The organism is Sulfitobacter delicatus, from assembly GCF_900102535.1.
In the GTDB taxonomy this organism is placed as follows: domain Bacteria; phylum Pseudomonadota; class Alphaproteobacteria; order Rhodobacterales; family Rhodobacteraceae; genus Sulfitobacter; species Sulfitobacter delicatus.
Genome location: NZ_FNBP01000005.1, coordinates 57672 through 112577, shown reverse-complemented (window position 1 = coordinate 112577; position 54906 = coordinate 57672). Strand labels below are relative to the sequence as shown.

General features: G+C 61.4%; 52 protein-coding genes (2 of these 52 running past the window's edge). 26 read left to right on the top strand and 26 right to left on the bottom strand.

What is annotated here, in order from left to right:
* The 6 genes in view from BLS57_RS10820 to BLS57_RS10795 are tightly spaced (at most 52 nt apart) and all read right to left on the bottom strand, a layout consistent with a single transcriptional unit that may run on beyond the window.
* Nucleotides 1-130: the 5' portion of a DUF3164 family protein gene (locus BLS57_RS10820; protein WP_093742113.1), read on the bottom strand. Its footprint begins 485 nt before the window's first position; the window shows 130 of its 615 coding nt (coding positions 1-130); its start codon is at nucleotides 128-130; its stop codon lies beyond the left edge, outside the window.
* A gap of 52 nt (nucleotides 131-182) precedes the next feature.
* Nucleotides 183-659 (bottom strand): hypothetical protein, encoded by a 477-nt coding sequence (locus BLS57_RS10815; RefSeq protein WP_093742110.1) that lies wholly within the window; start codon nucleotides 657-659, stop codon nucleotides 183-185.
* Nucleotides 656-1381 (bottom strand): AAA family ATPase, encoded by a 726-nt coding sequence (locus BLS57_RS10810; protein WP_093742107.1) that lies wholly within the window; start codon nucleotides 1379-1381, stop codon nucleotides 656-658. The genes BLS57_RS10815 and BLS57_RS10810 overlap by 4 nt, the downstream gene beginning before the upstream one ends.
* Nucleotides 1378-3639 carry a helix-turn-helix domain-containing protein gene (locus BLS57_RS10805; protein WP_167356408.1) on the bottom strand — a complete coding sequence of 754 codons (2262 nt, stop codon included), beginning with the start codon at nucleotides 3637-3639 and terminating at the stop codon, nucleotides 1378-1380. Before BLS57_RS10805 ends, BLS57_RS10810 begins: the two co-directional genes overlap by 4 nt.
* Before the next feature lie 17 nt (nucleotides 3640-3656).
* The gene (locus tag BLS57_RS10800; protein ID WP_093742103.1) at nucleotides 3657-3947 is read right to left on the bottom strand and encodes a hypothetical protein; all 291 of its coding nucleotides are present in this window, start codon (nucleotides 3945-3947) and stop codon (nucleotides 3657-3659) included.
* Nucleotides 3944-4222 carry a hypothetical protein gene (locus BLS57_RS10795; RefSeq protein ID WP_093742101.1) on the bottom strand — a complete coding sequence of 93 codons (279 nt, stop codon included), beginning with the start codon at nucleotides 4220-4222 and terminating at the stop codon, nucleotides 3944-3946. Before BLS57_RS10795 ends, BLS57_RS10800 begins: the two co-directional genes overlap by 4 nt.
* Nucleotides 4223-4328: 106 nt before the next feature.
* On the opposite strand from BLS57_RS10795, the gene BLS57_RS10790 reads away from it, so the two are divergent.
* Nucleotides 4329-4982: an XRE family transcriptional regulator gene (locus tag BLS57_RS10790; protein ID WP_093742099.1), complete on the top strand. Its 654-nt coding sequence runs from the start codon at nucleotides 4329-4331 to the stop codon at nucleotides 4980-4982.
* A gap of 243 nt (nucleotides 4983-5225) precedes the next feature.
* Here BLS57_RS10790 and BLS57_RS10785 read toward each other — a convergent pair whose 3' ends face one another.
* The 3 genes from BLS57_RS10785 to BLS57_RS10775 are packed head-to-tail and all read right to left on the bottom strand — an operon-like array spanning nucleotide 5226 to nucleotide 7324.
* Nucleotides 5226-5705 (bottom strand): CinA family protein, encoded by a 480-nt coding sequence (locus tag BLS57_RS10785; RefSeq protein ID WP_093742097.1) that lies wholly within the window; start codon nucleotides 5703-5705, stop codon nucleotides 5226-5228.
* The gene (locus BLS57_RS10780) at nucleotides 5706-6197 is read right to left on the bottom strand and encodes a phosphatidylglycerophosphatase A family protein (protein WP_093742095.1); all 492 of its coding nucleotides are present in this window, start codon (nucleotides 6195-6197) and stop codon (nucleotides 5706-5708) included.
* Complete coding sequence (locus tag BLS57_RS10775) at nucleotides 6194-7324, bottom strand: bifunctional 2-C-methyl-D-erythritol 4-phosphate cytidylyltransferase/2-C-methyl-D-erythritol 2,4-cyclodiphosphate synthase (protein WP_093742093.1); 1131 nt, start codon at nucleotides 7322-7324, stop codon at nucleotides 6194-6196. The genes BLS57_RS10780 and BLS57_RS10775 overlap by 4 nt, the downstream gene beginning before the upstream one ends.
* A 184-nt stretch (nucleotides 7325-7508) precedes the next feature.
* On the opposite strand from BLS57_RS10775, the gene dusB reads away from it, so the two are divergent.
* The 5 genes from dusB to ntrX all read left to right on the top strand — a co-directional run bounded on the left by dusB (nucleotide 7509) and on the right by ntrX (nucleotide 14714).
* The gene (gene dusB, locus BLS57_RS10770) at nucleotides 7509-8486 is read left to right on the top strand and encodes a tRNA dihydrouridine synthase DusB (RefSeq protein ID WP_093742091.1); all 978 of its coding nucleotides are present in this window, start codon (nucleotides 7509-7511) and stop codon (nucleotides 8484-8486) included.
* On the top strand, nucleotides 8483-9568 hold the full coding sequence (locus BLS57_RS10765; RefSeq protein WP_093742089.1) for a two-component system sensor histidine kinase NtrB: 1086 nt from the start codon (nucleotides 8483-8485) through the stop codon (nucleotides 9566-9568). Before dusB ends, BLS57_RS10765 begins: the two co-directional genes overlap by 4 nt.
* Before the next feature lies 1 nt (nucleotide 9569).
* Entirely contained in the window at nucleotides 9570-10958 is a 1389-nt protein-coding gene (locus BLS57_RS10760) for a response regulator (protein ID WP_093742087.1), read from the top strand.
* A 95-nt stretch (nucleotides 10959-11053) separates the two neighbouring features.
* A complete protein-coding gene (locus BLS57_RS10755) occupies nucleotides 11054-13309 on the top strand; it encodes a sensor histidine kinase NtrY-like (protein ID WP_093742085.1) in 2256 nt (751 codons plus the stop codon).
* Nucleotides 13302-14714, top strand: coding sequence for a nitrogen assimilation response regulator NtrX (gene ntrX, locus BLS57_RS10750; protein WP_093742083.1), 1413 nt, complete (start codon nucleotides 13302-13304; stop codon nucleotides 14712-14714). The genes BLS57_RS10755 and ntrX overlap by 8 nt, the downstream gene beginning before the upstream one ends.
* Before the next feature lie 66 nt (nucleotides 14715-14780).
* Here the strand turns inward: ntrX and BLS57_RS10745 are convergent, their stop codons facing one another.
* Nucleotides 14781-15275: a hypothetical protein gene (locus BLS57_RS10745; RefSeq protein WP_244153663.1), complete on the bottom strand. Its 495-nt coding sequence runs from the start codon at nucleotides 15273-15275 to the stop codon at nucleotides 14781-14783.
* Between the two features lie 128 nt (nucleotides 15276-15403).
* Between BLS57_RS10745 and trkA the strand changes: the two genes are divergently transcribed.
* The 4 genes from trkA (at nucleotide 15404) to hflX (ending at nucleotide 20000) form a co-directional block, all read left to right on the top strand.
* On the top strand, nucleotides 15404-16780 hold the full coding sequence (gene trkA / locus BLS57_RS10740; RefSeq protein ID WP_093742081.1) for a Trk system potassium transporter TrkA: 1377 nt from the start codon (nucleotides 15404-15406) through the stop codon (nucleotides 16778-16780).
* Nucleotides 16731-18335, top strand: a complete 1605-nt coding sequence (locus BLS57_RS10735) for a TrkH family potassium uptake protein (protein WP_425274346.1) — start codon at nucleotides 16731-16733, stop codon at nucleotides 18333-18335. The genes trkA and BLS57_RS10735 overlap by 50 nt, the downstream gene beginning before the upstream one ends.
* A gap of 130 nt (nucleotides 18336-18465) precedes the next feature.
* Nucleotides 18466-18705 carry an RNA chaperone Hfq gene (gene hfq / locus BLS57_RS10730; RefSeq protein WP_007119530.1) on the top strand — a complete coding sequence of 80 codons (240 nt, stop codon included), beginning with the start codon at nucleotides 18466-18468 and terminating at the stop codon, nucleotides 18703-18705.
* A complete protein-coding gene (gene hflX / locus BLS57_RS10725; RefSeq protein ID WP_093742077.1) occupies nucleotides 18702-20000 on the top strand; it encodes a GTPase HflX in 1299 nt (432 codons plus the stop codon). The genes hfq and hflX overlap by 4 nt, the downstream gene beginning before the upstream one ends.
* Before the next feature lie 3 nt (nucleotides 20001-20003).
* Here the strand turns inward: hflX and BLS57_RS10720 are convergent, their stop codons facing one another.
* Nucleotides 20004-20507: a cell wall hydrolase gene (locus BLS57_RS10720; RefSeq protein ID WP_425274343.1), complete on the bottom strand. Its 504-nt coding sequence runs from the start codon at nucleotides 20505-20507 to the stop codon at nucleotides 20004-20006.
* Nucleotides 20508-20697: 190 nt separating this feature from the next.
* On the opposite strand from BLS57_RS10720, the gene BLS57_RS10715 reads away from it, so the two are divergent.
* The gene (locus BLS57_RS10715) at nucleotides 20698-21099 is read left to right on the top strand and encodes a DUF2177 family protein (RefSeq protein ID WP_093742075.1); all 402 of its coding nucleotides are present in this window, start codon (nucleotides 20698-20700) and stop codon (nucleotides 21097-21099) included.
* On the opposite strand, the gene BLS57_RS10710 is transcribed toward BLS57_RS10715, so the two are convergent.
* A complete protein-coding gene (locus tag BLS57_RS10710; protein WP_093742073.1) occupies nucleotides 21096-21662 on the bottom strand; it encodes a pseudouridine synthase in 567 nt (188 codons plus the stop codon). The genes BLS57_RS10715 and BLS57_RS10710 overlap by 4 nt on opposite strands.
* Nucleotides 21659-24124 (bottom strand): penicillin acylase family protein, encoded by a 2466-nt coding sequence (locus tag BLS57_RS10705; RefSeq protein ID WP_093742071.1) that lies wholly within the window; start codon nucleotides 24122-24124, stop codon nucleotides 21659-21661. The genes BLS57_RS10710 and BLS57_RS10705 overlap by 4 nt, the downstream gene beginning before the upstream one ends.
* A gap of 96 nt (nucleotides 24125-24220) precedes the next feature.
* Between BLS57_RS10705 and BLS57_RS10700 the strand changes: the two genes are divergently transcribed.
* Complete coding sequence (locus BLS57_RS10700; RefSeq protein ID WP_093742069.1) at nucleotides 24221-25093, top strand: NAD(P)-dependent oxidoreductase; 873 nt, start codon at nucleotides 24221-24223, stop codon at nucleotides 25091-25093.
* A 126-nt stretch (nucleotides 25094-25219) separates the two neighbouring features.
* Here BLS57_RS10700 and BLS57_RS10695 read toward each other — a convergent pair whose 3' ends face one another.
* On the bottom strand, nucleotides 25220-25786 hold the full coding sequence (locus tag BLS57_RS10695) for a lipid-binding SYLF domain-containing protein (protein WP_093742067.1): 567 nt from the start codon (nucleotides 25784-25786) through the stop codon (nucleotides 25220-25222).
* Nucleotides 25787-25909: 123 nt separating this feature from the next.
* A complete protein-coding gene (hemB, locus tag BLS57_RS10690; protein WP_093742065.1) occupies nucleotides 25910-26914 on the bottom strand; it encodes a porphobilinogen synthase in 1005 nt (334 codons plus the stop codon).
* A gap of 120 nt (nucleotides 26915-27034) precedes the next feature.
* Between hemB and BLS57_RS10685 the strand changes: the two genes are divergently transcribed.
* Both BLS57_RS10685 and mfd read left to right on the top strand, forming a co-directional pair.
* The gene (locus tag BLS57_RS10685) at nucleotides 27035-27562 is read left to right on the top strand and encodes a component of SufBCD complex (protein ID WP_093742063.1); all 528 of its coding nucleotides are present in this window, start codon (nucleotides 27035-27037) and stop codon (nucleotides 27560-27562) included.
* Nucleotides 27563-27593: 31 nt separating this feature from the next.
* On the top strand, nucleotides 27594-31073 hold the full coding sequence (gene mfd, locus BLS57_RS10680; RefSeq protein WP_093742061.1) for a transcription-repair coupling factor: 3480 nt from the start codon (nucleotides 27594-27596) through the stop codon (nucleotides 31071-31073).
* Nucleotides 31074-31091: 18 nt separating this feature from the next.
* Here the strand turns inward: mfd and BLS57_RS10675 are convergent, their stop codons facing one another.
* Together BLS57_RS10675 and BLS57_RS10670 are read right to left on the bottom strand one after the other, a co-directional pair.
* The gene (locus BLS57_RS10675; protein WP_093742059.1) at nucleotides 31092-32324 is read right to left on the bottom strand and encodes a multidrug effflux MFS transporter; all 1233 of its coding nucleotides are present in this window, start codon (nucleotides 32322-32324) and stop codon (nucleotides 31092-31094) included.
* Nucleotides 32325-32441: 117 nt separating this feature from the next.
* Entirely contained in the window at nucleotides 32442-33086 is a 645-nt protein-coding gene (locus tag BLS57_RS10670; protein ID WP_093742057.1) for a DsbA family oxidoreductase, read from the bottom strand.
* Nucleotides 33087-33191: 105 nt separating this feature from the next.
* Here BLS57_RS10670 and BLS57_RS10665 point away from each other — a divergent pair, with 105 nt between their 5' ends.
* Complete coding sequence (locus BLS57_RS10665; protein WP_093742054.1) at nucleotides 33192-33815, top strand: helix-turn-helix domain-containing protein; 624 nt, start codon at nucleotides 33192-33194, stop codon at nucleotides 33813-33815.
* Between the two features lie 90 nt (nucleotides 33816-33905).
* Here BLS57_RS10665 and BLS57_RS10660 read toward each other — a convergent pair whose 3' ends face one another.
* Together BLS57_RS10660 and BLS57_RS10655 are read right to left on the bottom strand one after the other, a co-directional pair.
* Nucleotides 33906-34382, bottom strand: a complete 477-nt coding sequence (locus BLS57_RS10660; RefSeq protein ID WP_093742051.1) for an arsenate reductase ArsC — start codon at nucleotides 34380-34382, stop codon at nucleotides 33906-33908.
* An 82-nt stretch (nucleotides 34383-34464) separates the two neighbouring features.
* Nucleotides 34465-36183, bottom strand: a complete 1719-nt coding sequence (locus BLS57_RS10655; protein WP_093742363.1) for an extracellular solute-binding protein — start codon at nucleotides 36181-36183, stop codon at nucleotides 34465-34467.
* A gap of 398 nt (nucleotides 36184-36581) precedes the next feature.
* Between BLS57_RS10655 and BLS57_RS10650 the strand changes: the two genes are divergently transcribed.
* Both BLS57_RS10650 and BLS57_RS10645 read left to right on the top strand, forming a co-directional pair.
* Nucleotides 36582-37367, top strand: a complete 786-nt coding sequence (locus BLS57_RS10650) for a 3-hydroxybutyrate dehydrogenase (protein WP_093742049.1) — start codon at nucleotides 36582-36584, stop codon at nucleotides 37365-37367.
* The gene (locus BLS57_RS10645) at nucleotides 37368-38402 is read left to right on the top strand and encodes a patatin-like phospholipase family protein (RefSeq protein ID WP_093742047.1); all 1035 of its coding nucleotides are present in this window, start codon (nucleotides 37368-37370) and stop codon (nucleotides 38400-38402) included.
* Here the strand turns inward: BLS57_RS10645 and BLS57_RS10640 are convergent, their stop codons facing one another.
* The 4 genes from BLS57_RS10640 to BLS57_RS10625 all read right to left on the bottom strand — a co-directional run bounded on the left by BLS57_RS10640 (nucleotide 38403) and on the right by BLS57_RS10625 (nucleotide 41891).
* Nucleotides 38403-39134 carry a DUF502 domain-containing protein gene (locus tag BLS57_RS10640; RefSeq protein ID WP_093742045.1) on the bottom strand — a complete coding sequence of 244 codons (732 nt, stop codon included), beginning with the start codon at nucleotides 39132-39134 and terminating at the stop codon, nucleotides 38403-38405. It abuts the gene before it with no gap.
* An 83-nt stretch (nucleotides 39135-39217) separates the two neighbouring features.
* Nucleotides 39218-40141, bottom strand: coding sequence for a pseudouridine-5'-phosphate glycosidase (locus BLS57_RS10635; RefSeq protein WP_093742043.1), 924 nt, complete (start codon nucleotides 40139-40141; stop codon nucleotides 39218-39220).
* Complete coding sequence (locus tag BLS57_RS10630; RefSeq protein ID WP_093742041.1) at nucleotides 40138-41022, bottom strand: PfkB family carbohydrate kinase; 885 nt, start codon at nucleotides 41020-41022, stop codon at nucleotides 40138-40140. Before BLS57_RS10630 ends, BLS57_RS10635 begins: the two co-directional genes overlap by 4 nt.
* Before the next feature lie 41 nt (nucleotides 41023-41063).
* Nucleotides 41064-41891 carry a DUF4198 domain-containing protein gene (locus BLS57_RS10625; RefSeq protein ID WP_093742039.1) on the bottom strand — a complete coding sequence of 276 codons (828 nt, stop codon included), beginning with the start codon at nucleotides 41889-41891 and terminating at the stop codon, nucleotides 41064-41066.
* On the opposite strand from BLS57_RS10625, the gene BLS57_RS10620 reads away from it, so the two are divergent.
* On the top strand, nucleotides 41890-43032 hold the full coding sequence (locus BLS57_RS10620) for a HupE/UreJ family protein (protein ID WP_093742037.1): 1143 nt from the start codon (nucleotides 41890-41892) through the stop codon (nucleotides 43030-43032). The two genes, BLS57_RS10625 and BLS57_RS10620, sit on opposite strands and share 2 nt — an antisense overlap.
* 33 nt (nucleotides 43033-43065) lie before the next feature.
* Here the strand turns inward: BLS57_RS10620 and BLS57_RS10615 are convergent, their stop codons facing one another.
* Nucleotides 43066-43689 (bottom strand): thiamine phosphate synthase, encoded by a 624-nt coding sequence (locus BLS57_RS10615; RefSeq protein ID WP_093742035.1) that lies wholly within the window; start codon nucleotides 43687-43689, stop codon nucleotides 43066-43068.
* Nucleotides 43690-43811: 122 nt separating this feature from the next.
* Between BLS57_RS10615 and BLS57_RS10610 the strand changes: the two genes are divergently transcribed.
* The 4 genes from BLS57_RS10610 (at nucleotide 43812) to BLS57_RS10595 (ending at nucleotide 47977) form a co-directional block, all read left to right on the top strand.
* Complete coding sequence (locus BLS57_RS10610) at nucleotides 43812-44576, top strand: RNA methyltransferase (protein WP_093742033.1); 765 nt, start codon at nucleotides 43812-43814, stop codon at nucleotides 44574-44576.
* A gap of 267 nt (nucleotides 44577-44843) precedes the next feature.
* Entirely contained in the window at nucleotides 44844-45989 is a 1146-nt protein-coding gene (gene ctaA, locus BLS57_RS10605) for a heme A synthase (protein WP_093742031.1), read from the top strand.
* 3 nt (nucleotides 45990-45992) lie between these two features.
* The gene (locus BLS57_RS10600) at nucleotides 45993-47474 is read left to right on the top strand and encodes a carboxypeptidase M32 (protein WP_093742029.1); all 1482 of its coding nucleotides are present in this window, start codon (nucleotides 45993-45995) and stop codon (nucleotides 47472-47474) included.
* A gap of 164 nt (nucleotides 47475-47638) precedes the next feature.
* On the top strand, nucleotides 47639-47977 hold the full coding sequence (locus BLS57_RS10595; RefSeq protein WP_093742027.1) for a hypothetical protein: 339 nt from the start codon (nucleotides 47639-47641) through the stop codon (nucleotides 47975-47977).
* A 135-nt stretch (nucleotides 47978-48112) separates the two neighbouring features.
* On the opposite strand, the gene gyrA is transcribed toward BLS57_RS10595, so the two are convergent.
* Nucleotides 48113-50863, bottom strand: a complete 2751-nt coding sequence (gene gyrA, locus BLS57_RS10590; RefSeq protein WP_093742025.1) for a DNA gyrase subunit A — start codon at nucleotides 50861-50863, stop codon at nucleotides 48113-48115.
* Between the two features lie 190 nt (nucleotides 50864-51053).
* Between gyrA and BLS57_RS10585 the strand changes: the two genes are divergently transcribed.
* Nucleotides 51054-51323, top strand: a complete 270-nt coding sequence (locus tag BLS57_RS10585; RefSeq protein ID WP_093742023.1) for an usg protein — start codon at nucleotides 51054-51056, stop codon at nucleotides 51321-51323.
* Between the two features lie 10 nt (nucleotides 51324-51333).
* Here the strand turns inward: BLS57_RS10585 and BLS57_RS10580 are convergent, their stop codons facing one another.
* On the bottom strand, nucleotides 51334-52281 hold the full coding sequence (locus tag BLS57_RS10580) for a radical SAM protein (protein ID WP_093742021.1): 948 nt from the start codon (nucleotides 52279-52281) through the stop codon (nucleotides 51334-51336).
* Between the two features lie 160 nt (nucleotides 52282-52441).
* Between BLS57_RS10580 and zwf the strand changes: the two genes are divergently transcribed.
* The 3 genes in view from zwf to pgi are tightly spaced (each overlapping or abutting the next) and all read left to right on the top strand, a layout consistent with a single transcriptional unit that may run on beyond the window.
* Nucleotides 52442-53905 carry a glucose-6-phosphate dehydrogenase gene (gene zwf / locus BLS57_RS10575; RefSeq protein WP_093742019.1) on the top strand — a complete coding sequence of 488 codons (1464 nt, stop codon included), beginning with the start codon at nucleotides 52442-52444 and terminating at the stop codon, nucleotides 53903-53905.
* A complete protein-coding gene (pgl, locus tag BLS57_RS10570) occupies nucleotides 53902-54573 on the top strand; it encodes a 6-phosphogluconolactonase (RefSeq protein ID WP_093742017.1) in 672 nt (223 codons plus the stop codon). Before zwf ends, pgl begins: the two co-directional genes overlap by 4 nt.
* On the top strand, nucleotides 54570-54906 hold the 5' portion of the coding sequence (gene pgi / locus BLS57_RS10565) for a glucose-6-phosphate isomerase (RefSeq protein ID WP_093742015.1). It continues 1256 nt past the right edge of the window; 337 of the gene's 1593 nt are visible here — the first part of the coding sequence; it begins with the start codon at nucleotides 54570-54572; its stop codon lies beyond the right edge, outside the window. Before pgl ends, pgi begins: the two co-directional genes overlap by 4 nt.

Here is a 54906-nt window from a genome sequence, read left to right as displayed (position 1 = left end):
CCTTGGCCTGATCGATCAGGCGGCGCACCGTCTTATCCTCTTGGATATGGGCGGGCTTCACCTTGTTGATGGGCATCAGAGCGCCCTCGGCGTTCTTCATATAACCCTTTGGGATTTCATCGTTTTGCATTGTATTTCCTTTGGCTAGACGTGGGTTGCGGTTTGGTTTTGGGGTTGGGAGGTCAGACCTCCCCACATCCTCGGCCAATCGATCCGGCGTTGTCCTTGGCAACAAAATCGCGCCAGTGGACCCAGCCTTGGGGGCATGCAAAGCCCCACTCTCGGATGCGCGGGCCGGTGATGAATACGGTAATCGCTGGTGCGCCTGGGAGCATGAGGCGGTGCAGGAACTTAGCCCCGCGCCAGACCCACTCACCCTCAGACAAGCGGCGCACGATGTGATCCCCATTGCGGGCGCGATAGGCCTCATCGATCTGGCCCTCGACCATCAGCGAAAGCGACGGCCAAGGATGATCATGCAAGGCGCGATCATCATCATCGCGCATGATCACATGCACATAGATGTTGAGGAGCCGATTGCGGGGTATCCACCACCACCGCAGCATGTAAGGCTCATCAGCGCTCGGCCCGATTACAAAGTCAGGCTTGCGGTTCTCGATTAGCGCCTTGGCGCGTTTGGCGATTACACTGTTAATCATGACCGGCCTGCCATCCAAGCGGCGGCGGTCTCGACCACGCGCTCATCGATCTTGGTGATGCCCTCATTGGACATCAGGCGCTCGCATGCATCGGCAAGCTCCAGCGCTGAGCGCCACTGGCCCTGGGTCAGGATGCGGAACCGCTTGGCGGTGCCTTTGGTGACCTGGCCAAAACGTGGCGCAATCACATAGGCGGCGAGCTCGGCATCATCGGTGATGGGCTTCATCAGTACCTTTTTGGCCCCGATCCGCTGGCGAAGCTGGGCAAGATACACCCGCACCCGCGCCTCGATCAGGCGCTTGGCCAGAATGTCAGTGCCCGCCAGGATCAGACCTGCGCCGCCGATGTCAGACAGGCCGCGCAGCTTTTCGAGGGTGGCCCATTTGAGCTGATTGGCCTCATCGATGATGATCAGCTTGCCAGCGCACTCGCCCTTGATCTTGCGGAATAAGGTGGGTGCGGTGCCGCTCACATCGAGGCTTGCGCCACGGGCGTTCAAGCCCATTGCGATCTCCTCCAGGAGCGCCTTGTCACCCATGTCCATCCAGCACTCGACCCGCACCCCTTCAAACTCATCCGCGAGCCAGTTGGTTAGGGTGGATTTTCCGGTTCCTGGATCGCCGGTGATCTGGCCGATCTTGCTATATGGCCGAGCCTTGAGCACGGTTCGACACATCTCAAACGCTTGCTCGGCCTGGGCGGTCTTAATGAAATCGCTCATTCCTCATCCTCTGCAAATTGGAACCCAGCCAGGACCTCATTGGGGCCTGTTTTCCATTGCTCGACTGGGCCTTTGGGTTTCTTGTTTTCGGCCTCATCCAAGAGCGCCTTGCGGCTCTCCCCTTGCATGCGGGCCATGCGGTCGATGATCCCAGCGTCCACAATCGCGGCGATGGGAGCCTCTGGAGCATCGGGCATATGGGCGATGTGGCGCTCGGTTTCCTCGGTGAGGCTGAGGAGGGCCACATGCTTGCGCTTTTCGGCGATCTGGCGGCGGAATGCCTTGCCGCGCCGGTTGACCTCCTGAGCGCCAGCGCCATCTAGGACGCCAAAGGTTTGCTCAGGGAAGGCTTGGCAAATCAGCTCACCACCGGCGAAACAGAACACAAATTCGGGATTGAACGCGGGCACCCTGAGCGTGATCTTGTGATCGAGGCCGAGGAGCTCATCCGCATAGAAATACATGGTCTCGCCGCGCCGTGGGGTGTAGCTGACACGCCCGCGATCCGGCATGCGCTCGACCTCCTCAGCAAAGGCCAGGGCAAGGACCTCAGGGCGCGAGAGCGTGGTCTTACCCCATCCCCGATCAATGAAATTGCGCAAGGCCTCATTGGGGCTCATGCCCGCAAGCCGCCCATGCTGAGGGCGCTTGTGATACCACTCCAGAGCGGTGCCAGCGGTCTCAAGGAATGCATGCGCATCCCCATCAAATGCCACTGGGTCCTTGCCCTTGGCGTGGGTCTTTTTGTTCATGCGGTCGCCAGCGGTCCAGCCAGGGATTGTGGCGAAAAAGACTTGCTCGATGTTGCCAAAGGCACCCTCGATGCCTGGCTTGCCTTTCGCGTTGTAAGGCATCGAGCGCACAACCGCCTCACGGCCATTGGCAACGCGCTTGGCGACATTGGGATCACCATCAAGATCAAAGACTTTGAGACCGCCCTGGGTGAGCTTTGAGAGCTGGGTGAAACCGCCGATCATGGCATCCCAGGAATACTCTGACCCGTTGTCGAGATAGAGCATCTCTGGGAGGCCCCACTCATCGACCATCGCCTCAAAGCTCTGGGCCACATGCTCGCGCCGGATGCCCTCACCAGGCTCGCAAAGCACAAACGTCATATGAATTTCATTGGTGGCCACATCATACCAGGCAATCGCCTTGGGATAGACCACCGTGCCATCCTCTCGGCGCATCATGATGTCCACGGGGTGAACGTCACCCACGACAATCTGGCGCGGTAAGAGACTGGAATAGTCACGCCGGATCGAGGGCATATAGTTGTCCTGGAACGTGGCGTTGTCTTTGTCCTTGATCGCCAGGAGCGCATATTCGCGGTGATGCTCCACCTGGCGGCGGTTCACGTTGCAAAGGCCAAACTGGGTGCCCTTGGCGTTGGTGTCGCCACATCGGCCCAGCTCAAGCGCATCAAAGGCCAGCACATTTAGGCCTCGGCTCATCTCGATCAGGCGGGTGGTGGATTTTTCAGTGACCGAGCGCCAGCCGCGCTCACCCGCCGCCCAAAGAGATCGGATATAGGTGGTCAGTTCATCGCTGATCTCGGCATGCTTGGCCGCATCGATATGCGCCTCAAAGAACGCATCCCAGGCACGGGTGACCTTTTGGCGCTTCGCACCTGTATCGGCGCGGCGCTTGCGGATCAGGCCATTCAAGCCCTCGGCCTCGAAATCGCGCACCCAGTTATATAGTGAGCGTTTGGTGAGCGTCTTGCGCTTGCCGTTTGGGAATAGGCGGGGGGTCTGGGCCAGCTCCTCGATCAGCTCAGCGCGCGCGGGCGAGCCTTTCTCAAGGATCAAGATGGGCCGGATCACCTCTTGCCGCCACCGCGCCAAGGCCAGATCGGCCTCAAAGCGCGCATCATTCTGATAGGTTTGCTCTGGCACCAAGACCGTTTTACCGGTCTCGGTGTCAGGCTTTTCATGGAGCGTGATGCCGTGGCCGATATACCAGCTCTCGCGCAGATCGGAGGGGAGGCTATCAACATGCACCTGGAGGGCCTTGCCGCCAGCACCGCCGCGCCCGATTTGGACCTCTTGGACCAGGAGATCAGCACCGCGCCAGCGGCGCGACATCATAGCCTTGCGAGCCATCCGATCTGACACACCAGCCAGATCGGCCAGAGCATCGGCGGTGAGCCACTTTTCGAGGTTCCGCAATGGTTCCGCAATAGGTTCCGCAATGCGGTCTAGCGTCAGGATTGCGGAACCCTCAGCGCTGGACCCTTGAAGGTCTGATTTTCGCAAAGCCTGCCCCATCGCCTCTACACCGCACCATCAAAGATGGCGCTCGCCCCTGAGCGGCACTTGGCGCACATTCTGTGTTGCGCTCCCTCGCTCATGAATTGGTCATTGCACGTCATGCACTTTCGGCGCTTTCGGCGCGCCTGGCGCTCCAGCGTGTCGCGCTTGTTCTCGGCCTGGGCGATTGGCCCAGGCCCCCAGACCTCGACACCATCCCTGGTGACGACCGCGAGCGCGCCAAAGCGCTCAACCTCAATAACGGCGGCACGTTGGGCGCACTCGGCGCGCTTGATGTTTGTGATCAAGCTCATGCCGCCGCCTCATTGCAGCGTTTGGCCTCAGCCTCGATGCGGGCGCGGTAGCTGATCGAGACCACCTCGCGGCCTGCGTCATTGATCATGCGCGAGAGGAGCTCTTTGCCGCGATCACCGCCAGATTGGCCATAAGTAGCCTGGCGCGCGGTAGTGCGGTTCACGTTGTTCTCGACGCACCAGGCGTCAAAACTGGACCCACTCGCCTTGAAAGCGCCTGCGATAACCTCATGCAGGATCACTCCAGGCTGGAAGATGTTGTCAGAAAGTGTCATATGTTGCCTCATGTCTCGATGTGCCGTGGGGGCATGAGCCAGAATATGACCAATAGTTACACTCCAAGCAAGGGGATATTGACCAATATGGGCAATAAATCTGTAAATGCCTGAATTTAACGATAATATTTCCCAGATTAGGCGCAACATGGGTCTATCACGCGAAGCATTTGCCGAGCCGTTGGGAGTTTCGGCTGACAAAATTCGCCATATCGAAACGGGAAAGCAGCGCGCCGATCACGAAGTCTTGGGAGCGCTGAGGACTGTTTACGGGGTGGACCTCAATGAGCTCTTTGAGGGTGAGATTGGTTCCGAAACCGGCACGGCGAGCGCCCCATCATTTGTGACGGTTCCGAAATACACCGTTTCCGCAAGCGCCGGTAATGGCGGCTCTTTCGTCTCTGATCCCCTGGAGATCACGCACTATGCGTTTCAAGAGAGCTGGATCAAAGGCAAGGGCCTCGACCCCAAGATGCTCCACATCGTGCGGGTCAAGGGTGACAGTATGGAACCCAAGCTGATCGATGGTGATCTGATTTTGGTGGATCGAGCCCAAGCCATGCCATCCGATGGCAGCACATACGTGGTGCGAATATGGGATGAGCTGGTGGTCAAGCACGTCCAGAGGACGGGCAAGGATAGCATCTCATTGATTAGCGCCAATAAGGTTTACCCACCGCGCGAGCTCGACCTTCCGTTGGATGAGGCCAGTTTTGAGATCATCGGGCGAGTGGTCGCATCGATGCATGAATGGCCATAGTTGATGCCGCGTTTGGTGAGTTGCGGCATCAGGTGGCGCTAATGCAAAATAAAACGTACCGTTTTCGACAATCGGCCAATTTTGCCCGCGTTTATCGGATCGCCTGTAAACAAAGGCCTTTCAGAGATGAGCCCTCTTGCCCAATGCAATTTACACCGTGCTCACCAATGCACTTTATTCCGATCCCCCCCAATTCCTGCCTCCGGCGGAAGTATTTTTAGCCAAAAAGAGCGGGGGGTGCGTTCAGTTTGCGAGGGTCGTGTAACCTTGCAGGAGGAGCGCCATAGCGTGGTCGCGGGCGGCGCGGCGGACGGCGTCGCGGCCTTGGGCACCGAACTCTACGATTTCTGTTTGAACGCCGGTTGCGGTGGCGAGGCCAAAGCAGACGCGGCCTTCGGGTTTGTGCTCTGATCCGCCGGGTCCAGCGATGCCAGTAATAGAGACGGCGATTTGTGCGTCAGAGTGCTGCAATGCGCCGCGGGCCATTTCCTCGGCGACCTGTTCTGACACCGCGCCGTGTTGCTTGAGCGTTTCGGGACTAACGCCGAGCATCGCGATCTTAGCCGCATTGGTATAGGTGACAAAGCCGCGATCCAGCAGCGCCGAAGAGCCGGGCAGGTCGGTCAATGCGGCGGCGAGCATACCACCGGTGCAGCTTTCCGCACAGGCGACCATTGCGCCAGTTTCCTTGGCACGGTCAAGCAGTTGCGCCGCAAGCGACATTTACAGGACTCCGTGATAAAGTGCGGCGAGCGCCATGACGCCAAGCGCGGCAAATATCCCGGCAAAGACATCGTCCAGCATCACGCCCAGCGGGCCGCCTTGGCGGTCGGCCCAGCCGACGATCAGGGGTTTCCAGATGTCGAACAGCCGGAACAGGGCGAAAGCGGCGATCCAACCGGGCCACATGGCGAGGATCGAGATTTGCATCGACCAAGCGGCATAGGACAGCGGGAGCAGCGCGATCCATTGGCCGACCAATTCGTCGATGACAACTTCGGACGGGTCATAATCGGCGCTGCCTGCGGTGTAACGCGCCGTTGCCCACCAGCCCAGCGGGAAGGCGAGGGCGAGGCCGATCACCAGCAGGGGAAAACCGCCTAGCACATGCAGCATCCAGGCATAGGGCAGGGCGATCAGCGACCCCCAGGTGCCGGGGGCAGGGCGGATGTGGCCGACGCCAAGCAGAGTCGCGATCAGATGGGCTGGGGTCATGTTTTCACCAATGTTGCTGTGGCCATACAGGCGATGCCTTCGCTGCGTCCGGTAAAACCGAGGCGTTCGCTGGTGGTGGCTTTGACGGACACGCGGTCGATTTCGATCCCCAGCATCTCGGCCATGGCGGCGCGCATCGGGGCGACGTGGGGCCCGATCTTAGGCGTTTCGCAGATCAGCGTGCAATCGACATGGGTGAGGGTGAACCCCATCTCGCGGGCGAGGTCTGCTGCATGGCGCAGGAAGATGTCGCTGCGCGCCCCCTTCCATTCGGGGTCGCTGGGGGGGAAGTGTTGGCCAATGTCGCCTCGTGCCAGCGCGCCATAGATTGCATCGGTGACGGTATGCAGCGCCACATCGGCGTCGGAATGGCCAACAAGCCCGTGGGTATGGGGAATGTCGACGCCGCAGAGGGTCACATGATCGCCGGGGCCAAAGGCGTGAACGTCAAATCCGTTGCCGGTGCGAATATCCATGCGGGTCTCCAAAAGGCGGGCGGCGCGGGCAAAATCCTCGGGCCGGGTGATTTTCAGGTTATCGGCGCTGCCTTGGGTGATGGCAACCTGTAGCCCGGCGGCGCGGGCGACTTCGACATCATCGGCGGCGGGGCCGTCATAGGCGGCGTGGGCAGCGCGGATCGCGGCGAGGTCAAAGCCCTGCGGGGTTTGGGCGGCGAACAAGTTGCTGCGGTCTTGGGTGCCGGTGACCGTGCCGTCGGCTCCGCGCCATAGGGCGTCGGTGACGGGCAGGCCGGGGGCGGCGGCTTGGTGGCCGGTCAGCGCATCGATCACACCGCTGATGACCTCGGCACTGACGCATGGGCGGGCGGCGTCATGGATCAGCACTTTGTCGGCGGTCTTGATCGCCGCCAACCCGCGCTGGACGGAAGCTGCGCGTTCGGCTCCGCCGGTAGTTACAGTGATACCCTTGGCCGTAAACGCCGGCGCATGGTCCATGTCATCTTGATGCAGCACGAGCACGATCTCGGTGATCTTCGGCATGGCCTCGAACGCCGCCAGTGTATGGTCGATCACCCGCGCCCCGGCGAGCGGTTGCCATTGCTTTGGCTGCGGACCACCTGCGCGGCTGCCTCGGCCTGCGGCGACGATCAGGGCGGCGATGCTCATCGCGGATATCTCGGTAGGACAGTGGACATGGCTCTGTCTAGGCAAAGCGGCGGGGCGGCGCAATCTGGGGGCGCTGCTTAAAAATTAGGCAGTTCCGTGGCGCATAGCTGGTTTTCAGGCTAGTTTTATTGAGGTCCCCCCGCCGCAGGGCTACACAGCCAGAGACCGCACAAGGATTAATCATGTGACCGCCGACCCTCTGAAATTTACCCCTCCGGTTTTGCTGGCCCCGATGGCCGGGATCACCGACCTGCCGTACCGCAGCCTTGTGGCGCGATTCGGCGCGGGGTTGGTCGTCTCCGAAATGGTCGCCAGTCAGGAACTGCTGAGCCGCCGCCCCGGCACGCGCGAGAAAGCGGAGCTTGGGCTTGGCGTGGTTGGCACCTCGGTGCAGCTTGCGGGGCGTGAGGCCGAACCAATGGCCGAAGCCGCGCGGATGGTGGAGGCGATGGGGGCCGAGATCATCGACATCAATATGGGCTGCCCGGCCAAGAAGGTTACGCAGGGGGCCTCAGGCTCAGCGCTGATGAAAACGCCGGACCACGCGCTGCGGCTGATTGAGGCGGTGGTGGGCGCGGTCAATGTGCCGGTTACGCTGAAGACCCGACTGGGTTGGGACGACAATATGCTCAACGCCGCTCCGATCGCCAAACGGGCAGTGGACGCGGGCGTGCAGATGATTACGATCCACGGGCGCACGCGCTGTCAGTTCTATAAAGGTCACGCCGATTGGGCCGCGATCCGGGCGGTGAAAGAGGCGGTTTCGGTCCCGGTCATCGCCAATGGCGACATCACCAGCAGCCAAAACGCGCGTCAGGCCTTGGCGCTTTCAGGGGCGGATGGGGTGATGATCGGGCGCGGGGCGCAGGGGCGGCCATGGTTGCTCGCGCAGATCGCCCATGATCTTTACGGTTATCCGGCGCCGGAGGTGCCCACCGGCGCGGCTTTTGCCGATATGGTGGCCGAGCACTTTGAGGCCATTTTGCAATTCTATGGCCGCGACCTCGGAGGCCGTGTCGCACGAAAGCATCTGGGCTGGTACATGGACCACGCAGGCACGCCCGCCGATCTGCGCCGCGCTTTGTTGACGGCGCGTGAGGTCGATACGACATTCGCCCTAATCGCCGCTGCCATGACCCCCGAGCATGCGGTCGCTGCATGAGCCCGGTCGTCGAAGAGCAGCAGGTTTGGACGTCCTTGCCGGTGCCTGCCTTCATCGTCGGAGCAGATGATCGGGTCACGAACATTAACCCCGCCGCCGAAGGCTTCTTGAACACGTCAGCTCGGACCGCGCGGGGTGTGCCGCTGTGGAAGCTGATCGCCGTGGACCATCCGCTTGAAGCTGCCTTTGCCCGTGCCCGCGCGCAGGGCACCCCGCTTTTTGTGAATGACGTGGACGTAGGCGCGATGCAGCGTGCGCCCTTGCAATGCGGGCTTCAAATCGCGCCCCTGTCAGGGGGGGCAGGGCAGATGATCCTGATGATCACCCCGCGCGAATTGGCCGGGCGGGTGACGCAGGACCACAGCGTCAAATCTGCCGCCAAATCCGCTATCGGCATGGCTGAGATGCTGGCCCATGAGATCAAAAATCCTCTCGCCGGGATCACCGGCGCCGCGCAGCTTTTGTCGATGAACCTTGGGCCGGATGATCTGGAACTGACCGATCTGATCGTCGCCGAAAGCCGCCGCATCGTGAAACTACTGGGGCAGGTTGAGCAATTCGGCAATCTTACGGCGCCAGAGCGCAAACCGGTGAACCTGCATGACGTGCTGGACCGCGCGCGGCGCTCGGCCTTGCTGGGCTTTGGGTCGAATATGAAGATTATTGAGGATTACGATCCCTCGCTGCCGCCTGCGCTTGGCGACAAAGACCAGCTCTTGCAGGTCCTGTCGAACCTGATCCGCAACGCCTCTGAAGCGGCGGGCGAGGCGGGCGGCACGATCCGTCTGCGCAGTTTTTACGAACATGGCTTTCAACTTCGCCGTGCCGATGGCGATGGCCAGCCGCTGCCCTTGCAGATCGAAGTTATTGATGACGGCCCCGGCCTGCCGGAACAGATCCGCACAGATGTTTTCGACCCCTTCGTTTCGGGCCGCGAGAACGGCACCGGCTTGGGGTTGGCACTGGTGAGCAAGATTATTTCAGATCACGGCGGCTGGATTTCCGTCGCCTCCGCCCCCGGGCGCACTGTTTTTCGCATTTCGCTGCCGCGTGCTTCGGCGGCTGACCTTCAGGAGAATTGATATGGACGGGACCATCCTCGTCGCCGATGACGACCGCACGATCCGCACTGTTTTAACCCAAGCGCTCACCCGCGCGGGCTGCAAGGTGCATGCGACCTCGAGCCTGACCACGCTGATGCGGTGGGTTGGCGAGGGTAAAGGCGATGCGGTGATCTCCGATGTGATTATGCCGGACGGTAACGGGTTAGAAATGCTGCCGAAAATTGCGCAGGATCGGCCCGGCCTGCCGGTCATCGTGATTTCGGCCCAAAACACGATCATGACGGCGATCAAGGCGAATGAAGCTGAGGCTTTCGACTATTTGCCCAAGCCGTTTGACCTGCCTGATCTGATGAAACGCACCGCCCGCGCGCTGGAGCAAAGCGCGAACCTGCCGCGCCGGGGCGGTAGTGCGCCGGATGAAGCGAGTGCTGAGGGGGACGACTTGCCGATGATCGGGCGCACCCCGGTCATGCAGGCGCTCTACCGCGCAGTGGCGCAGGTCCTGAACAGCGATCTGCCGGTCTTGATCCGCGGCGAGAGCGGCACCGGGAAATCGCTGATCGGGCGGGCGATCCATGATCTGTCGGATCGACGCAGCCTGCCGTTCATTACTTTGACCGAGATGGACCTTGTCGAAGTCGACGGCCCGGCGCAACTCTTGGCGCGGCTGCGCGGCGGCACGCTGATGATCGACGAAGTGGCTGATCTGCCGCTGGAGCACCAAGCGCGGCTGGTCCGCATGCTGGACATGCCCGGCGCGAAGGGCGAGGGCGGTGATGCGCCAAGCTTTATCGCCACCAGCCAAGCTGATCTCGAAGCCGCGATTGAAGATGGCAGTCTGCGCCGCGACCTCTATTTCCGCCTGACGGGGGCGACGATTGACGTGCCTGCTTTGCGTGACCGGGTTGAAGACATCCCGCTTTTGGCCGAGCATTTCTTGAGCAAGGACAACGGAGCGTCCCATGCCGTCACCCTGTCGGACGCTGCTGCACGGGCGCTGCAGAAAGCGCCTTGGCCCGGCAATGTGCGCCAGTTGGAACACACGATCCGGCAGTTGGCCCAAGCCAGCCTAGGCGGTGAGGTAACAGAGAGCGACGTGACCCGCTTGCTTGGTGCGCAATCGAGCCGTGCGCCCTTGCAGAAAGAGGCCGACAATGAGCGCATGGGCGCATCGGTCGAACGGCATCTGCGGCGCTATTTCGACCTGCATGGGGCCATGTTGCCCCCGCCCGGTCTCTACGCCCGCATCCTGCGCGAAGTCGAATTGCCGCTCATCGAAATCGCGCTTGCCGCCACGGCAGGCAATCAGGCGAAATGTGCGGCTTTACTGGGAATTAACCGAAATACCCTGCGGAAAAAGATCACCGACCTCGATATTGAGGTGACACGGGGCCGCAAGATGATGTAAAAGAGCCACATAACCGTGGCCATCGGGGAACTATCCCGGTCAGGACCACATAATATGGCGGTAGATGCAGCAATGCATCACAACATCGGTGAGGTATGCGGGTGGCAACCCGGTCACGCAGGTTCAAACTTGAGCGTTTGGGACGGCTGAGGCGCGTCAAACGGGTGCGCAACTGGTCCACTTTTGGACTGGTCGTGCTCGGCCCCGTCCTTGCACTCGCCACCTACCTCGCGCTCGGGCCGCTGGGGCAGGGGACGGACACTTTTAACCTTCGGCTCATTTTGCTGACCGATCTGGTCTATGTGCTGCTCGTCGCAGCGCTGGTGCTGATCCAAGTCGGGCGGCTGATCTCGGCCCGCCGCGCCAAATCGGCAGGCTCACGGCTGCACCTGCGCTTGACGGGTGTCTTCGCACTAATGGCGCTGATCCCGACGGTAACCGTGGCGATCTTTGCGGGGCTGACAGTGAATGTCGGGCTTGAAGGATGGTTCTCGGACCGAGTCAGCGGCGTGGTCGGCTCCTCGCTCGCGGCAGCGGAAGCCTATGAGGCCGAACAGCGCGAAGACCTGATCGCCGATGCCCAGACCCTCGCACGCAGCATCGACAACGCGCGGGCGCAGGGGATTGCACTGTCCGACAGCGAATTGTTGGGCGAGGGTCAACGACAGATCCAACGCGGGCTGCGCGAGGCCTTTCTGATCGACAGCACGGCCCAAATCCGCGCCCGCGGGGACCGTTCCTACCTCTTTGACTTTGAAGCCCCCACCGAAGAGCAGATCGCCGAGGCCACCGAAGAGGGGCTGTTGGTGATCGAGGACTGGCCCAACAACGAATTTCGCGCATTGGTGCCGATGGACGCCTATGTCGACCGTTACCTCTATATTTCCCGCGCGGTAGATGGGGAAATCCTGTCGCTACTGGATGAGACCAAGGAAACCGTGCGGCTCTACCAACAGCTCGAGTCCGAGCGTGGGCGGCTTCTGTTTGAATTCGCCCTTGTTTATCTGGGGTTTGCGGTCATTCTGATCCTTGCCGCGGTCTGGCTTGGCCTGTGGTTTGCCGAGCGTCTGTCCGGCCCGGTTGGGCGGCTCACCGGGGCGGCGCAACAGGTCGGCGCGGGTGACCTGAACGTACAGGTGCGCGAAGAAGAGGGTGACGACGAGATCGCCATGCTCGGGCGCTACTTCAACCAGATGACCCGCCAGCTCAAAGGCCAACGGGAGACTCTGCTGGAGAACACTGACCAAATTGAGCGCCGCCGCCGGTTGTTCGACTCTGTCTTGAGTTCCGTGACCTCAGGGGTTGTCGGGCTGGACCCAGAAGGGCGCGTCACTTTCGTGAACCGCTCGGCCATGCGCCTGCTGGACTGGTCCGAGGAGCAGCAAAGCCTCCCGTTGACCGTGGCGGTGCCGGAGTTCGGCCCGCTTTTTGAAACGGTCAAAACCGCATCCGGCGAGGTCGCGCAGGCCGAAGTCAAAGTCTCCCGCCAAGGGGAAATGGAAAACCTGCTGGTGCGCATGGCCACGCGGCGCGCCCAAGACGGCGCACTTGAAGGCTATGTTGTCGCCTTCGACGACGTCACTGATCTGGTCAGCGCACAGCGGATGGCTGCATGGGGCGACGTGGCGCGGCGGATCGCCCATGAGATCAAGAACCCGCTGACGCCGATCCAGCTCAGCGCCGAGCGGATCAAGCGCAAGTTCGGCCCGAAAATGGCCGAGGGCGACGACGCCGCGTTGGAGCAGATGACCGGCGTTATCATCCGCCAGACCGGCGACCTGCGCCGCATCGTCGATGAATTCTCCAAATTCGCCCGCATGCCAGAGCCGGAAACCAGCCGCCAGAACATCACCGATCTGCTGCGCGACGCCGTGCTGCTCCAGCAAACGCGGGAAGAAGGTGTGACCATCGACATGGACCTGCCCAAGACGCCCGTTATGGCCGATATCGACGCAACCATGATCTCCCAAGCGCTCACCAACTTGGTCAAGAACGCCGGCGAAGCGATTGAAACGCTTAAAGAAAAAGGTGCGCCGGACAACCTCAAGCCGGAGATCCGCGTCGCCTTGACTACCAAGGACCAACAGCTGCGCATCACCATCGCAGACAACGGCATCGGCCTGCCCGAAGACCGCGCGCGGCTGTTTGAGCCCTATGTCACAACCCGCAGTGAAGGCACCGGCCTCGGCCTGCCGATCGTGAAAAAGATTATCGAGGAACATGGCGGCAGCCTGACGCTCGAAACCGCGCCTGCCTTTGACGGGCAGGACCACCATGGGGCGATGGCGGTGATCACACTGCCACTGGCCGCCGACACAACAGCACAGCAAGGGGACAAGGCAGATGAGTGACATCCTGATTGTAGATGACGAACGCGACATCCGTGAGTTGATCTCGGATATTCTGCAGGACGAAGGCTTTGCCACCCGGCTGGCTGGAAACTCGGACGAGGCGATGGGCGAGATCAACACCGAAGCCCCTGCGCTGATCATTCTCGACATCTGGCTCAAAGACAGCCGGATGGACGGGATCGACATCCTGAAAACCGTGAAACGCGACAACCCGGATGTGCCGGTGGTCATCATCTCAGGCCATGGCAATATTGAGATTGCCGTGGCAGCAATCAAACAGGGCGCCTACGACTTCATCGAAAAGCCTTTTAATATCGATCAGTTGCTCGTCGTAATCCGCCGCGCCATGGAAACCTCGCGCCTGCGCCGCGAGAACCTGACCCTCAAACGCCGGGATACGACCACCGCCGAGATGATCGGCACCTCCGCCCCCTACCGCGCCTTGCTGAGCCAACTCGACAAGGTCACCAAATCCAATGGTCGCGTGATGCTGACCGGTCCCGCAGGCTCGGGCAAGGAAGTGGCCGCACGCTACATCCACGCCAATTCCGCCCGCGCTTCGGCGCCCTTCGTCACCGTGAACTGCGCCGGTGTGGCCCCGGACCGGATGGAAGAAGTCCTCTTTGGCCGCGAAACCCCGGACCGCGGTGTGGAACCCGGTCTGCTAGAGCAGGCCCATGGCGGGGTGATCTATTTTGACGAGGTCGCGGACATGCCGCTTGGCACCCAGTCGAAAATCCTGCGCGTGCTCGTGGACCAGCAATTCACCCGGGTCGGCGGCACGGACAAGGTGCGCGTTGACCTGCGCGTGATTTCCTCCACCAACCGCGATCTCGATCAGGCGATCAAGGCCGATACCTTCCGGCAAGAACTCTATCACCGCCTGAACGTCGTCCCTATCGCCGTGCCCTCGCTGGAAGAACGCCGCGAAGACATCCCGCTTCTCGCCGAGCATTTCATCGCCGAGTTCAACGCGTCCCAAGGCCTGCCTCAGCGCAGCCTGACAGAAGACGCCGTGGCGCTGATGCAAACGATGGTCTGGCCAGGCAATGTGCGGCAACTCAAGAACCTTGTGGAACGGGTGCTGATCCTCGGCGACGGCTCCGGCCCGATCGAAGCGCGCGAATTGCCGGGCGAAGAAGACGGCGGCGGCGAAGAAGGCCGCGTAGTCCTCTCCGGTGCACTGGCAACCCTGCCACTGCGCGAGGCGCGTGAGGCCTTTGAGCGGGAATATCTCCTGACCCAGATAAACCGTTTCGGCGGCAACATCAGCCGCACCGCAAATTTCGTCGGCATGGAACGCTCAGCGCTTCACCGCAAACTGAAATCGCTCGGCGTGGTCACCTCTGCCAAGGCCGGCGTCCGCGTAGCACATGTTGATGAAGAAGCCGAAGCGACCGGCTAACCCTAATTCTTTTTGGCCAAAAACACTTCGGGGAGCGCGAGGGGCCGGCCCCTCGCTTTCCCGCCCTCAGCCGCGCGTGACGATCTGAAAAGACCCGCCGTCATTGCGGATCACACAAGAGTTCTCGTTCAACGCGGGCAGTGTCGTGGTCGCGCGCGCCGGCGCGGCGCGGGCCACGCTGGCGGGGCATGCCGGGATCGACACAGGCGCAAAACCGCGGTCAGCCATACATTGTGTCTCCACCCGTTTGCGCAGAGCGACATTGGGATCAAAAGTCACCAGCTCGCCGGGCACGTAAAATCCGCCCTTTGTGACGCAATTGTTGTTGGCATCACAAATCTGGCGCGGCGGGATATAGCGCGGCGGCTCACGGCGCACTTGGGTTGAGACTGGCACATCGCGCAACGCCTGCACTTCGCAAGCGGTTGTCGCGCGGCTCACCTGAGCAACATTCGCGCCTGGTTTGTAATAGGTGTTCAGTGGCGCACAGGCCGCGGCCCCGAGGGCTGCGAGGCTGAGCCATAAAGCGGGGCGGGGCAGGCGATTGAGGATCTGTTTCATCCCCACATCATGCGCCCCTTGCCCTGCAAAGACAATTGATTTGACCCTTGCCATACCATCTGTCATGCCATCTAACCGACCTGATATGACCGCGGCCGCAAGGTAAGGCCAAGGGTAAGGAAGCCTTTATGAAGATCATCATTTGCGGCGCAGGGCAGGTGGGCTGGCAGATCGCCCGGCACCTCAGCGGGGAACGCAACGATGTCACGGTGGTCGACAGCAACGCCGAACTGATCCGCCGCGCCACAGATACGCTGGATGTGCAGGGCATCGCGGGTTTTGCGAGCTACCCCGATGTGCTTGACCGCGCCGGGGCGCGGGATGCTGAGATGATCATCGCCGCGACCCATTCGGACGAGGTCAATATGGTGACCTGTCAGGTCGCGCATTCGGTTTTTGGCATCAACCGCAAGATCGCCCGTCTGCGCAGCCAGTCCTATCTCGACGCGATTTACTCTGACCTCTACCGCCGCGATCACATGCCCATCGACGTGGTGATTAGCCCTGAAATGGAAGTCGCCACTGCCGCCCTGCAGCGGCTCAGTGCGCCTGCATCTTTCGACACCGAGACTTTCATGGACGGACAGGCGCAGCTTCTGGGCATCACTATCGACGAAGCCTGTCCTGTAGTGAACACGCCGCTGCGGCAGTTGACCGACCTGTTCTCCACCCTGCGCGCCGTGGTCGTGGGCGTACGCCGCGATGGCACGCTGTTCGCGCCCGAGGCAAAGGACCAGCTTTTCCCCGGTGACGACTGCTATGTCTTTTCGCATCACGAAGACATCGCCCGCACGATGGAGATTTTCGGCAAGCAGACCACCAAACAGGAACGTGTCGTGCTGGTCGGTGGCGGCAATGTCGGGTTGACTGTCGCGCAGCACCTTGAGGCTGGGCCGCTGCGCGTGCGCACCAAGATGATTGAGAAGAACCGCAAGAGCGCCGAACGGGCCGCCGAGGCGTTGGAGCGGACGATTGTCTTGAACGGCGACGGGCTGGACGCGGCCTTGCTGGCCGAAGCGGGAATCAGCCGGGCCGATGCGATGCTAGCGGTGACCGACGATGACAAGACCAATATGCTCGCCTGTGTACGGGCCAAGGCCGAAGGATGCGATTACGTTATCGCGCTGATCAATGACCCGACGCTGGTGCCGCTGATGACGCCCTTGGGCATCGACGCCTATATCAACCCGCGCGCCACTACCGTCAGCTCAATCCTGCGCCATATCCGCCATGGCCGTGTGCGGGCCGTCTATTCCATCGGTGATGCTGAGGCCGAGGTGATTGAAGCCGAAGTGCTGTCGACCTCGCCGCTGGCGGGCAAGAAAGTCTCAGAGATCGACTTCCCCGAAGGCGTGTTGATCGGCATGTTACGTAAAGAGGGCAAGGTGATCCGTCCCATGGGCAGCACCCGCATCGACGAGGGCGATGTGGTGGCGCTCTTTGCGCTGGCCGAGGATGTCCCACGGGTCGAACAGTTGCTACAGGTCTCGATCGACTTCTTCTAAACCCGGGGGGCCAAGGGTGCCGCAATCGATCACCATTCGCCGCGAGATTACCCAGCTGCCGCTGTTTCTGCAGTTGTTTGGTGTATCTGCGGTCTCGATGATTGTGCCGTCGATGCATGGGCTGGTGGCGAATGACCATCTGGCCAGCCGCGCTTTCCTCTACGCGGGGGTGCTGGGACTTGTAGCCTTTACGCTGATCGCCATCGCCCATGCCGGTCGCAAACCGCTGGACGGCGCGCTTGGGCCGCTTTTGTCGCTGCTGTCTGCCTTTGTTTTCCTGCCCGTCTTCTTTGCCGTGCCTTTTATCGAAGCGCTGCCGACCACGCGCTTCGTGAATGTCTACTTCGAGATGGTCAGCGCTCTGACCACAACCGGCGCGACGGTCTTTGACGACCCGAACCGTCTGAGCGACACGTTGCATCTCTGGCGTGCGCAGGTTGGCTGGATGGGGGGGCTCCTAATGTGGGTCACGGCATCTGCGATCCTTGCGCCCCTACACCTCGGCGGTTTTGAGGTGACGGCCCAAGCCGAACCGGGGCGGGCCGATGAGGGCTCCGGGGTGCGCGTGGGCCGCATCACACCGCGCCAACGCCTGCTGCGCACCACGCAAGCGCTCTTGCCGATTTATGTCGGGCTGACGCTGCTGCTCTGGCTTTTGCTGGTAATTGGCGGAGAGACCGCGCTCGTCGCCCTTTGTCATGCCATGTCCGTGCTGGCGACCTCAGGGATTTCACCGATCGGGGGGATCGAAGAGGCGCAGATCAATGTCTCCGGCGAGGCGGTGATGATGCTGTTTATGTTCTTCGCCCTGTCGCGGCTGACCTTCTCAAAGGACACGGTCACGGCGACCCAAGGCGGACTGATGACCGACCCCGAGTTCCGTATCGGCATCTTGGTCGTGGTCGGCGTGCCGCTTCTGCTTTTCGCCCGCCATTGGATCGGGGCCTTTGAAGTGGAGTTGGAAGTCGACGGCGTGCGCGCCCTGCATGCGCTGTGGGGCGCGATTTTTACGGTGATGTCCTTCCTCACTACCACCGGCTTTGTCTCGGAGCATTGGATCGAGGCGCAGGGCTGGTCTGGGCTGCGCACGCCGGGACTGGTGCTCATGGGCCTTGCGCTCATCGGCGGCGGGGTGGCCACCACGGCGGGCGGGGTGAAGCTCCTGCGAGTCTTTGCGCTTTATCAAAATGGTGTGCGCGAGATGGACCGGCTTGTTTATCCGAACTCCGTCAGCGGTGCGGGCACGGCGGGGCGGCGGTTGCAACGCAATGGCGCTTTCATCGCCTGGATCTTCTTTATGCTCTTCGCCATGTCACTGGCCGGTGTTACCTTGCTCCTTACGCTGACCGGTGCGCCATTTGACGCAGCAATGGTCATGTCGGTGGCGACTCTCTCGACCACCGGGCCGCTGATCGAACACGCTGCCGACGCGCCGATCCGGTTGATCGAACTGGGGATCGCGGCCAAGGCGATCCTTTGCGGTGCAATGGTGCTAGGGAGGCTCGAAACCTTGGCGATTATTGCGCTGCTGAGCCCCAATTTGTGGCGCGCTTGACACGATCCACCCTCAGTCACCCCTAGTTCGCTGATATTTAGTCTGGAAACTCGCGCCCGCCCACTCCATACTTGGGCGCAATGGGGGGGTCCGGTACGCGGACGCCAGCAAGAACAAAGGCGAGACTACGATGGCGTCAGACAGACAGAACCTACAGGATGCGTTCCTCAATCACGTGCGCAAGACCAAGGTCCCGGTGACGATCTTTTTGATCAACGGGGTCAAGCTGCAGGGCGTGATTACGTGGTTCGACAACTTCTGCGTTCTGCTGCGCCGCGATGGTCAGAGCCAGCTTGTCTACAAGCACGCGATCTCGACCATTATGCCGAGCCAGCCGATCAGCCTTTATGAGGGCGAAGACGCTTCTTGAGCCGTCCAACTTTTCAGATCGACAACAGCGACGGGCCCCGCGTAACACGCGCTTGGGTGCTGCATCCTGACATCAAGTCCGACAACGACCGGCGCGCGCCCGAGCCCGCGCTGGCTGAAGCCGTGGCCTTGGCCGAGGCGCTGCCTGAGTTGGAGGTTGTCGGCTCCGAAGTCGTGCCGCTGCGCACGGTTCAGGCCGGTATGCTTTTCGGCAAGGGCAAGATCGAAGAACTTGAGCAGCGCATGAAGGCGGCTGAGGTCGAGCTTGTGCTGGTAGACGGGCCGGTCACGCCTGTGCAACAGCGCAACTTGGAGAAGGCTTGGGGCGTCAAACTGCTCGACCGCACCGGGCTGATTCTCGAAATCTTTAGCGACCGCGCCGCCACCCGCGAAGGTGTGTTGCAGGTCGAGATGGCCGCGCTGAATTATCAGCGCACGCGGCTGGTGCGGGCTTGGACCCACCTTGAACGCCAGCGGGGCGGTTTGGGCTTTGTTGGTGGTCCGGGTGAAACGCAGATCGAGGCCGACCGCCGCGCCATTGACGACCAATTGGTGCGCCTGCGCCGACAGTTGGAAAAGGTCGTGAAAACCCGTGCTCTGCACCGCGCCGCACGGGCCAAGGTGCCTTTCCCGATCGTGGCGCTGGTGGGCTATACCAACGCCGGGAAATCCACGCTTTTCAACCGTTTGACCGGGGCCGAGGTCATGGCCAAAGACATGCTCTTTGCCACGCTCGACCCGACCATGCGCAGCCTCGTGCTGCCCGATGGGCCAGAGATCATTCTTAGCGACACCGTTGGCTTTATCTCAGACCTGCCGACCGAACTGGTCGCCGCTTTCCGCGCCACTTTGGAAGAGGTGCTGGCCGCTGACATCATCTGCCACGTGCGCGATGTGTCCCATGCCGAGACCGAAGAGCAGGCGCAGAACGTGCGCGATATCCTTGCATCCTTGGGCGTGCCGAAAGAGACCCGCAGTTTCGAGGTTTGGAACAAGCTAGACCTGCTGCCCGAAGACCGCGCCGACGCCATGCGCGCCCGTGCGGCGCGCAACGAAGACGTGCTGGCAATCTCGGCCATCACCGGCGAAGGGTTGGACAACCTGCAAGAAGTCATCGCCGAAGCGCTGCAAGGTGCCGTGCGCGAGGCGGTGCTGACGCTTGACTTTGCAGACGGTAAAAAGCGCGCTTGGCTCTTTGCACAGGATGTTGTCGAAGGCGAGCGCCAGACCGAGGACGGGTTTGAGATCACCGTGCGCTGGTCGGCCCGGCAAGAAGCCGAATTCCAACAGCTTTAAACGTCACTCTTCGGGGAAGGGTCGCCGGTTGGTGACCTGCTCGGGGCGGCGCTTTTCATAAAAGGCGTTGCCGCCCGCTGTCACGACGTAGTGCATGTTATTGTAATTCGCCCGGTACCACGCGGCGTGAAAAAACTTGGCGCGGGACACTTTGGGATGCCGCTCGCCGCTAAGCACGGCCACCGCCATCTGTCGCGCAAGGCCTGCACCCTTGTTCATCGGTTTGGTCATCACCCCCGGCGCAAATTGATTGCGCTGACCAACGACGCCGCAGACGGTGTTGGGGAAACTGTCAGAGTGGACGCGGTTCATCACCACACTGCCGACCGCCAGCATCCCGTTAGGGCTGGAACGGTTGGATTCGAAATACATCGCCCGCGCCATACATTCGACCTCCGCCGCAGCCGGGCGCGGTTTGGGCTCTTCTCGCGATCCGCCGCAGGCGGTCAGTACGGTGAGGCCGATCAAGGCGAGGGTGATTTTCGAATGTTGTGTCGTGATGCGCAAAGTCCGGACCTCCTGAAACCCCCGTCTATGTGCTTTCGATTGCGGGTGGGAATCCAGCAGAAATTGGTCTGGGCGCGGGAAACTGGCTCCTATCCGCTGCTCGGTTGCGCTTTTGGACGCATAAATCGCGCCAATTGGTCGCAATCGTGTCGCAGCGCTTCATATCAACTTCAAACAAACCGGAGCCGCCATGACCCTCGTGATCCTCTACCTCGCCACTTTCATCCTGTTTATGGGGCTCGACTACCTCGGGCTGACTTACATTATCAAACCCGTGTTCGAGCGCGACATCGGGGACTGGCTCTTGGATGATTTCCGAATTGCGCCCGCCGGGGTGTTCTATGCCTTTTACGTCGGCGTGTTGCTCTACTTCGTGGCTTGGCCCGCGATGACCCAAGACCAGTCGCTGCTTTGGGTCTTTGGCAATGGCGTGCTGATCGGCGCCATGGCCTACGGCACCTATGAGTTCACCAATCTCGCGACGCTGAAAGACTGGACCTATGCCATGGTGGCGCGGGACTTCACCTGGGGCTCGCTGCTGACCGGCACGTCTGCGACACTTGGCGTGGCGATCACGCGGGCGCTGACCTAACGGCCATCCTCACTCGACCAGCGCCACATGCCGGGCTTTAGCCCGGCCAAGGCCCAATCGCCGACGCTTTCGCGGATCAGCCTCAGCGTCGGCAGCCCCACATGCGCCGTCATGCGCCGCACTTGACGGTTGCGGCCCTCGCGGATGGTGAGGCGCAGCCAAGCCTCCGGCACCGTCTTGCGAAAGCGCACCGGCGGGTCGCGGGGCCAGAGGTCTTGCGGTTCGTCGATCTGCGCGACCTCGGCGGGTTTGGTCATGCCGTCTTTCAGCATCACGCCTTTGCGCAGCGCTTCCAGCATCTTGTCATCCGGTGTGCCTTCGACCTGCACGAGATAGGTCTTGGGGCGTTTGTATTTCGGATGCGCGATGCGGGCCTGAAGCGGGCCATGATCTGTCAGCACCATCAGCCCCTCGCTGTCGCGGTCAAGCCGCCCTGCGGGGTAAAACCCCTTTTCATCGATATAGGCCGAAAGGGTCGGGCGGCTGCTGCCCTCGGTCCCCTTATCGGTGAATTGCGAGAGCACGCCGTAGGGTTTGTTCAGCAGGATCACACGGGCACTCATTGCGCAGGCTCCAGCCGCGTGACACCCACGGCGGCGGCGCGGGCGAGGTCTTCGTCCAGCGACATCGGAATATATTCGCCGCGCCGCCAGAGTTGGGCCATGTCGTCATAATGCCGGGACAGGAAATGCCCCGATTGGCCAGTGGAGGTGACAAAGACCGAACTGTCGGGATCGGCGAAATCATAGACCCCGCGATAGCCCGCGCCATGCACGTTGAAGAACGGATCTTTTCCGGTGCCCCGCGTGAGACCGCGCTGCAGCGTATTGTCGCCGCCAGAGGTCGACTGGCGGATGTTCACGAAATAACGCAGCAAGGGCACTTCGCCCAAGACGGGGTGGTCATGCGTCGCCTGATGCGCGTCGCCCCAGCGGAGGGATTCAAGCTGCGTGCCCCAAGTCTCATTGATCCACAGCAGCGCGTCGTCGAGCGCAAGGCGGGCCATGTCGTGGCAGGTCTCAACCGGCGCGGATTGGCGCACGTCGCACCATTTTGCCGCACCGTCGACATCGCGAAAGGCGCGTTCGATGAAGAGCGGCTGCACATGGGTGAACTCTTCGGCCAAGGGGCCAAGCTCGTCGCGGATCAGACGGTCCTGCAAGGCACGCACCCATGCGGCGTAGATCAGCGGCTCTGGCAAATGTTCGTTCATCTCGCCCGACCAACCCGCAAGCAGGTCCAGCGCACGTTGGCGTTGGCGCTCAGGCGTGCCGTCGGGCGCGGCCTCTCCGGTGAACCACAGTTCTGTGCCGATCAGAGGCAGAAGGGCGCGGGCGGTGGGGCTGACCGTATCAAGCTGCGCTTCGATGAAGCTGTCGCGGGTGTGGACCTCTCTGTTCTGCATCAGCCGCTGCCAGCGTTTTACCCGCTGGGTGTCCCCCCAGACAAAGGAGACATGGTTCGGAAAAGGCCGGTCGACGGTCTTGTTGTTGGTATTGCCTAAAATGCCGCCCGCGGGTGCAATGAACTCAGGATTGGCGGTATAGGGTAGCATCCCGTCCCAACGGTTCGCCGCGATCCAGCCGGGGCTGGGCATGCGGCCTTGGCTCTGGTGCTGGGCGTCGCGGCGCGGCAGGGCGCCGATGGTCTTCATCGCGATGGTATCGCGGTCCACCAGTGTGAGGTTCTGGGCGGGGGCGACATAGTCCGTCGCGGCGTTGATCGCCTGTTGCACGGACTTTGCCCGCATTACCTTCATCGCAGCGGCGAGCGAGGTGTCATCGTCGCGCAGCACGGTCGCGGCGACGGAGGCCACATGGCCCGCTGGTGTGATCTCACCGAGGTTGTAGTGGCTGCCGGGCATGACGGGGCCATTGTCTGTCCAGCGCAGGGTGACGGTGACGGGGTCGGCGTCTTTGATGTTGATGATCGAGGACCGTTTGCGGAATTTTTTAAAACCGTCGGGGGTGCGGTATTCCTCGCTGTTGTCGGGGTTCAGCTCTTCGATATAGACGTCTTGGTCGTCGACATAGGCGGTGGTCAGCCCCCAGCCGAGGTCAGCGCTGCGGCCCGTGAGCACCACCGGCATGCCGGGGATCGTACCCCCGATGACGCCGCCGCTCTCAAGCTCCAGCCGGGCCAGATACCAGATCGCCGGGGCGCTGAAGCCGAGATGCGGGTCATTAGCAAGGAGGGTGCCGCCTGCCGCCGAGCGTGAGGGGGCGGCGGCCCAAGCGTTCGAGGCCCCCGCGAAGGCCTGCGATTTGAAGGGGGAGAGGGGGTGGCTGTTGACCGTCTGGCTGCCCGCGAAGCGCGTGGCATTTGGGAAAAGCGCAGCATATTCCGGCAGTGCTGCGACGCCGGAGCCCGGCACATCTGGCAGAATGTCGTTCAGCCGCTTTTCATCCGTCAGCGCCAGCGACACCCGCGCACGCAGCACTTCGGCTTCAAGATGGCCGGACATTTGCAGCCCCATCAGCTTGGCAATCGCCAGCGAATCCGCCGGGCGCCAAGGGGCCATGGGGGCGTTAAAGAGCCACATTTCGGGCGCGCCACGGCCAAGCGCTTCGGTGTTGATCTGGTCGAGCCGGGCATTGATCCCGGCGGCATAGGCTTCCAAAGCGGCGTCGGTTTCGGGGTCCAACTGCTCGGCTGAGCGGGTGGCTAGACGGTAAATATCATAGCGCCGCATCAGCTTGTCAGTGGTCAGCGTGGCGGTGCCAAAGACCTCCGAGAGCCGCCCCTGAGCCGTGCGGCGTAGGGTGATGAGTTGCCACAGCCGGTCCTGCGCATGGGCGAAGCCGAGGCCAAAGAAGACGTCTGCATCCGTTTCGCCAAAGATATGGGGCACATTGGCGTTGTCGCGCACGACCTCGACTGGTGCTGTGACGCCGCGGACCTGTACCGTATCGTCATAGTCGGGCAGGGAGCGTGCGGCGAACCAATAGACCAGCAGTAGAACCACCACGCTCAATGTGATCAGAGCCACCGCCAATCGGACAAGCCAGCGAAACATCAGTGCCATCGGAAAGTCCTCGACTGGCGCGCAGATTGACCGGGGCGCGCAGGGTGGTAGGTGTAGTCACAGGCAATAACGCAACTGAATGACAAGGAAAAGCACATGGCAAAGCTCGCATTTCTGGGACTGGGTGTCATGGGCGCCCCGATGGCAGGGCACCTGCAAAAAGCCGGCCACGAGGTGACCGTCTATAACCGTACTGAGAGCAAAGCGCAGGACTGGGTAAAGACCTATGGCGGTGCCATGGCCAAGACCCCGCGTGAAGCGGCGAAGGATGCGGATTTTGTCATGGCCTGTGTGGGCAATGACGACGATCTGCGCTCGGTCTGTCTGGGCGATGACGGTGCCTTTGGCGGCATGACGGCAGGGGCGATCTTTGTGGATCACACAACCGTTTCTGCCGCCGTGACGCGGGAGCTTTATGCCGCCGCTGATGCGGCACAGGTCAGCTTTATCGACGCGCCGATCTCGGGCGGTCAGGCGGGGGCGGAAAACGGCCAATTGTCGATCATGTGTGGCGGTGACGCGGGGGCGTTCGACCGGGCGCAGCCGGTAATGGAGGTCTATGCCAAGATTTGCCGTCGGATCGGAGACAGCGGCGCGGGCCAGATGACCAAGATGTGCAACCAGATCGCCATTGCCGGGCTGGTGCAGGGTCTGTCCGAGGCGCTGCACTTCGCCGAGAAGGCGGGCCTTGATGGCCGTGCAGTGGTTGAGGTGATCAGTCAAGGCGCCGCGGGCTCTTGGCAGATGGAGAACCGTTACGAGACCATGCTGGACGATGAGTTCAACCACGGGTTTGCGGTGGATTGGATGCGTAAGGATCTTGGCATCTGTCTGGACGCGGCGGATGAAACCGGAGCGAGCCTGCCGGTGACGGCGCTTGTCGATCAGTTTTATAAGGATGTGCAGAAGCTTGGTGGGGCGCGGTGGGATACGTCGAGCCTTATCAAGCGCTTGCGGGCGATGGGCTAAGGTCTAGCACGAAGGTCAGCGCCGACACGCGGGGTGGCGCAAAAGCGCCGCCCCAGGGGGGCGGGTCGGCGCTGCCCGGCCTGAGGCCGGGCGGTACTTTAGATAGGTATGTTCTGCTGCCGAAACTTACGGAATGATCCGCGAGTACTTCGTGCCCTCTAGCGTCGCGCCAATCCGCAGGCCAGCGCGGCCAAAGACGGCGGCCAGAACCGGCGCCATAACGGTCGTGGTGTCAGCCGAAACACTGTCGCCTTTGTCAGAGATCACATATTCCAGCCCAGCCCCCGCAGCCCAACCCGGCGAGCGGCGGAACTCGCGCAGCGCAGGTTCGGTCATAAAGAACAACACATGCGCATACTGCTGCGCGCCGATCTGCAAGCCGCCCGAAGCTTTGGTGACCGAGTAGTAATCCACCGTCACGTCATTGACCCGCAGCGCGCCGCGCCCGTAAGCGCCGCCAAAGCCAAGGCCCGCTTCGGTGACCAGCGGCATGACCAACATGCCGTTTGCCTTTTCGGCCAACTGTCGCGTGTTGGGATAGCTGCGGTACATCTCTGCCAAGGTCGCGTCGACCCGTGCGTCGATCATCGCACTGCCGCGCCCGCCCACACCGTTGCCGCAGGCCGCTGTGACGCCAAGCGCGGAAAGCGCGCCGAGAGTCACGATGCGCCGTGTATATGTCTGATTGCTCATATCATCTGCCTGTAAATTGAATGTCTGCCTGATGTCGGTTTGCCCGACTTGATGCGCAGATTACGCATAATTAGGCGCCTTGTCATGTCGAATGGCCCTATTGCGCAGAAATACGCCCTTAGGTCACGCGCCTTTGCCCAACAAACGCGCCACTTCGGGGGCAAAATAGGTCAAAATCCCGTCACAGCCCGCCCGTTTGAAAGCCAAGAGGCTCTCCATCATCACCCGATCGCCATCGACCCAGCCCTGATCGGCAGCACCGCGGATCATGCTGTATTCGCCCGACACCTGATAGGCAAAGGTCGGTGCGCCAAAGGCGTCTTTCACGCGGTGGCAAATGTCGAGGTAAGGCATGCCGGGTTTGACCATGACCATATCCGCGCCCTCGGCGAGATCGCGGGCGACAAGGCGCAGGGCTTCGTCGCTGTTGGCCGGGTCCATCTGATAGGTCTTTTTGTCTCCGGTCAGCGCCGAGGACGCGCCGACGGCATCGCGGAACGGCCCGTAAAAGGCGCTGGCGTATTTCGCGGCGTAGCTCAGGATCATCACGTCGTGATGCCCGGCCTGCTCCAAGGCGTTGCGGATCGCGCCGATGCGGCCGTCCATCATGTCCGACGGCCCGATGATATCCGCGCCTGCCTCGGCCTGCGCCAATGCCATCTTGACCAGCGCCGCGACCGTGCGGTCATTGACGATGATGCCGTCTTCGACAAAGCCGTCGTGGCCGTTGATGTTATAGGTGTCCAGCGCCACATCGGTCATCACGACCATATCGGGCAGCGCCTGTTTAATCGCGGCAATCGCCCGGTTGGCGGCGTTCTGCGGATCCCAAGCGCGGGCGCAATCCTCGGTCCGGTCCTCGGGGCCGGTGTAAGGAAAGACGCAAACCGCGCCTATCCCGAGATCCGCCGCTTCGCGCACCGCTTCGACTAGCTTGTCGACCGAACGGCGCATAACGCCGGGCATGGAGGGGACGGGCTCTTCAATGCCGTCGCCTTCGCGCACGAAAACCGGCCAGATCAAGTCGCCCAAAACCAACGCGTTCTCACGCACCAGAGCGCGGATACCGGCATTGGCGCGGGTACGGCGCAGGCGGGTGGCGGGGAAGGGGGCGTTGATCGGTTGCATCAAAAATACCTCGGAAAGACCTCGCTAGGGCTTGCCATTTATTTCTCAACGCCTCAACCCTATGAATTAACATGCTGGCCCGCTAGAAGTGCCGGACGACAGACAGCGAACGAGCAGGCCTTGGACTGGTATCAGACCCTCTTTGAAATGATCGACATGCGATCCTTCTCGAACCTATGGTTCTGGATCATGCTGGCGGTGATGTGGTCCACGGCCAGCCATTGGGTGCTGGGCGTGCCCTTCGACATGGTGCTGCGCGCGCGGCGCTATGGCGGAGAGGCTGAGGCCGATCTGGAAGACATCGTGCGGATCAATGTGAACCGGCTGCTTTATATTGCGCAGGTTTCGGGGCTGTGGCTCTTGGGGCTAGGGTTCTTTGCGCTGACCTCACTGGTGCTGCTCGCCTTTGTCTATGACATCGAATTTGCCCAGGCCGTCCTTCTCTTGGGCTTCCCGATGTCGCTGGTTGGCATGCTGAGCCTCTCAACCGCCAAGTTAATCCGGGTCGAAGGCTCCACCGGCGAGGTGCTGCGCCGGCGTTTGATGCGGCACCGGCTTTATACCCAGATCATCGGCATGGTCTCGATCTTTGTCACGGCGGTCTGGGGAATGTACCAAAATCTGGCCGTTGGCCCGCTGGCGGGTTGACAGGCCCCTCAGCAGAGCCAATTGAGACCGGATGAACGATCCGCGCAATATCACCCTCTCCGGCGTTCCCGAAGGCTTTGATGCCCGCGCCATTCTCAATGAGGTCGCCAAGGGCGGCCAGCCGGTGGCCCATGTGGCGCGCGATGACAAGCGCATGGCCGCGATGCAGGCCGCGCTGCGGTTCTTCGCCCCCGACATGCCGGTCGTTACCTTCCCAAGCTGGGACTGTTTGCCTTACGATCGTGTCTCGCCCAATGCGGATATCTCCGCGCAGCGGATGGCGACCCTGGCGGCGCTGGTGCATGGGATGCCCGAGAAGTTCGTCCTGCTGACCACGCTCAACGCCGCGACCCAGCGTATCCCCGCCCGCGCCACCCTGCGCGATGCGGCCTTTGCGGCCCAAGTGGGCAGCCGGATCGACGAGAGCGCGCTGCGTAACTTCCTTGTGCGTATGGGTTTTGTGCAAAGCCCCACGGTGATGGAGCCGGGCGACTATGCCGTGCGCGGGGGCATTATCGACATTTATCCGCCGGGAGACCTTGGCCCCGTGCGGCTTGATCTCTTTGGCGATGTGCTCGATGGCGCGCGACGGTTCGACCCGGCAACGCAGCGCACCACCGAAAAGCTTGATATGATCGAACTGGCCCCGGTCAGCGAAGTCATTCTGGACGACGCCGCCATCACGCGCTTCCGACAGAACTACCGCATCGAATTTGGCGCCGCAGGCACAGACGATCCGCTTTACGAGGCGATCAGCGCGGGCCGCAAGCATCAGGGTGCGGAACATTGGCTGTCCTTCTTCCAGGACGATCTGGAAACGCTGTTCGACTACTTGCCCAATGCCACCGTCACGCTGGACGACCAACTGACCCCCATGCGCCTTGCGCGGTGGGACACAATCGCGGACCAATACGAAACCCGCCAACTGGCGATGAAGACCCGCTCCAAGATGGACAGCGTCTATAAACCCGCGCCGCCTGAGGGTCTCTATCTGACGGACGACGCCTGGCAGCAGGCGCTGCTGGGGCGGCGGGTGATCCAGTTCAACCCGTTGCCGCAGCCGACCGGGCCGGGAGTCTTGGACGCAGGCGCGCGGATCGGGCGCAACTTCGCGCCAGAGCGGCAGCAGGAATCTGTAAGCCTTTTCGGAGCGTTAGCATCGCACATTAAAGCGAAACTTGATGCCGGTCCGGTGTTGATTGCCAGTTACTCCGAAGGCGCACGCGAACGTCTGACAGGGCTCATTGAAGACGAAGGTTTGGCCGAGGCGATCCCGGTGACGGACGCCACGCGCATCGGCAAGCGCGGACTGCATCTGGCAGTTTGGGCGCTGGAACATGGTTTTGAAGCGCCGGGAATGACGGTGATTTCTGAGCAAGACGTGCTCGGCGACCGTTTGATCCGAGCACCGAAACGCAAACGCCGGGCCGAGAACTTCCTGACCGAAGCGCAAAGCCTCAGCCCCGGTGATCTGGTGGTCCATGTGGACCACGGGATCGGGCGCTATCACGGCATGGAGGTGGTGACGGCAGCAGGTGCGGCGCATGAATGTCTCGTGCTGGAATATGCCGAGCAATCAAAGCTTTATCTGCCGGTTGAGAATATCGAACTGCTGTCGCGCTATGGCCATGAAGAAGGGCTGCTCGACAAACTCGGCGGTGGTGCGTGGCAGTCGAAGAAGGCCAAGCTCAAAGAGCGCATCCGCGAGATGGCGGACAAGCTCATCCGCATCGCGGCAGAGCGGGCGCTGCGCAAAGCGCCCGTCCTCGACCCTCCGCCGGGCATGTGGGACGCCTTCTCGGCGCGCTTCCCCTATACTGAGACTGACGACCAGTTGCGCGCCATTGGCGATGTGATCGACGACCTGACAAGCGGCAACCCGATGGACCGTTTGGTCTGCGGCGACGTGGGTTTCGGCAAGACCGAGGTCGCCATGCGCGCGGCCTTTGTCGCCGCCATGTCCGGCGTGCAGGTGGCGGTGATCGCGCCAACGACCCTGCTGGCGCGGCAGCACTACAAGAGCTTCGCTGAACGCTTCCGAGGTTTCCCGATCGAGGTGCGCCAGTTAAGCCGTTTTGTCTCGGCCAAAGAGGCGGCGGCGACGCGGGACGGGATGGCGAAGGGCACGGTCGATATCGTCATCGGCACCCATGCGCTGCTCGCCAAGGGCATCCGGTTTAAAGACCTCGGTCTGTTGGTCATAGACGAAGAGCAGCACTTTGGCGTCGGGCACAAAGAGCGCCTCAAAGCGCTGCGCACGGACATTCACGTGCTGACCCTGACCGCGACGCCGATTCCGCGCACCCTGCAACTGTCGCTGACCGGGGTCCGCGATCTGTCGGTGATCGGCACGCCCCCCGTGGACCGTCTGTCGATCCGGACCTATGTCAGCGAGTTCGACGCGGTGACAATCCGCGAGGCGCTGCTGCGCGAACATTACCGGGGCGGGCAGAGTTTCTATGTTGTGCCGCGCCTAAGCGATCTGCGCGAAATCGAGGACTTCTTGCAGGCACAACTGCCGGAGCTGACCTATGTGGTGGCCCATGGGCAGATGGCGCCGGGCGAGTTGGACGATCGGATGAACGCCTTTTACGACGGCAAGTTTGACGTGTTGCTGGCGACCACGATTGTGGAATCCGGCCTCGACATTCCCACCGCCAATACGATGGTCGTGCACCGGGCGGATATGTTTGGTCTGGCACAGCTTTACCAAATCCGGGGCCGTGTGGGCCGTTCCAAGACGCGGGCCTATGCCTATCTGACGACGAAACCCCGCGCGAAACTCACTGATACCGCGCAGAAACGTCTGCGGGTGCTGGGCAGTCTCGACACGCTCGGCGCGGGCTTTACGCTGGCGTCCCAAGACCTCGACATTCGCGGGGCGGGCAACCTGCTGGGCGAAGAGCAATCCGGCCAGATGCGCGATGTGGGTTTTGAGCTGTACCAGTCGATGCTGGAGGAGGCGATTGCCAAGATCCGCACGGGCGAGATGGAAGGCCTCAGCGAGGCCGACGAGCAATGGGCGCCGCAGATCAACCTCGGCGTGCCTGTGCTGATCCCCGAGGACTACGTGCCTGATTTGGACGTGCGGCTTGGTCTCTATCGTCGTCTGAGTGAACTGTCGACCAAGGTGGAGCTTGAAGGCTTTGCTGCCGAGTTGATCGACCGCTTTGGCAAGCTGCCGAAAGAGGTCAACACGCTGATGCTGGTGGTGCGGATCAAGGCGATGTGCAAACGCGCCGGGATCGCCAAGCTCGACGGAGGGCCGAAGGGCGCGACGATCCAGTTCCACAATGACAAGTTCGCCTCGCCTGAGGGGTTGGTGCAGTTCATTCAAGACCAGCGCGGCTTGGCCAAGGTGAAAGACAACAAGATCGTCGTGCGCCGCGATTGGAAGTCGGATGCGGATAAGATCAAAGGCGCTTTTGCCATTGCCCGAGATCTGGCGGAGCATGTGGTGGCCAAGCAGAAGAAGGCGAAGAAGGCCAAAAAGGCGAAGGCCGAGGGCTAAGCCTTTGACAGGCGGCGGTTATTCCGCCGCTGCTGCCAACCGGTTTTCCACGCGCCCCATGTAGAGCATCAGCGCAAAGCCCGCCGCTGCCATGCAGAGCATCGCCAGCGCCAGCGGCTTGGTGGTGCCATCAAACATCAGCCCCACCGGCGAGGCGATGAATGCCGCCAGCACCGTGGAAATCGCACCAACGACCGAAGCCGCCATGCCCGCGATATGGCCCATCGGCTCCATCGCGATGGCGTTGAGGTTGCCCAAAGTCAGACCGGCTTGGAAGAACAGGCAGGTTTGGAAGAAGACAAAGGCCGCAAAGCCGTAAGGGTCGGGCAGGGCGCCGAGGTTCAAGAAATACATAGCGCCGGACAGGAATATCTGGACGCCAAGCGCAATGCTCACCAGCCGCCGCATGCCATAGCGCACGACCAGCAGGGCGTTGATCAGGCTCGCACTGGCCGCGACCACAGCGATACCGCCGAACCACAGGGGGAAGCTGTCGCCTCGGCCATAGACGCTGTCATAGATCGGCTGAACCAGCATCAGCATCGAAAACAGCATCGCCATGGCCAGAGACTGCACGAGGATCGACAGGCGCACCGACGGGTGGGTCAGCAACTCGCGCACCGCCCCCATAATCAGCCGCGCCCGGAGAGGGCGGCGGTTTGCGGGCGGATGGGTCTCGGGCAGGCGCAGGCCCATCCAGATGACGGTCAGGAGCGAAAACACGACAAAGGCCACGAAGATCGCCCGCCAGCCGGCGACGAGGATGATGCCTGCGCCCAGCATCGGGGCCAGCGCTGGCACGAGGGCAAAGACCATCATCACCACTGACATGATCCGGGCCATCTCGCGCCCGGCATAGAGGTCCCGGATAATCGCCACGGCCACCACGCGAGGGCCGGACGCGCCGAGGCCCTGGAACAGCCGCGCGACAAGCATCACTTCCAGCGAGTTGCTCATCCACGCGACAAAGGCCGAGAGCGCATAGAGCGCGGCCCCGCCAAAGACGACGTTACGGCGGCCATAGGCATCCGACAAAGGCCCGCTAAAGAATGTGCCAAGCCCCATGCCGAGCACAAAGGCCGTCAGGATCAGCGGCGCGCGGTGGGCCAGTTCGGGTGACAACTCGGCGGCGATCTCGGGCAGGGCGGGCAGCATGGCGTCGATCGAAAAGGCGATCGTGGCGAACATCATCGCAATGAGGCCGATAAACTCGATCCGGCCCATGGTGAATTCAGGGTTTTGGGTGGTCATGCCGCGCTCCGACGGTATCTCCTCGCGACAACGCAACGCGGGAGGGCTTCAGGAATCAAACTTGGTTGCGCTCTCGATAGTCGAGAGCGCTTAACTTAGCAATGATCGCGGCCGCGTTTAGCCTTGTTGCTTCGACAGATCGGCAATGACCTGCGCCCATAGCTCGGGCGGTTGCGCGCCGGGCACGGCATGGGTGTTGGCGACGATGAAGGTCGGCACCGAATTGATGCCCATCTTGCGGCTATGCGCATCGCGGTCGCGGATGTCTTGGGTGTCGACGTCCGATTTCAGCAGCCTTGTGACCACGGCGGCGTCCATCTCGATGCTGTCGGCGATATCGGCGAGCACCTCGATGTCGCCAATGTCGCGCGCGTCGACGAAATAGGCTTTGAAGAGCGCCGAGACGGCAGCCGTCTGGCGACCCTCGATGCCCGCCCAATGGATCAGACGGTGCGCGTCCAGCGTGTTGGGCGTGCGTTGCATCGCTTCAAAGTTGATGTTCAGCCCAGCCTTCTCTGCATGTTCCACCACAGGGGCATAGGCTTTCACCGCACCTTCTTTACCGCCGAACTTACCCTCAAGATAGGCGCGGCGGTCCATGCCTTCGCGGGGCATGTCGGGGTTCAGCTGGAACGGATGCCATTCGATGGCGAAGGGGTGATTGGGGTTGTCCATCAGCGCGCGGTCGAGATGGGCCTTGCCGATGTAGCACCACGGGCAGATCGGGTCTGACATGATATCGAGTTTGATTGCTTCGGCCATGCTGCGTCCCATCTGTTGCTGCGGGCAGGACATAGCGGGCTGGGGCGGCTATCGCAAGGCGGCTGGGACGTTGCAAGCGTCGGGGGGCAGGGCTATAGCACCTTCATGACAGACACGCCGCCGCCTTCCCTTATCCAGATCGCCCGCGCAAGCGGTGCGAACGAGACCGCCCCGCCGGTCGACCTTGGGGCGCGCGTGCGCGAGTTGCGTAAAGCCCGCAACTGGACGCTGGAACAGGCCGCACGGCAGGCTGGACTGGCCCGCTCTACGCTGAGCAAGATCGAAAACGGGCTGATGTCGCCCACCTATGACGCGCTGAAAAAGCTCGCCGTGGGGCTAGAGATCACCGTGCCGCAACTCTTCACGCCGCCCGCCGGGGAAAAGATCACAGGCCGCATGGCCGTGACCCGCGCCGACGAAGGGGCGGCCAAGGCGACCAGCACCTATGAACACGTCCTGCTGGCCGATGCGTTGCGCAAAAAGCAGATGCTGCCCTACCGCGCCCGTATCCGTGCGCGACGGATGGAAGAGTTCGACGGTTGGGTGCGTCATGACGGTGAGGAATTTCTCTATGTGCTGACGGGCATGGTGCGGCTGTTCACGGAGTTCTATGAACCCGTCGACATGCGCCGCGGCGATAGCGCCTATTATGACGCGACCATGGGGCACAATGTCGTCTCGCTCAGCGATGAGGATGCGACGATCCTTTGGGTGACCTCGCTGACTTGAGGTTTGGCCCGCTGGTCCGCCCGTAAAACCGTTTGAAGCTGCAGCCTCGGTGAGCGTGCACTCGCGATAGAGACTGAGCCGAGCGCTTGGCTATGCAAGCGCGCCGATCTGGGTCAGATGCGCTTGCAGCGCGGCCCGGTCCATCTCTTCCACAGGGGCTGCCAAGAAGGCTTCGGCGCGACGGCGCAAGATGGCATAGGCTTGGGTAAAGGCGGCGTCCTGTACCTCGGGGGCGGCGGCGGCAGGGTCTTCCACGCCCCAGTGGCCACGTAGGGGCGTGCCGGGCCAGAGCGGGCAGGTTTCGGCCGCGGCGGAGCCGCAGACGGTGATGACGATATCCATCTCTGGCGCGTCATCTGTGGCGAACTCATCCCAGCTTTTGGAGCGGAAGCCCTCAGTGTCATGCCCCCGCGCGGCCAGCAAAGCCAGCGCTCCGGGATGCACGCGCCCCACAGGCTGACTGCCCGCGGAGTGCACCGAAATGCGCCCCGCGCCGAGATCGCGCAGCAAAGCTTCGAGCAGAATGGAACGCGCGGAATTACCAGTGCAGAGGACGAGAATGTTCATAGGTCAAACCTTCAATTGATGCCAGCAGGGATAGAAAACGCCCCGCTGGGTCACAAGTGAAACTTTTATGACAAAGGGCCCGTCACTCCGCCGGCTTCCACCACCAGACTTCGGGCATGTAGTTCGGTCCGTCGCCATAGAGCGGGATCGTGTCAGGGTAGGCCATACGCGCGTCATGGGCGATGAGCCCTTCGTCGAACTGCCAGAACGGCACGACATAGCGACCTGCGGTTAGGATACGGTCCAGCGCGCGGGTGGCGGCGACGAATTCAGAGGTCTCGCGGGCCAGCAACATACGGTCAATCATTGCGTCCACGGCGGGGGATTTGACCCCCATCAGGTTCCGTGTGCCCGGAAGATCGGCCGCCTCAGACCCCCAGTAAAAACGCTGTTCGGTGCCGGGGCTGAGCGAAAGCGAGCGGCGGAAATAGGTCATGTCGAAATCATATTCGTTCTGGCGCGCAACGAACTGCGCATCATCAACGGTCTCGATCTGCACTTCGATGCCGAGCCGGGATAAGGCCCGCCCGTAAAGCTCTGCAATCGCGAGGTTTTCCCGGCTACCTTTGGAAAGAAGAATGGTAAAGGTCAGCGGTGTACCGTCGGCGCGTTGCATGGTGCCGCCCTCGGCCTCGAAGCCCGCAGCCGATAGCTGCTGCAGAGCTCTACGGATACCCGCACGATTGCGCGCCGAACCGTCTGCGACGGGCAGGGCGTAGCCGTCGATCGTGCCAGGGGGCAGCGTGTCGGCATATTCATTCAGCAGATCAAAGACTTGGCCGGTGGCCGGGCCGTCGCGCATCGCCAAATCGGAGTTCGAGAAGTAGGATGTGATCCGTGGCAGGGCCCCGCCGGTCAGCGTTTCATTAATATACTCAAAATTGAAGGCCGAGATCATCGCATCCCGCACCCGCCAGTCATCGAAAGGCGCGCGGCGGGTGTTCATCACGAAACCTGTCATCCCCGAAGGCTTGCTATGGGGGAAGGTGGATTTGACAATCTCGCCCCGGGTGATGGCCGGGAAGTCATATTGTGTGGCCCAGGTCTCGGCATTGAATTCGCGCACGGCTGAGATTTGACCGGCTTTGAAGGCTTCAAACAGCACATTGGCATCGCCGTAGAAGTCGATCTTGATCTCGTCGTAGTTATGCGTGCCCCGGCGGAAGGGGACATCTGTGCCCCAATAGTCCGGGTTGCGGGTGAGCGTCACCTGACGCCCGGCTTGATAATCACTGATCACATAGGGACCGGTGCCAAGCGGGACCGCATCGAGGGGTGCATTGGCGAAATCCTTGCCTTCCCACTGCGCTTTGCTGAGGATCGGGCGCATCCCGGCCAGCAGGGCCAGCTCGCGGTTGTCGCTGTCAAAGGTCATGCGCAGACTGCGCGGGCCGGTCTGCTCGATGCTCTCAATCTGTTTGCGCAGCCCGTGGTAGCGCGGGTGGCCCTCACTGCCCAGCAGGTCGAAGGAGAAGATCACGTCTTCTACCGTGACGGGGGTGCCGTCAGAGAACTGGGCTTCTTCGCGCAGGGTGAATTCTACCCAAGAGCGATCATCGGGCACCTCAATCGATTCGGCGAGCAGCCCGTACAGGGCGAAGGGTTCGTCCCACGAACGGCCCATCAAGGTCTCATGCGTGAAATGCGCCAACTGCCAAGGCGCCGTGCCTTTGCGCACGAAGGGGTTCAAGCTGTCGAATCCCCCGGTATTGCCCAAGACGATCTCGCCACCCTTGGGCGCGTCGGCGTTCACATAGGGCAGTGAGTCGAAATCTGGTGGCAATTCAGGCGCGCCATACATAGCGATTCCATGCTGGGGCTCGGCAAAAGCGGCCCCGGCGGCCAGAATCAGTGAAGAAAGCGCCGCAACACCCCGTCCTTTAGAGAAAAAATCCCAGCTCATTTTCGAAACAATCCCGCTCTGCCCTTATTTTCTTGAGTTTATGCTTACCTGCGGATTCCCGCCTTATCAAACTTTTAGCTTGGATTGTGACGGTAGATTGCGTATACAGAGGTCACTGCTCGATAGGTTTCTTGCCTGTATGAAACCTGCCTCAATAACTTACGCCCGCTTCGTGCGGGCGTTTTTTTTTGGCCAGTGGCCTGAACGAATTGCGGCCAGCTTTCGCCAAGATCCCCTTTCCCTTTGGTCGCTTCGCAGTACATGATGCAGCCGCAGCATGAACAAGGAGACGCGCCATGGCTTTCACCATCGATCTGTCCGGTAAGACCGCGGTCATCACGGGATCAAACTCAGGAATCGGTCTGGGCATCGCCTGGGAACTGGCGCGCGCCGGGTCCGACATTGTGTTGAACTCGTTTACCGATGACGAAGCCGACCACGCGCTGGCGCAGCAGATGGCGGATGAATGCAACGTAACGGCCCGCTACATCAAGGCCGATATGTCCCAGGGTGAGGAGTGTCGGCGCTTGATCGCCAAGGCGGGCAAATGCGACATTCTGGTGAACAACGCAGGCATCCAGCATGTCGCGCCGATCCCTGAATTTCCTGTTGAGAAATGGGATGCGATCATCGCGATTAACCTATCGTCCGCCTTTCACACCACCGCCGAAGCGCTGCCGATGATGCGCAAGGCGGGCTGGGGCCGGGTGATCAACATCGCCTCGGCGCATGGTCTGACGGCATCGCCCTATAAGTCCGCCTATATCGCCGCGAAACACGGGATTGTCGGCCTCAGCAAGACCACGGCGCTGGAGACGGCGAAGGAGCCGATCACCTGTAATGCGATCTGTCCGGGCTATGTGCTGACGCCGATCGTGGAAAAGCAGATTCCCGATACGATGAAAGAATACGACATGTCACGCGAGGAGGTGATCGAGCAGGTCATGCTGACCCGCCAGCCCAGTCGCGAGTTTGCTACCGTCGAGCAGATGGGCGGCACCGCGACTTTCCTGTGCTCGGACGCTGCGGCGCAGATCACCGGCACAACCATCAGCGTCGATGGCGGCTGGACGGCGTTGTAAATGGCCGCGAAGAAACGCATCAACCTCGCACTTCAGGGCGGCGGCGCGCATGGCGCCTTCACCTGGGGTGTGTTGGACCGTCTGTTGCAGCAGGACGATCTGGAAATCTGCGGAATATCAGGGACTTCGGCGGGGGCCTTAAACGGGGCCGCGCTGAAGTCTGGCATGATCGCCGGGGGGCGCGACGGCGCGGGCGAAAACCTCGCGTGGCTATGGGGGCAGGTCTCGGGCATCTCTGACTTGCGTCTGTCCCATTGGCTGGCGCCCTTTGGGTTAGACAAGCTCAGTCAGGCGATGGAGTATTCCTTGCCCGTCGCGATCTCGGATTCGATGACGCGGGTGATGTCGCCTTATGCCTACGGGCCGTTTTACCGCAACCCGCTGGAGGATGTGGTCAAGCGCTTTGACTATGGCCGGGTGGGGGCGAATGCAGCGCCTTACTTCTTTGTCTGCGCGACGCGGGTGCGCAACGGCAAGATCCGGGTCTTTGAGGGCGAAGAGATCGGGCCCGACGCGCTTTTGGCGTCCGCCTGTCTGCCGACGCTTTTCAAAGCGGTCGAGATCGACGACGCCCAGACCGGCCAGCGCGAGGCCTTTTGGGACGGTGGCTATACCGGCAACCCGGCGCTCTTCCCGCTGTTCCGCGAGGATCTACCCGAGGACATCGTGGTGGTAAATATCAACCCGCTGGAACGCGACGCCCTGCCAACCACGCCGCAACAAATTCAGAACCGGATCAATGAGATCAGCTTTAATTCCAGCCTGTTACGCGAGATGCGTGCGATTGACTTTGTGCAGCGTCTGATCGCGGATTGCACGCTGCCCGAGGGGCGGATGAAGCGGGTCCATATGCATATGATCGCGGATGATGAGCTGATGGCGAAGCTGTCGGTCGCGACCAAGCTGATGCCGAACCCGGCGGTGATCAAAGCGCTGCGCGAGGCCGGTGAAGCGGCGGCGGATCGGTTCTTGGCGGATCACTACGATGACCTAAACCAGCGCAGCAGCGTCGATCTGCCGGAAATGTTTGGCTGATTACTTCGGCTCTGACAACTCCAGCGCCTCGGGCAGGTCCGCACCGGGGCGAGGGGGATAGACAAGACCGGCGGAGATCACCAGCTTCGCTGCATCCTCAACGCTCATATCAAGCTCGATGACATCCTCGCGGGGGACAAAGAGCAAGAAGCCCGAGGTTGGGTTCGGCGTCGTGGGCAGGAAGATCGACATCATCTCGCCATTGCCCTTGGTTCGCGCCAGCACTTCGCCCTTGGCCTCGGTCGAGATAAAGCCAAGCGCCCAGATGCCGCGCCGGGGGTATTCGATCAGGCAGGCGGTCTCGAAACTGCGCTCGGACTGGGCAAAAATCGTCTCGGAGATCTGTTTGATGCCAGAATAGATCGTGCGCACCACCGGGGTGCGCTCGACCAGGCTTTCCGCAAAACGGATCATCGAGCGGCCAATCAGCCCTTTGGCCATCCAACCGACCATGATGGTGAAGATGAGAAAGATCACCACGCCGAGCCCGCGGATGTTGATCTGCATCGACGGGTCGAGGCCGAGCAGATCCTGCAACAGGCGGTCGGGGTGGTAGGCTTTGGGCACCAGCGGCAGCACGAAGCCGTCGATCCAGCCGACGACGCTCCAGATCAGCCAGATCGTTAGCCCCACAGGGGCAATGACCACCAACCCGGTCAGGAAGGAAGCGCGCAGCTTTGCCACGAGGCTGCGCCGGACCTGTGTCGGGTCAGGATCGAAAGGTGTGTTCATCTGGTCGTTTCCGAAGCGTTAGTCGCCTCATAGCTAAGGCGAATACCCCCCTCCGGCAATGGCACGACCGCGTTTTTCACTAATCAGCGCGGCAGCTTGGACAGATGTGCCGCGATTTTCGCCCCCAGCCGGGCATTGTTGCGTACCAAGGCGATATTGGCGGTGAGCGAGCGGCCCTCGGTCAGCTCAAAGATACGCTGCAAAAGGAAGGGGGTCACGCCCTTGCCATGCACGCCCTGTGCATCGGCCTCGGACTGTGCCTGCGCGATGATGGGGGCGAGTTCTTCGGCAGGGATTTCCGCATCTGCGGGGATCGGGTTGGCGACCAATTGGCCCCCCGGCAGGCCCATCGCGCTGCGGGTGCGCTGTGCTTTGGCGATTTGGGCGGGATCGTCGAGGCGCAGAGGCGATTGTAGCGGCGAACCGGCGCTCCAGAAGGCGGGGAAGCTGTCTTGCCCCACGGTGATAACCGGCACGCCTTGGGTTTCCAACACTTCCAGCGTTTTGGCCACGTCGAGGATGGCTTTCGCGCCCGCCGCGATGACGGTGACCGGGGTTTGGGCCAGTTCCAAGAGGTCTGCGGAGATGTCAAAGCTGTCTTCCGCGCCTTTGTGCACGCCGCCGATGCCACCGGTGGCAAAGACTTCGATGCCTGCCAGATGCGCGGCGATCATGGTGGCTGCGACAGTGGTCGCACCTGTGCCGCCCGATGCGATGCAAACGGCCATATCGGCGCGTGAAAGCTTCGCCACGTCCTTGGCCTGCGCCAAGGCGCTGAGTTCGTCGTCGTCCAGCCCGATGTGCAGCGCGCCATTGATGACAGCGATGGTGGCGGGCACGGCGCCAGCTTGGCGGATGTCATCCTCGACCTGCCGCGCGACCTCAAGGTTCTGCGGATAGGGCATGCCGTGGGTGATGATGGTGCTCTCCAACGCCACGATTGGCGCGCCGCTGTCGCGGACTTTGGAGACTTCGGCGCTAAAGGTCAGGGGCAGGGCGGTCGTCATATCTTGGTCTCTCCGGAAACATAGAGGGCGGCGGCGTCGAGCGCGGCCTTGAGGGCGGGTTGCGCAACCGCACCGCCGAGTTCAGCCGCCACATGAGCCGCCATGAAAGTATCGCCCGCGCCGGTGACACGCGCCACATGCACCTCGGGCGGGGTGAGGGTGATCAGACCGTCCGGCCCGCCCACGGTCGCAGGGTTGCCGCCATCGGTGACCACGGCGCGCAGCGCACCGCGTGCGAGCAGGGCTTCTGCGGCCTCGGGGGAGCTGTCAAAGGTGGACTGGCACAGCAGCCCGGCTTCTTCGAGGTTCACGTAAAGCGTCCCGCGTTTGGCTTGCAGGAACGGGGAAAGCCGCAGCGCCTTTCCGGGCGAGGCCGGGGCGACACGCAGATCGGCCTGCGCCAGCAGCGGGCTTTGCGCCATCTGGGCCAGCAGATCGACGGTCAGATTGCCATCCAGTGCCACGGCACCGGTATAGGGCGACGGCAGGCTGCCATCTTCCAGCGGGCGCAGGATCTTATCCCCCGCCGCTTCCAGCGAATGGGCATCGGCAATCGCGGCGATCAGACCGTTGGAGCCTTCGACGGCCATATAGCGGTCTGTCGGCAGGTCGTCCGAGCGGTAGACATGGTCGGTGATCAAGCCACGCAGCGCACAGGCGGCGATCAATTCATCGCCCTCCGCATCGCGGCCCACGGCCGAGAGCAGCGCCGGGGTCAGCCCGAACCGCGCCAGCGCCATGCCGATATTGAGCGCCACGCCACCCGGCAGGCGGGTGATCCGCCCCGGCATGTCAGAGCCTTGGCGCATGGCGTTTTCAGAGCGGCCAATCACGTCCCAAAGGACGGAGCCGATGCACAGAATATCAGGTGTGTTCTTCATCCCGCGCTTCTAGCCGCCAAGCCTTGCCGCGTGCAAGCCGCCTATTGCGGCACGCTGAAGGTTAGTGCGGCCCAGAGGGTTTCCCAGACCGGCTGATTGGCATCGACATCTTTGCCTGTACCAACCCCCTCAACAGGCCGCAGCACCACGGCATCAAAGAGGTATTCATGGCCTTTGGAGACGGGAATCACCGCTTCGCCCGCAGTGTCGGTGCGGTGCATGGTGATGGTGACATCGCCCTCCGGCCCACGGTCAAAGACTTCGATCTGCGCATCGGGGCGTGGTGCGTCTTGATAGCGCAGCGCGACCTTCATCTGCCCGTCGAACCCTTCGGCATAAGGATTGGTCAGCGCCACAAACTCCGTCGCCATCCCGGTTGGCGCGTCTTGCCCTTCACCGCTGCCGACGGCGATCAGGGTCTTGGCATGGCGGGTGTAACGCTCTTTAAAGCGGTCTTGCGGCCAGCCGTTTGCGATATGATCGGCCTCGGCCTGCGGAAAGTCCTTGTGGTTGGTGAACGACAGGAACTTGTCCCAGTCCTTATAAGTAACCGTGAGAGGCGAAGCTTCCATGATCGCGACCAGTAGCGCGTCCTCCGCCGGAGCGGAGACCGCGAGCGCCGGGGTGTCGCCTGCGCGTGCTTCGACGGGGTTTGCAACACCATCCACGATGACCTCGAACCGCGAGACGCGATTGGGCAGATAGGAATAGACCGATCCGACAAACTCCTCGCCATTGCGAAAGTTCACTGCGATGTTTTCGCCGCTTTCGACTTGATAACTTTGCGGAGACAGCCAGTATTCATGGCCAAGCACCGGGCCGAGCGGCAGGGCGCAGAACAAGACGAAACTCAGGCGGGACAAAGACATGCGGGCAACTTTCCTATTGGTCAGCTCAAAGCTGGCGCAACTGCTGGTCTTGTCAATGGCTTTGGTCTGGCTGACCACGAGTCTGCGTGCGCATGAGGTGCAGCCCACCATTGCCGATATGTCGGTTTCCGAGAACCAATTGCTGCTGGACCTGCGGGTCAACCTCGAAGCACTGCTGGCGGGTATTGATCTGGACGAGGTCGAAGATACCGACAACGCCGAGAACGCTGGCGACTATGATGACCTGCGCAGCCTGCCCGGGGACCGGATCGCCGACCGCGCGCCGGAACTGCTGGCCACGTGGAACGCGCTACCGGTGCTGAGCATCAACGGTGCGCCCGTGGCCTTGAGCAGTGTTGAGGTTTTGGTCCCTGATGACGTCGACCCCGAATTGCCCCGCGCCAGCACATGGCGGTTGGCAGCGGACCTGCCTGACCGCGCGACGCAGGTGCAGGTCTCCTGGCCGGACGGTGCCGGAGCACTGGTGCTGCGCCAGCAGGGGGTTGAGGACCCCTATACCGGATATCTCGCAGGGGGCGGAGCCAGCCCAGAGATCGAGATTTCGGGTGGGGATGCTCAGAGCGGTCTGCAAACCTTTGCAAGCTACATCCCCGTCGGGTTTGACCATATCCTGCCCAAAGGGTTGGACCATATCCTCTTTGTGCTGGGGCTGTTCTTTCTTTCGACCCATTTGCGCCCGCTGGTTTGGCAGGTGTCGGCCTTTACACTGGCGCATACGGTAACACTGGCGCTTGGGGCCATGGGCTGGGTCAATGTGCCGGGGGCGATTGTCGAGCCGCTGATTGCCGCGTCGATCGTCTATGTCGCGGTTGAGAATATCTTCCATTCCGGACTGAACCGCTGGCGCCCGCTGGTGATCTTTGGGTTTGGCCTGCTGCACGGCCTGGGTTTTGCCTCGGTGCTGGGCGATTTCGGCCTGCCGGCGGGGCAGTTTGTGCCTGCGTTGATCGGGTTCAACATTGGCGTCGAACTGGGACAGCTAACGGTGATCGCCATTGCCTTCGTCTTGGTCGGCTGGGCAATGAAACGCGATTGGTATCGCCGCGCAATCGCCGTGCCTGCATCCTGCGTGATTGCGGCGGTTGGGGCCTATTGGTTCATTGAGCGGGTCTTTTTGTAAGGCAGCCCATCTTCGGGCTGCCTAACTAGATGCTTAGCCCTGCATCGCGGCGATCAGAGTTGCCAGTTCCGCGACCGGGTCGTCTTTGTCCCAAATCTCAGCGCCAATGCCGAAGAAGTCGGTGCAGGGTGCTAGTGCGCGCACCATATTGATGTCAAGCGCACCTTCGGCAACCACGGGCACTTCGATCACTTCGGACCACCACTGGAACAACTCGGCCTCGGCAAAGCTGCCGTCGCCAAGGGTGCTGGCCTGAACTGGGCCAAAGCTCACGTAATCCGCGCCCGCTTCGCCCGCGGCCATGCCTTCGTGCCGCGAGGTGTTGCAAAAGCTGCCCACGATGGCGTCTTCGCCCAGTTCTTTGCGCGCGTGGCGCACGGTGCGGGCCGCATCGCTGAGGTGCACACCATCGAGGCCGAGCTTCTCTACCATCAACAGATGGTCCGAGATCACCAGTGCCACATCGCGCGCATGCGTCACTTCGCGCAGCGCGTCGCCTGCGCGGGACAGCCGATCTTCGTCGTGGGTGGAGAGCGCCATGCGTACGCAGGCCACGGGATGCGCGTCCAACACGGCGGCAAGCTGCGCCGGGAAGCGGCTGAGTTCAACTTCGGGTGGGGTGATAAGGTAAATCTGCGGCTGTTCTGGCGCGTCCATGGTCACTGTCCTTGCTCGGGTCTGGAGGTCTGAGTAGCGCAAGGCGTTGCAAAAGAAAACGGATATGCGTCTGCGGCGCAGGCTTTCTTGCGGTGTGGAGACGCAGGGGCTATGAGGCGCGCATGACAGAGACATCCGCACCCCCCGTTCTATCTGCCTCCATCCCGGCCATCGTGCTTGTGCGTCCCCAGATGGGCGAGAACATCGGTGCCGCGGCGCGGGCGATGTGGAACTTTGGCCTTGATCACATGCGTGTCGTGGCCCCTCGTGACGGCTGGCCAAACCCCTCGGCGGTGGCCATGGCGTCGGGGGCGGGGCGGCTCTTGGATGAGGCGCAGCATTGCACTGATTTGCCGAGCGCGCTTGCCGATTGTGATTTCACCTTTGCCACCACGGCGCGGGGGCGGGATTTGACCAAGCCGGTCTATAGTCCCGAGGCCGCGATGAAGCTGGCGGCGGAAAAGATCGTTTCAGGACAACGGGTTGCGGTGCTCTTTGGGCCAGAGCGGGCGGGGTTGGAGAATGAGGACATTGCGCAGGCCAATGCGATTGTGTCGGTGCCGGTGAACCCGCGCTTTGCTTCGCTGAACCTCGCGCAATGTGTGTTGCTGATGTCTTATGAATGGATGCGCGCGCAGGGTGAGGTGACCCATGAGGTGACCGAGATGGCGGGCACGGATTGGGCCAAGGGGGCCGAGATCGACCATTTGGCGCGGCATTATGAGGATCAGTTGGCCGAGGCGGGGTTCTTCTTTCCCGAGCATAAGACCGCCTCGATGAAGCTGAACCTGCGCAATATGTGGTCGCGGATGCCGCTGACGCGGGCGGATGTGCAGATGTTGCATGGTATCCTGCGGCAAATGGTCCGCTGGAAAGAGAAGGGCTGAGGGGAGGCTGAGGGCCAGCGCCTGCCCGTGGGGTGGCGATCCTGAGGTCTATCCACGCCACTTTATGGTGCAGCGTCAATGCTTTGTCTCAAAGTTGCACCCAGCCTCACCAAATCGCCTCCCCGTGGGGCGGGCAGGCGATGGCCCGGCGCCTGCGGCTTGATTCCGGGCGGGGCTGCCTCTGGCCCATTGGGAACATAACGCCCCCGCTAGACCTTTCCCATCCCATGGCATACCACTGCATCCAAACGGAAAATGAGGCGCGCCATGGCGGAAAAACGCAAACTTTTCGAAGAGGTCGGGACCGACCAACCCACCCGTGCCCCGGTTCAAACCGGCGGCATTGACAAAGGCCGGGGCGGCGCGCGTGGCGCGATCCGCATCTGGCTGATGATCCTCTTTGCGCTGGTCTTTGTCATGATCGCCGTGGGCGGGCTGACACGGCTGACCGACAGCGGGCTAAGCATCACCGAATGGCGCCCGGTCACCGGGGCCATGCCCCCGATGAACGACGCTGACTGGCAGTCCGAGTTCGATAAATACAAGCAGATCGACGAGTTCCAAGTCCAGAACAAATGGATGGAACTCTCTGATTTTAAACGCATCTACTGGTGGGAATGGGGCCACCGGCAGTTGGGTCGGGTCATCGGCCTCGTCTGGGCCTTGGGCTTTCTGTACTTCCTGATCCGCCGTCAAATTCCGGTGGGCTGGAATAAACGCCTGATCTTTATCGGCGCGCTTGGCGGCGCGCAGGGGGCGATTGGCTGGTGGATGGTCGCCTCGGGCGTGACCAGCGGGCAGGGGGTGACCGATGTGGCCTCCTACCGTTTGGCAACGCATCTGGGGCTGGCTTTTGTGATCCTCGGGTTCATCACGTGGTATGCGTTGCTGCTGGGCCGCCCTGAGCGCGACCTGATGCAAGCCCGCCGCGCCAAGGAGGCCAAACAGTTTGGCCTTGCCACCGGGTTGCTGCATTTTGCTTTTCTGCAAATCCTACTGGGCGCTTTGGTCGCCGGGATCGACGCGGGACGCTATTTTATCGACTGGCCGCTGATGCAGGGGCAGTTCTTCCCACCCGACGCGTTTGACATCACTCCGGCTTGGCGCAATTTCTTTGAAAACCCCGGTCTCGTGCAGTTCATGCACCGTATGGCGGGCTATCTTCTGGCAATCTTCGGCGTGGTGGTTTGGCTGCGCGGCCGTCGCTCGGCCCATGCGCGCACGCGCTTTGCCTTTAACGCCGTTATGGCGGCACTGGCGCTGCAGATCGTGCTGGGCATCACCACGGTCCTCTACGCCGCGCCCGTTCACATCGCCTTGGCGCACCAGGCGCTGGCTGTTCTGCTTTGGGTGCTGATCCTGCGGGCGCGTTTCCTCGCCGCCTATCCCATTGCCACATCGCTGAGAGGCTGAGACATGACTGCATATGATGATCTAATGGCCTTCCAGCGCGAGACCGAGGCACTGGCCCAAGTGGCAGGCCGTTTGGGCTGGGACCAAGAGACGGTCATGCCCCGTGGCGCAGCACCGCAGCGCGGCGAGGAAATGGCGGCAATGGAAAGCGTGCTACACGCCCGTCGGGTGGACCCGCGTATCGCCGATTGGTTAACGGCAATCGAACCCAGCAACCTTGACGACGTCGGACGCGCCAACCTGCGCCACATCAAACGCGACCATGACCGCGCCGCCCGCGTGCCGGCTGAACTTGCCGCCCGGATCGCCCGGGTCACATCTGCCGCACAGGGCACATGGGCCGAAGCCCGCGCCGCCGATGACTTCGCCGCATTTGCTCCCACGTTAGATGAGGTCATTGCCCTGAAACGTGAAGAGGGTGCCGCTCTGGCCGAGGGCCGCGGCATCGGTATCTACGACGCGATGCTTGAGGACTATGAGCCCGGAACCGCAGCAGCGGATCTCGAAGCGATGTTCGGAGCGTTGCGTCCAAAGCTCTCCGAGTTGCGCGCTGCTGTGCGCGAGGCCGAAGCCCCTCCGGTGCTGGAAGGCGTCTTTGATGAAGCGGCTCAAATGGCGCTGACAAGCAAACTTGCGCGCCATTTCGGCTATGACCTGACCACCGGGCGGATCGACAAAGCGGTGCATCCGTTCTCATCCGGCTCTGGTCTAGACGTCCGGATTACGACCCGCACCAATGCATTGGACCCGTTCAATTGCTTCTATTCCACAGTGCATGAGGTCGGCCATGCAGCCTATGAACAGGGCATCGACAGCGCCTATTTGCTGACCCCTCTGGGACGCGGCGTGTCGATGGGCGTGCATGAAAGCCAGAGCCGGATTTATGAGAATCAGATCGGTCGCAGTCGCGCTTTCACCGGCTGGCTGTTTGGCGAGATGAAAGACGCCTTTGGCGATTTCGGCGTGGCGGATGAGGATACCTTTTACCGCATCGTAAACAGGGTCTCTGATGGTTTCATCCGCACCGAGGCGGATGAGTTGCAGTATAACCTGCATGTGTTGCTGCGCTTTGATCTGGAACGCGCCCTGATGTCGGGTGACCTCCAGGTGTCTGACCTCGAAGCCGCTTGGAATGACCGGTTTGAAGCGGATTTCGGCTATAAAGTGGACCGTCCCTCGAATGGCGTTCTGCAAGACGTTCACTGGTCGGTTGGCCTGCTCGGGTATTTCCCGACTTATACGCTGGGCAATGTCTATGCCGGATGTCTGCACGAGGCAATGCGCGTGGCGTTACCTGACTTGGATGCTGACCTAGCGCGCGGCGATACAAGCGCGGCAACAGGCTGGCTGCGCAACAACGTCCAAAAACACGGCGGTCTCTACGCGCCGCGGGAGGTCATCGCGAAGGCCTGCGGCCAAGAGCCCGGCGAAGCGCCACTTCTTGCCTATCTAGAGAAAAAGTTTGCACAAATTTATGATATTTAGCTAGAAAGACAGGGAACGTGGCCAGATTTTAAGCGTTTGTGTCCGGAGCGCTTCGTACACGTCTAAATTAACTATGGATTAACAATTCGGCTTTGCGCGTATTGGAGAGATGTGCCATGATGCGATCAACCGGAATTTGAAATTATCACAGGAGTATCTTCGAGATGAAAATGTTTGCGACAGTTACAGCAGCGACAATCGCACTTGCAGGTGCGTCTTTCGCTCAGACGACCACTCAAGCTGGTGTGCTGGGTGCATCGGGCGATCCCGTTTATGAACTGCAAGTTCAGGGTGCAAATGGTATCATCTACAACTGCAAGCCTGAGCCAGTTGTGGTCGACGGTAACACTGCCCGCGTATGTGTGCGTGCTGATGATGCGAATCTCTTCGCGGTAGGTTCCGGCATTGGTAGCGGTGCAGCTGCGGCTGGCGCGGTTCTCGTGCTTATTGGCTTGGCCTCTGGTGGTTCTTCGTCCTCCACTACGACGACAACAACCAACTAAGTTGACCTAGCTTCTTAGCGTCAAAGTTCTAAAAAGCCCCTGCATTTGAAATGCAGGGGCTTTTTTTCGTTTGGCGAAATGTTCGCAGAAATTTTGAAGTTTTGCGCTGCTCCAGAAGGAGGGCGATACCCCCGATTACTCGGGAGTATCGCTAGCTTCGATGGCGTCGGCTTCTTCGTCGCCTTGGTCGGCGATCCAAGCGACGCTCACAACTTCTTCGTTCTTGCCAGTGCTAAAGACCTTCACCCCACCTGCGCTGCGCGAGCGGAAGGAGATGCCTTCGACGGGCACGCGGATCGACTGGCCCTTAGACGTCGCCAGCATCACCTGATCCGACATTTCAACCGGGAAACAGGCGACGATTGGCCCATGGGCCATGGCTTTGCTCCAGGCGGTGACGCCCATGCCGCCGCGGCCACGCACCGGGTAGTCATGTGCCGAAGACACTTTGCCCGCGCCCTTGGCAGTGATGGTCAGGATCAGATCTTCCGCCGCCGACATCTCTGCATAACGTTCGGTGCTAAGCTGCCCGGCCTGAACCTGCTCTTCCTCGTCATCGCTGCTATCGTCATCTGTCAACCCGGCCATCAGGCGGCGCTGCTTGAGATAGGCGACACGCTCTTCCGAAGCGGCCTCGAAGTGGCGAATGACGGACATGGACACGACGGTATCGTCCTTGCCGAGCCGGATGCCGCGTACCCCAACTGAGTTGCGCGAGTTGAAGACCCGCACGTCGGTGGCTGGAAAGCGGATCGCGCGGCCAGCATCGGTCACCAGCATGACATCGTCATCATTCGACGCGATGCGCGCATTGATCAACGTGGTGCCTTGGTGCTCGCCTTCGAACTTCATGGCGATCTTGCCGTTGGACTTCACATTGGTGAAATCCGACAGTTTGTTACGGCGGACTGTGCCCGCAGAGGTAGCAAAGACAACTTGCAAATCGTCCCATTCTTCCTCGTCCCGGTCGACGGGCATAATCGCCGCGATGGAGACGCCTGTGGGGATCGGCAGGATGTTGACGATGGCCTTGCCCTTGGCAATCCGCGCCCCTTGGGGGAGGCGCCAAGTTTTCAATTTGTAGACCATGCCGTCGGTGGTGAAGAACAAAAGCTGGGTGTGGGTGTTGGCGACGAAAAGGTTGGTGACGACATCCTCTTCCTTGGTCTGCATGCCAGAGACACCCTTGCCACCCCGGCGCTGCGCGCGGAAGTCGGCCAGTGGCGTGCGTTTGATGTAACCGCCGGAGGTCACGGTCACGACCATGTCCTCACGGGCGATCAGGTCTTCGTCGTCCATGTCGCCGGACCAGTCGACGATTTCGGTGCGGCGCGGCACGGCGAATTGGTCGCGGACCTCGCGCAGCTCGTCCGAGATGATGCCGAGGATGCGTTCGCGGCTGCCCAGAATTTCAAGGTATTCTTTGATCTTGCTGGCCAGCTCTTCGAGCTCGTCGGTGACTTCTTTCACACCGATCTGTGTCAGGCGCTGCAAGCGCAGTTCCAGAATCGCGCGGGCCTGCGCCTCGGACAGGTTGTAGGTGCCGTCATCATTGGCGGTATGGGTCGGATCATCGATTAGCGCGATATAGGGCAGGATGTCTTCGGCGGGCCAGCGCCGCGTCATCAGCTTTTCACGCGCCTCGGCGGCGTCTGCGGAGGAGCGGATCGTGGCGACGACTTCGTCGATATTGGTGACGGCCACGGCCAGACCACAGAGGATATGGCTGCGCTCGCGGGCCTTGCGCAGCAGAAAGGCGGTGCGGCGGGCCACAACGTCTTCGCGGAAGTCGATGAAATAGCTAAGGAATTTGCGCAAAGTGAGCTGCTCGGGGCGGCCGCCGTTCAGCGCCAGCATGTTACAGCCAAAATAGGTCTGCATCGGGGTGAAGCGGTAAAGCTGGTTCATCACCACCTCGGCGGTGGCGTCGCGCTTCAGCTCGACCACCACGCGCACGCCATTACGGTCGCTTTCGTCCTGAACGTGGGAAATGCCCTCGATCTTCTTGTCGCGGACCTGTTCGGCGATCTTTTCGATCATCGAGGCCTTGTTGACCTGATAGGGGATCTCGTCGATCACGATGGCCCAGCGGTCTTTGCGGATTTCCTCAACCCGCGTCTTGGCGCGGATCACCACGCTGCCACGCCCCTCAAGATAGGCTTTGCGCGCGCCGGAACGGCCCAGCATGATCCCGCCTGTGGGGAAATCGGGGCCGGGGACATAGTCGATCAATTGCTCGGAGGTCAGATCGGGGTCTTCGATCAGAGCCAATGTGGCGTCGACAACTTCGCCCAAGTTATGTGGCGGGATGTTAGTCGCCATGCCGACGGCAATGCCGCCCGCGCCATTGACCAGCATGTTGGGGAAGCGCGCGGGCAGAACCGTGGGTTCTTTCTGCTTGCCGTCGTAGTTGTCCTGAAAATCGACCGTGTCCTTGTCGATATCGGCCAGCAGATAGGCGGCGGGCTTGTCCATGCGCACTTCGGTATAGCGCATCGCCGCCGGGTTATCGCCGTCCATCGAGCCAAAGTTGCCCTGACCGTCCAAAAGCGGCAGCGACATGGAGAAATCCTGCGCCATCCGCACCAGCGCGTCATAGATCGCGCTATCGCCATGCGGGTGGTACTGGCCCATCACGTCGCCGACAGGACGCGCGGATTTGCGGTAGGATTTGTCGTGGGTGTTGCCGGTCTCATGCATGGCAAAAAGGATGCGGCGGTGTACCGGTTTCAGACCATCGCGCAGGTCGGGAATCGCCCGGCTGACGATCACCGACATCGCATAGTCCAGATAGGACGTGCGCATCTCGTGTTCGATTGTCACCGACGGCCCGTGGAAAATAGGCTTTTCGTCTGCGTTTTCAGGGGTATCCGGCGTATCGGTCACGTATCTTGCCCACCATTTTTATGGTTCTATATCTTGCGGTTTTCTATAGCAGACGGGGCATATCAGGTGCAATGGCTGTGGCCGAAACGCACTGGCAGCACTTGGGGCGAAGTGCCAACATACTGTTTTCATTGAAAAGTAAAAATTATCGGGCAAGCTTGTCTTACGCAGGCAGTCAAGGAGGCGCAACATGCCCCGCAGTGAAACCGAATTAATGCTCAAAGGCTATGGTCTGACCACGGCTGAATTCTTTTACCACATGCCCGACTATAGCCATGTGCTCAACAGCTATATCTGGCAGGACTATGACATCGCGCCGGACCATCCGCGTCTGTTTGAATTCGTTGAATTTTGGCGGGCGGAACTGGACGGGCCGTTGCATTCGGTGCGCTTTACGCACCGCAAGATGATCGGCCCCGGTGAATGGCAAAATCAGGTGGGCGAATTTACGCTACACTAAGGGGCAGGGGTCAGGCCGAACAGCTTGCCCCGCCCAGCACGCAGAATTTCGCGCAATGGGGGTGGTTGAGCGCCACGTCGCGCTCAGCTTCGGCCAAGGTGGTGCCGAGTTCAAACTCCGCGTCGTAGGGCAGCAGCGTGCAGGCGAGCACGGCAGGCTTTTCCGCGCCTTTGCGTTTGACCACCATGCGCGAGGACGAGCACATCACCGCGTCGGGGGATTTGTCCAATATGCTCCAGCAAGCGGTGGTGATCTCGGGCACTTCGACGGCCTCGTCCATCTCGGGGAAAAGCACCGTCATGCCGGGATCCTGCGCGTCGATGTCAAAGCCGTGTTCGGCATAAAACGCGGCGTAGCCTGCGCGGCTGTCGGCGTCACTGTCCGCAAAGATTGAGCGGCCCGCCACGGCCATACGGAACCCGTTGTCGCGCAGCCATTCCATGCCCAGAAGCGTCTTGTCGAAGGCGCCTTCGCCACGCTCCGCGTCATGCAAATCGCGGCGATAGTGGTCGACGGAGATGCGGAAGGTCATCTTACCCGGATAAGCATCGCGCAGGCGCAGCAACCCGTTTTGCACGGACTTGCGCATCATCGGGCGCATGGCGTTGGTCAGGATCAGTACGTCGTAGCCGCGTGCCAGTGACGCTTCGGTGATGTCGATCATCTGCGGGTTCATGAAGGGCTCGCCGCCGGTAAAGGCGATCTCGCGCACCGGCCATGCGCGTTCTTCGATCTGGTCGAGGTAGTCGCGTACCTCGTCCGCCGTGATATAGACCAGCGCGTCGTTGCTGGGGCTGGAGGCGATATAGCAATTCACGCATTCGATATTGCACAGCGTGCCGGTGTTGAACCACAACGTCTCGGCCCCGCGTAGCGCCACGGTGGCGCGCGGTTCCCCCTTGGCGGTGACCGCCGGGTTCTGGAACTTGCCCTCGTTTGCTTGCGCCATATCTTTCATCATTGGTCCTTGCGTGATCTGCTAAGTTCGCGTCCTGTCGTGCTAAGCTATTGCGGCCCTACCTAAAAGTCCAAGTCGCGGGGTGCACAGTCTTGTGAAGAAGGTGAGAATAGGTATGTTTGCGCTGACCAAACCATGTTGCACGGGCAAGGAATAATCTATGGTTTCGCGTGTCATTCCGGTCGATCCATTCGATCTGGTCATCTTCGGCGGCACGGGGGACCTTGCCCGGCGCAAGATTCTGCCCGGCCTTTATCGACGCTTTTGCGCAGGGCAGATGCCGGACGAGGCGCGTATCGTCGGTGCGGCCCGGACCGATATGGATGCGGAAGGCTACCGCGAGATGGTGGCCGAAGCGATTGAAGAGTTTGGCGGACAGGAAATCTGTGGGCAACTCGACACCTTTCTGAAGCTCATTGATTATATCGCCATTGATGCCAAGGGCGAAACCGGGTGGGCCGCTCTGCAAGAGACGATGGCTGCGAAAGAGCGGATCGAAGTCTATTACTTCTCCGTTGCCCCCTCGCTCTTTGGCGATCTGGCGGAGCGGTTACAGCACTGGGGCATGGCAGGGCCGGAGAGCCGTATTGTCGTCGAAAAGCCCTTTGGCCGTGATCTTGAGAGCGCGCGGGCCCTTAACGCAACGCTGGCGCATTATTTCAAAGAAGAGCAAATCTACCGGATCGACCACTACCTTGGCAAAGAGACGGTGCAGAACCTCATGGCCGTGCGGTTCGGCAATATGCTGTTCGAGCCTCTGTGGAACCGGCAGTATGTCGATCACATCCAAATCACGGTGGCCGAGACTGTGGGCGTCGGGGGGCGCGGCGAGTATTACGACAAATCGGGCGCCATGCGCGATATGGTTCAGAACCACCTGATGCAACTGTTGTGCCTCATCGCCATGGAGCCACCTGCGCGTTTTGATCCGGATGCAGTGCGTGATGAAAAGCTCAAAGTGATCCGCGCGCTTGACCCGGTGTTGCCACATCACCTGATCCGGGGACAGTATCTGGCTGAGCCGGGGGACGAAGAAAAGTACCCCAGCTACCGCGAAGCCGTGGGTGATCCGCGTTCGCGCACGGAAAGTTTTGTGGCGCTTAAGGCGCATATCAGCAACTGGCGCTGGCATGGTACGCCGTTCTATCTGCGCACCGGTAAACGCATGGTCGCGCGCTCCAGCGAAATCACGGTCGTGTTCAAGGACACGCCACACTCAATTTTTGCTGAGGACGCTGGCCGTCATCGCAATGTGTTGTCGATCCGCTTGCAGCCTAACGAAGGCATTACGCTGGGCGTGACGATCAAGGAACCGGGGCCGGGGGGTATGCGTCTTGTCGATGTGCCGCTTGATATGACCTTTGCCGAAGCGCTCGGGCCGGATGGCGGCGATCAGGTTGATGCTTATGAGCGGCTGATTATGGACGTGGTACGGGGCAACCAGACCCTGTTCATGCGCGACGATGAGGTCGAGGCCGCTTGGGCCTGGACCGATCCGATCATTCAGGGCTGGGAGGCGCGACATGACGTGCCGAAACCCTATGACAACGGCTCGGCAGGGCCAACGGATGCGATTGAAATGATGCGGCGCGATGGCCGTGAATGGCGAAAGGTATCCCCATGAACATCATCGAATATGCAGACCGCGAAATGCTGGTGATGAATGTCGCCAACAAGCTGGCGGGCAAGCTGAAATCTGCGCTTTCGGGCAATGATCGCGCGACGCTGGCAGTACCCGGCGGCTCGACCCCGGGGCCGATCTTCGAGATGCTCTCGGCCACGGACCTCGACTGGGCGCGGGTCGATGTGATGCTGACCGATGAACGCTGGGTGGGCGAGGATGATGAACGCTCCAATGCCCGCTTGGTCAAAGAACACCTTTTGACCGGCCATGCCGCCGCCGCGCGGTTCATCCCCTTTTACCGCGATGCGCTCACACCCGCCGAGGGGGCCGAGCAGGTTGCTCCGTCGCTGGCGGCCTATATGCCGCTGTCCGTGGCGCTGATGGGCATGGGGGATGACATGCACACCGCCTCGCTCTTCCCCGGCGATCCGGGTCTGCCTGCAGCACTTGCGAACGACGCGCCGCTACTGTGTCCCGTCTATCCTGAGAGCCAGTCTACTCCGCGTGTGACGTTGCCGGCCCATGTGCTGAACGGCGCATTGAACAAACATCTGGTGATCTTCGGGAGCGAGAAGCTTGCGGCGCTGAAGCGGGCGGAGAAGCTTTCGGTCAAGGAAGCCCCGATCTCGGCGTTGCTTGACGATCTGGAGGTCTACTGGGCGGAATGACCGAGATTTGGCAACAGTTAAATGACCGGGAGCGGGCGACTGCTGACCGTCGCATTACCAAGCTTTTCGATGCGCCGGATCGCGCGGCGGAGTTCTCGGTCCGGACCCAGCATATGCTTTTTGACTATGCCAAGACGAACATCGACGCGGAAATCCGCGCGATCCTGTTGGAACTGGTTGAGCAGGCTGACGTGGCCGCCCGCCGTGATGCCATGTTCAACGGTGACGCGATCAACGAGACCGAAGGCCGGGCGGTGCTGCATACGGCTCTGCGCAACCTTGATAGCGGGGCGGTCGAGGTTGCGGGCGAAGATGTGATGCCCGAGGTGCTGG

Excerpts from the sequence above, each read along its gene's own strand:
- BLS57_RS10630 (WP_093742041.1), bottom strand. The coding sequence starts at position 41,022 with ATGAAGAACACACCTGATATTCTGTGCATCGGCTCCGTCCTTTGGGAC.
- BLS57_RS10665 (WP_093742054.1), top strand. The coding sequence starts at position 33,192 with ATGACAGACACGCCGCCGCCTTCCCTTATCCAGATCGCCCGCGCAAGC.
- BLS57_RS10660 (WP_093742051.1), bottom strand. The coding sequence starts at position 34,382 with ATGAACATTCTCGTCCTCTGCACTGGTAATTCCGCGCGTTCCATTCTG.
- BLS57_RS10705 (WP_093742071.1), bottom strand. The coding sequence starts at position 24,124 with ATGGCACTGATGTTTCGCTGGCTTGTCCGATTGGCGGTGGCTCTGATC.
- BLS57_RS10790 (WP_093742099.1), top strand. The coding sequence starts at position 4,329 with ATGCCTGAATTTAACGATAATATTTCCCAGATTAGGCGCAACATGGGT.
- BLS57_RS10640 (WP_093742045.1), bottom strand. The coding sequence starts at position 39,134 with ATGAACACACCTTTCGATCCTGACCCGACACAGGTCCGGCGCAGCCTC.
- BLS57_RS10810 (WP_093742107.1), bottom strand. The coding sequence starts at position 1,381 with ATGAGCGATTTCATTAAGACCGCCCAGGCCGAGCAAGCGTTTGAGATG.
- BLS57_RS10645 (WP_093742047.1), top strand. The coding sequence starts at position 37,368 with ATGGCCGCGAAGAAACGCATCAACCTCGCACTTCAGGGCGGCGGCGCG.
- BLS57_RS10625 (WP_093742039.1), bottom strand. The coding sequence starts at position 41,891 with ATGTCTTTGTCCCGCCTGAGTTTCGTCTTGTTCTGCGCCCTGCCGCTC.
- BLS57_RS10710 (WP_093742073.1), bottom strand. The coding sequence starts at position 21,662 with ATGAGTGCCCGTGTGATCCTGCTGAACAAACCCTACGGCGTGCTCTCG.
- hemB (WP_093742065.1), bottom strand. The coding sequence starts at position 26,914 with ATGCAACCGATCAACGCCCCCTTCCCCGCCACCCGCCTGCGCCGTACC.
- BLS57_RS10785 (WP_093742097.1), bottom strand. The coding sequence starts at position 5,705 with ATGTCGCTTGCGGCGCAACTGCTTGACCGTGCCAAGGAAACTGGCGCA.
- trkA (WP_093742081.1), top strand. The coding sequence starts at position 15,404 with ATGAAGATCATCATTTGCGGCGCAGGGCAGGTGGGCTGGCAGATCGCC.
- BLS57_RS10760 (WP_093742087.1), top strand. The coding sequence starts at position 9,570 with ATGGACGGGACCATCCTCGTCGCCGATGACGACCGCACGATCCGCACT.
- BLS57_RS10650 (WP_093742049.1), top strand. The coding sequence starts at position 36,582 with ATGGCTTTCACCATCGATCTGTCCGGTAAGACCGCGGTCATCACGGGA.
- BLS57_RS10775 (WP_093742093.1), bottom strand. The coding sequence starts at position 7,324 with ATGAGCATCGCCGCCCTGATCGTCGCCGCAGGCCGAGGCAGCCGCGCA.
- BLS57_RS10635 (WP_093742043.1), bottom strand. The coding sequence starts at position 40,141 with ATGACGACCGCCCTGCCCCTGACCTTTAGCGCCGAAGTCTCCAAAGTC.
- BLS57_RS10615 (WP_093742035.1), bottom strand. The coding sequence starts at position 43,689 with ATGGACGCGCCAGAACAGCCGCAGATTTACCTTATCACCCCACCCGAA.
- BLS57_RS10595 (WP_093742027.1), top strand. The coding sequence starts at position 47,639 with ATGAAAATGTTTGCGACAGTTACAGCAGCGACAATCGCACTTGCAGGT.
- ntrX (WP_093742083.1), top strand. The coding sequence starts at position 13,302 with ATGAGTGACATCCTGATTGTAGATGACGAACGCGACATCCGTGAGTTG.
- ctaA (WP_093742031.1), top strand. The coding sequence starts at position 44,844 with ATGGCGGAAAAACGCAAACTTTTCGAAGAGGTCGGGACCGACCAACCC.
- BLS57_RS10815 (WP_093742110.1), bottom strand. The coding sequence starts at position 659 with ATGATTAACAGTGTAATCGCCAAACGCGCCAAGGCGCTAATCGAGAAC.
- hfq (WP_007119530.1), top strand. The coding sequence starts at position 18,466 with ATGGCGTCAGACAGACAGAACCTACAGGATGCGTTCCTCAATCACGTG.
- BLS57_RS10675 (WP_093742059.1), bottom strand. The coding sequence starts at position 32,324 with ATGACCACCCAAAACCCTGAATTCACCATGGGCCGGATCGAGTTTATC.
- BLS57_RS10670 (WP_093742057.1), bottom strand. The coding sequence starts at position 33,086 with ATGGCCGAAGCAATCAAACTCGATATCATGTCAGACCCGATCTGCCCG.
- BLS57_RS10580 (WP_093742021.1), bottom strand. The coding sequence starts at position 52,281 with ATGAAAGATATGGCGCAAGCAAACGAGGGCAAGTTCCAGAACCCGGCG.
- BLS57_RS10620 (WP_093742037.1), top strand. The coding sequence starts at position 41,890 with ATGCGGGCAACTTTCCTATTGGTCAGCTCAAAGCTGGCGCAACTGCTG.
- BLS57_RS10755 (WP_093742085.1), top strand. The coding sequence starts at position 11,054 with ATGCGGGTGGCAACCCGGTCACGCAGGTTCAAACTTGAGCGTTTGGGA.
- BLS57_RS10695 (WP_093742067.1), bottom strand. The coding sequence starts at position 25,786 with ATGAGCAATCAGACATATACACGGCGCATCGTGACTCTCGGCGCGCTT.
- BLS57_RS10800 (WP_093742103.1), bottom strand. The coding sequence starts at position 3,947 with ATGAGCTTGATCACAAACATCAAGCGCGCCGAGTGCGCCCAACGTGCC.
- BLS57_RS10715 (WP_093742075.1), top strand. The coding sequence starts at position 20,698 with ATGACCCTCGTGATCCTCTACCTCGCCACTTTCATCCTGTTTATGGGG.
- BLS57_RS10655 (WP_093742363.1), bottom strand. The coding sequence starts at position 36,183 with ATGTATGGCGCGCCTGAATTGCCACCAGATTTCGACTCACTGCCCTAT.
- BLS57_RS10795 (WP_093742101.1), bottom strand. The coding sequence starts at position 4,222 with ATGACACTTTCTGACAACATCTTCCAGCCTGGAGTGATCCTGCATGAG.
- BLS57_RS10585 (WP_093742023.1), top strand. The coding sequence starts at position 51,054 with ATGCCCCGCAGTGAAACCGAATTAATGCTCAAAGGCTATGGTCTGACC.
- BLS57_RS10745 (WP_244153663.1), bottom strand. The coding sequence starts at position 15,275 with ATGAAACAGATCCTCAATCGCCTGCCCCGCCCCGCTTTATGGCTCAGC.
- BLS57_RS10735 (WP_425274346.1), top strand. The coding sequence starts at position 16,731 with ATGTCCCACGGGTCGAACAGTTGCTACAGGTCTCGATCGACTTCTTCT.
- BLS57_RS10780 (WP_093742095.1), bottom strand. The coding sequence starts at position 6,197 with ATGACCCCAGCCCATCTGATCGCGACTCTGCTTGGCGTCGGCCACATC.
- pgl (WP_093742017.1), top strand. The coding sequence starts at position 53,902 with ATGAACATCATCGAATATGCAGACCGCGAAATGCTGGTGATGAATGTC.
- BLS57_RS10765 (WP_093742089.1), top strand. The coding sequence starts at position 8,483 with ATGAGCCCGGTCGTCGAAGAGCAGCAGGTTTGGACGTCCTTGCCGGTG.
- mfd (WP_093742061.1), top strand. The coding sequence starts at position 27,594 with ATGAACGATCCGCGCAATATCACCCTCTCCGGCGTTCCCGAAGGCTTT.
- BLS57_RS10600 (WP_093742029.1), top strand. The coding sequence starts at position 45,993 with ATGACTGCATATGATGATCTAATGGCCTTCCAGCGCGAGACCGAGGCA.
- BLS57_RS10610 (WP_093742033.1), top strand. The coding sequence starts at position 43,812 with ATGACAGAGACATCCGCACCCCCCGTTCTATCTGCCTCCATCCCGGCC.
- zwf (WP_093742019.1), top strand. The coding sequence starts at position 52,442 with ATGGTTTCGCGTGTCATTCCGGTCGATCCATTCGATCTGGTCATCTTC.
- BLS57_RS10700 (WP_093742069.1), top strand. The coding sequence starts at position 24,221 with ATGGCAAAGCTCGCATTTCTGGGACTGGGTGTCATGGGCGCCCCGATG.